Annotated in this window: 56 protein-coding genes and 1 riboswitch (2 of these 57 only partly in view); of the genes, 36 read left to right on the top strand and 20 right to left on the bottom strand. The window is 69.0% G+C overall.

The features are described 5' to 3' along the window. The 4 genes from ABAZ39_RS11955 to mdh all read right to left on the bottom strand — a co-directional run. Positions 1-798 carry the 5' portion of a 2-oxoglutarate dehydrogenase E1 component gene (locus tag ABAZ39_RS11955; protein WP_038529616.1) on the bottom strand. The gene continues 2,127 nt to the left of window position 1, outside the view, so 798 of the gene's 2,925 nt are visible here — the first part of the coding sequence; it begins with the start codon at positions 796-798; its stop codon lies off the left edge, out of view. A gap of 148 nt (positions 799-946) precedes the next feature. Continuing rightward, entirely contained in the window at positions 947-1,822 is an 876-nt protein-coding gene (sucD, locus tag ABAZ39_RS11950; protein ID WP_014241630.1) for a succinate--CoA ligase subunit alpha, read from the bottom strand. A 1-nt stretch (position 1,823) separates the two neighbouring features. Further along, positions 1,824-3,020: an ADP-forming succinate--CoA ligase subunit beta gene (sucC, locus tag ABAZ39_RS11945; RefSeq protein ID WP_038529614.1), complete on the bottom strand. Its 1,197-nt coding sequence runs from the start codon at positions 3,018-3,020 to the stop codon at positions 1,824-1,826. Positions 3,021-3,270: 250 nt separating this feature from the next. Continuing rightward, positions 3,271-4,239 carry a malate dehydrogenase gene (gene mdh / locus ABAZ39_RS11940; RefSeq protein WP_038529612.1) on the bottom strand — a complete coding sequence of 323 codons (969 nt, stop codon included), beginning with the start codon at positions 4,237-4,239 and terminating at the stop codon, positions 3,271-3,273. A 272-nt stretch (positions 4,240-4,511) separates the two neighbouring features. Here mdh and ABAZ39_RS11935 point away from each other — a divergent pair, with 272 nt between their 5' ends. Beyond that, positions 4,512-4,997 carry a hypothetical protein gene (locus ABAZ39_RS11935; protein ID WP_051657979.1) on the top strand — a complete coding sequence of 162 codons (486 nt, stop codon included), beginning with the start codon at positions 4,512-4,514 and terminating at the stop codon, positions 4,995-4,997. Positions 4,998-5,027: 30 nt separating this feature from the next. Here the strand turns inward: ABAZ39_RS11935 and ABAZ39_RS11930 are convergent, their stop codons facing one another. The 3 genes from ABAZ39_RS11930 to ABAZ39_RS11925 form a co-directional block, all read right to left on the bottom strand. Beyond that, positions 5,028-6,257, bottom strand: a complete 1,230-nt coding sequence (locus tag ABAZ39_RS11930) for a DUF2336 domain-containing protein (protein ID WP_038529610.1) — start codon at positions 6,255-6,257, stop codon at positions 5,028-5,030. Between the two features lie 226 nt (positions 6,258-6,483). Continuing rightward, positions 6,484-6,741, bottom strand: a complete 258-nt coding sequence (locus tag ABAZ39_RS35565) for a hypothetical protein (protein ID WP_144243524.1) — start codon at positions 6,739-6,741, stop codon at positions 6,484-6,486. A 118-nt stretch (positions 6,742-6,859) separates the two neighbouring features. Then, positions 6,860-8,428, bottom strand: coding sequence for a lysine--tRNA ligase (locus ABAZ39_RS11925; RefSeq protein WP_038529608.1), 1,569 nt, complete (start codon positions 8,426-8,428; stop codon positions 6,860-6,862). A 143-nt stretch (positions 8,429-8,571) separates the two neighbouring features. On the opposite strand from ABAZ39_RS11925, the gene ABAZ39_RS11920 reads away from it, so the two are divergent. After that, positions 8,572-8,895 carry a DMT family transporter gene (locus ABAZ39_RS11920; RefSeq protein ID WP_038529606.1) on the top strand — a complete coding sequence of 108 codons (324 nt, stop codon included), beginning with the start codon at positions 8,572-8,574 and terminating at the stop codon, positions 8,893-8,895. A 4-nt stretch (positions 8,896-8,899) separates the two neighbouring features. Here the strand turns inward: ABAZ39_RS11920 and ABAZ39_RS11915 are convergent, their stop codons facing one another. Both ABAZ39_RS11915 and mtgA read right to left on the bottom strand, forming a co-directional pair. Next, on the bottom strand, positions 8,900-9,547 hold the full coding sequence (locus ABAZ39_RS11915; RefSeq protein ID WP_247881582.1) for a hypothetical protein: 648 nt from the start codon (positions 9,545-9,547) through the stop codon (positions 8,900-8,902). A gap of 335 nt (positions 9,548-9,882) precedes the next feature. Then, on the bottom strand, positions 9,883-10,569 hold the full coding sequence (gene mtgA, locus ABAZ39_RS11910; RefSeq protein ID WP_038529602.1) for a monofunctional biosynthetic peptidoglycan transglycosylase: 687 nt from the start codon (positions 10,567-10,569) through the stop codon (positions 9,883-9,885). A gap of 118 nt (positions 10,570-10,687) precedes the next feature. Between mtgA and ABAZ39_RS11905 the strand changes: the two genes are divergently transcribed. Then, complete coding sequence (locus ABAZ39_RS11905) at positions 10,688-13,456, top strand: ATP-dependent DNA helicase (protein WP_038529600.1); 2,769 nt, start codon at positions 10,688-10,690, stop codon at positions 13,454-13,456. Between the two features lie 27 nt (positions 13,457-13,483). On the opposite strand, the gene ABAZ39_RS11900 is transcribed toward ABAZ39_RS11905, so the two are convergent. Beyond that, positions 13,484-15,163, bottom strand: coding sequence for a methyl-accepting chemotaxis protein (locus ABAZ39_RS11900; protein ID WP_038529598.1), 1,680 nt, complete (start codon positions 15,161-15,163; stop codon positions 13,484-13,486). Positions 15,164-15,916: 753 nt separating this feature from the next. On the opposite strand from ABAZ39_RS11900, the gene ABAZ39_RS11895 reads away from it, so the two are divergent. Next, a complete protein-coding gene (locus ABAZ39_RS11895; protein ID WP_144243523.1) occupies positions 15,917-16,396 on the top strand; it encodes a hypothetical protein in 480 nt (159 codons plus the stop codon). Here ABAZ39_RS11895 and ABAZ39_RS11890 read toward each other — a convergent pair. The 3 genes from ABAZ39_RS11890 to ABAZ39_RS11880 form a co-directional block, all read right to left on the bottom strand. Then, positions 16,383-17,330, bottom strand: coding sequence for a homoserine O-succinyltransferase (locus ABAZ39_RS11890; RefSeq protein ID WP_038529594.1), 948 nt, complete (start codon positions 17,328-17,330; stop codon positions 16,383-16,385). The two genes, ABAZ39_RS11895 and ABAZ39_RS11890, sit on opposite strands and share 14 nt — an antisense overlap. Positions 17,331-17,379: 49 nt before the next feature. Continuing rightward, positions 17,380-17,484, bottom strand: a riboswitch (SAM-I-IV-variant riboswitch). A gap of 73 nt (positions 17,485-17,557) precedes the next feature. Beyond that, on the bottom strand, positions 17,558-19,249 hold the full coding sequence (locus ABAZ39_RS11885) for a methyl-accepting chemotaxis protein (protein ID WP_038529592.1): 1,692 nt from the start codon (positions 19,247-19,249) through the stop codon (positions 17,558-17,560). A 255-nt stretch (positions 19,250-19,504) separates the two neighbouring features. Next, positions 19,505-20,452, bottom strand: a complete 948-nt coding sequence (locus ABAZ39_RS11880) for an AEC family transporter (RefSeq protein WP_038529590.1) — start codon at positions 20,450-20,452, stop codon at positions 19,505-19,507. Between the two features lie 147 nt (positions 20,453-20,599). Between ABAZ39_RS11880 and ABAZ39_RS11875 the strand changes: the two genes are divergently transcribed. Together ABAZ39_RS11875 and ABAZ39_RS11870 are read left to right on the top strand one after the other, a co-directional pair. Beyond that, positions 20,600-21,004, top strand: a complete 405-nt coding sequence (locus ABAZ39_RS11875) for a tellurite resistance TerB family protein (RefSeq protein ID WP_038529588.1) — start codon at positions 20,600-20,602, stop codon at positions 21,002-21,004. A 26-nt stretch (positions 21,005-21,030) separates the two neighbouring features. Further along, positions 21,031-21,900, top strand: coding sequence for an NAD(P)-dependent oxidoreductase (locus ABAZ39_RS11870; protein WP_038531385.1), 870 nt, complete (start codon positions 21,031-21,033; stop codon positions 21,898-21,900). Between the two features lie 5 nt (positions 21,901-21,905). Here ABAZ39_RS11870 and ABAZ39_RS11865 read toward each other — a convergent pair whose 3' ends face one another. Together ABAZ39_RS11865 and ABAZ39_RS11860 are read right to left on the bottom strand one after the other, a co-directional pair. Further along, positions 21,906-22,373, bottom strand: coding sequence for an acetyltransferase (locus ABAZ39_RS11865; protein ID WP_038529586.1), 468 nt, complete (start codon positions 22,371-22,373; stop codon positions 21,906-21,908). After that, positions 22,370-23,389, bottom strand: a complete 1,020-nt coding sequence (locus ABAZ39_RS11860) for an aspartate-semialdehyde dehydrogenase (protein WP_038529584.1) — start codon at positions 23,387-23,389, stop codon at positions 22,370-22,372. Before ABAZ39_RS11860 ends, ABAZ39_RS11865 begins: the two co-directional genes overlap by 4 nt. A 128-nt stretch (positions 23,390-23,517) precedes the next feature. Between ABAZ39_RS11860 and ABAZ39_RS11855 the strand changes: the two genes are divergently transcribed. The 5 genes from ABAZ39_RS11855 (at position 23,518) to ABAZ39_RS11835 (ending at position 27,421) form a co-directional block, all read left to right on the top strand. Next, on the top strand, positions 23,518-23,781 hold the full coding sequence (locus ABAZ39_RS11855) for a hypothetical protein (RefSeq protein WP_014241604.1): 264 nt from the start codon (positions 23,518-23,520) through the stop codon (positions 23,779-23,781). A gap of 248 nt (positions 23,782-24,029) precedes the next feature. After that, complete coding sequence (gene sdhC / locus ABAZ39_RS11850) at positions 24,030-24,419, top strand: succinate dehydrogenase, cytochrome b556 subunit (RefSeq protein ID WP_014241603.1); 390 nt, start codon at positions 24,030-24,032, stop codon at positions 24,417-24,419. A gap of 11 nt (positions 24,420-24,430) precedes the next feature. Next, entirely contained in the window at positions 24,431-24,826 is a 396-nt protein-coding gene (sdhD, locus tag ABAZ39_RS11845; protein WP_014241602.1) for a succinate dehydrogenase, hydrophobic membrane anchor protein, read from the top strand. Positions 24,827-24,832: 6 nt separating this feature from the next. Continuing rightward, positions 24,833-26,614: a succinate dehydrogenase flavoprotein subunit gene (sdhA, locus tag ABAZ39_RS11840; RefSeq protein WP_035675802.1), complete on the top strand. Its 1,782-nt coding sequence runs from the start codon at positions 24,833-24,835 to the stop codon at positions 26,612-26,614. Positions 26,615-26,644: 30 nt separating this feature from the next. Then, the gene (locus ABAZ39_RS11835) at positions 26,645-27,421 is read left to right on the top strand and encodes a succinate dehydrogenase iron-sulfur subunit (RefSeq protein ID WP_014241601.1); all 777 of its coding nucleotides are present in this window, start codon (positions 26,645-26,647) and stop codon (positions 27,419-27,421) included. 87 nt (positions 27,422-27,508) lie between these two features. On the opposite strand, the gene ABAZ39_RS11830 is transcribed toward ABAZ39_RS11835, so the two are convergent. Beyond that, positions 27,509-27,712: a hypothetical protein gene (locus tag ABAZ39_RS11830; RefSeq protein WP_035675800.1), complete on the bottom strand. Its 204-nt coding sequence runs from the start codon at positions 27,710-27,712 to the stop codon at positions 27,509-27,511. A 153-nt stretch (positions 27,713-27,865) separates the two neighbouring features. On the opposite strand from ABAZ39_RS11830, the gene ABAZ39_RS11825 reads away from it, so the two are divergent. Then, entirely contained in the window at positions 27,866-28,714 is an 849-nt protein-coding gene (locus ABAZ39_RS11825; RefSeq protein WP_038529581.1) for a branched-chain amino acid aminotransferase, read from the top strand. Positions 28,715-28,850: 136 nt separating this feature from the next. Continuing rightward, complete coding sequence (locus tag ABAZ39_RS11820) at positions 28,851-29,495, top strand: hypothetical protein (RefSeq protein WP_038529579.1); 645 nt, start codon at positions 28,851-28,853, stop codon at positions 29,493-29,495. A gap of 13 nt (positions 29,496-29,508) precedes the next feature. Here ABAZ39_RS11820 and ABAZ39_RS11815 read toward each other — a convergent pair whose 3' ends face one another. Beyond that, positions 29,509-29,823 carry a hypothetical protein gene (locus tag ABAZ39_RS11815; RefSeq protein WP_038529577.1) on the bottom strand — a complete coding sequence of 105 codons (315 nt, stop codon included), beginning with the start codon at positions 29,821-29,823 and terminating at the stop codon, positions 29,509-29,511. 74 nt (positions 29,824-29,897) lie between these two features. Beyond that, positions 29,898-30,530 carry a S24 family peptidase gene (locus tag ABAZ39_RS11810; protein ID WP_014241596.1) on the bottom strand — a complete coding sequence of 211 codons (633 nt, stop codon included), beginning with the start codon at positions 30,528-30,530 and terminating at the stop codon, positions 29,898-29,900. Positions 30,531-30,726: 196 nt separating this feature from the next. On the opposite strand from ABAZ39_RS11810, the gene ABAZ39_RS11805 reads away from it, so the two are divergent. The 7 genes from ABAZ39_RS11805 (at position 30,727) to ABAZ39_RS11775 (ending at position 37,117) form a co-directional block, all read left to right on the top strand. After that, complete coding sequence (locus tag ABAZ39_RS11805) at positions 30,727-31,092, top strand: hypothetical protein (protein ID WP_038529575.1); 366 nt, start codon at positions 30,727-30,729, stop codon at positions 31,090-31,092. Continuing rightward, positions 31,089-31,532, top strand: coding sequence for a hypothetical protein (locus ABAZ39_RS11800; protein ID WP_247881581.1), 444 nt, complete (start codon positions 31,089-31,091; stop codon positions 31,530-31,532). Before ABAZ39_RS11805 ends, ABAZ39_RS11800 begins: the two co-directional genes overlap by 4 nt. An 86-nt stretch (positions 31,533-31,618) precedes the next feature. Further along, positions 31,619-32,020, top strand: a complete 402-nt coding sequence (locus tag ABAZ39_RS36655) for a hypothetical protein (protein WP_038529572.1) — start codon at positions 31,619-31,621, stop codon at positions 32,018-32,020. Between the two features lie 4 nt (positions 32,021-32,024). Continuing rightward, positions 32,025-33,542: a portal protein gene (locus ABAZ39_RS11790; protein WP_038529570.1), complete on the top strand. Its 1,518-nt coding sequence runs from the start codon at positions 32,025-32,027 to the stop codon at positions 33,540-33,542. After that, positions 33,535-33,807 carry a Bbp19 family protein gene (locus ABAZ39_RS11785; RefSeq protein WP_038529568.1) on the top strand — a complete coding sequence of 91 codons (273 nt, stop codon included), beginning with the start codon at positions 33,535-33,537 and terminating at the stop codon, positions 33,805-33,807. The genes ABAZ39_RS11790 and ABAZ39_RS11785 overlap by 8 nt, the downstream gene beginning before the upstream one ends. Before the next feature lie 26 nt (positions 33,808-33,833). Then, a complete protein-coding gene (locus tag ABAZ39_RS11780) occupies positions 33,834-34,553 on the top strand; it encodes a capsid assembly protein (protein WP_038529566.1) in 720 nt (239 codons plus the stop codon). Positions 34,554-34,759: 206 nt separating this feature from the next. Beyond that, positions 34,760-37,117, top strand: a complete 2,358-nt coding sequence (locus ABAZ39_RS11775; RefSeq protein WP_247881580.1) for a putative bifunctional diguanylate cyclase/phosphodiesterase — start codon at positions 34,760-34,762, stop codon at positions 37,115-37,117. A gap of 58 nt (positions 37,118-37,175) precedes the next feature. Here ABAZ39_RS11775 and ABAZ39_RS11770 read toward each other — a convergent pair whose 3' ends face one another. Beyond that, positions 37,176-37,613 (bottom strand): PRC-barrel domain-containing protein, encoded by a 438-nt coding sequence (locus ABAZ39_RS11770; protein ID WP_038529564.1) that lies wholly within the window; start codon positions 37,611-37,613, stop codon positions 37,176-37,178. Positions 37,614-38,033: 420 nt separating this feature from the next. Here ABAZ39_RS11770 and ABAZ39_RS11765 point away from each other — a divergent pair, with 420 nt between their 5' ends. From ABAZ39_RS11765 to ABAZ39_RS11720, 10 genes are all read left to right on the top strand, one after another. Then, on the top strand, positions 38,034-38,852 hold the full coding sequence (locus tag ABAZ39_RS11765) for a phage capsid protein (protein ID WP_038529562.1): 819 nt from the start codon (positions 38,034-38,036) through the stop codon (positions 38,850-38,852). A gap of 36 nt (positions 38,853-38,888) precedes the next feature. Then, a complete protein-coding gene (locus tag ABAZ39_RS11760) occupies positions 38,889-39,158 on the top strand; it encodes a hypothetical protein (RefSeq protein ID WP_038529560.1) in 270 nt (89 codons plus the stop codon). Positions 39,159-39,194: 36 nt separating this feature from the next. Further along, positions 39,195-39,698 (top strand): phage tail protein, encoded by a 504-nt coding sequence (locus ABAZ39_RS11755; protein WP_038529557.1) that lies wholly within the window; start codon positions 39,195-39,197, stop codon positions 39,696-39,698. A gap of 70 nt (positions 39,699-39,768) precedes the next feature. Continuing rightward, positions 39,769-40,338 carry a phage connector family protein gene (locus ABAZ39_RS11750; protein ID WP_038529555.1) on the top strand — a complete coding sequence of 190 codons (570 nt, stop codon included), beginning with the start codon at positions 39,769-39,771 and terminating at the stop codon, positions 40,336-40,338. Then, on the top strand, positions 40,338-42,233 hold the full coding sequence (locus ABAZ39_RS11745; protein ID WP_038529553.1) for a phage tail protein: 1,896 nt from the start codon (positions 40,338-40,340) through the stop codon (positions 42,231-42,233). The genes ABAZ39_RS11750 and ABAZ39_RS11745 overlap by 1 nt, the downstream gene beginning before the upstream one ends. Beyond that, positions 42,233-42,898 carry a hypothetical protein gene (locus ABAZ39_RS32985; RefSeq protein ID WP_051657978.1) on the top strand — a complete coding sequence of 222 codons (666 nt, stop codon included), beginning with the start codon at positions 42,233-42,235 and terminating at the stop codon, positions 42,896-42,898. The genes ABAZ39_RS11745 and ABAZ39_RS32985 overlap by 1 nt, the downstream gene beginning before the upstream one ends. Before the next feature lie 52 nt (positions 42,899-42,950). Next, positions 42,951-44,981, top strand: a complete 2,031-nt coding sequence (locus ABAZ39_RS11735; RefSeq protein WP_038529551.1) for a glycosyl hydrolase family 28-related protein — start codon at positions 42,951-42,953, stop codon at positions 44,979-44,981. Then, a complete protein-coding gene (terL, locus tag ABAZ39_RS11730; RefSeq protein WP_038529549.1) occupies positions 44,981-46,537 on the top strand; it encodes a phage terminase large subunit in 1,557 nt (518 codons plus the stop codon). The genes ABAZ39_RS11735 and terL overlap by 1 nt, the downstream gene beginning before the upstream one ends. Positions 46,538-46,643: 106 nt before the next feature. Then, positions 46,644-46,979 carry a hypothetical protein gene (locus tag ABAZ39_RS11725; RefSeq protein WP_051657977.1) on the top strand — a complete coding sequence of 112 codons (336 nt, stop codon included), beginning with the start codon at positions 46,644-46,646 and terminating at the stop codon, positions 46,977-46,979. Continuing rightward, complete coding sequence (locus ABAZ39_RS11720) at positions 46,976-47,458, top strand: cell wall hydrolase (RefSeq protein WP_038529547.1); 483 nt, start codon at positions 46,976-46,978, stop codon at positions 47,456-47,458. The genes ABAZ39_RS11725 and ABAZ39_RS11720 overlap by 4 nt, the downstream gene beginning before the upstream one ends. 97 nt (positions 47,459-47,555) lie before the next feature. On the opposite strand, the gene ABAZ39_RS11715 is transcribed toward ABAZ39_RS11720, so the two are convergent. After that, a complete protein-coding gene (locus tag ABAZ39_RS11715) occupies positions 47,556-47,804 on the bottom strand; it encodes a hypothetical protein (protein ID WP_038529545.1) in 249 nt (82 codons plus the stop codon). Between the two features lie 306 nt (positions 47,805-48,110). Between ABAZ39_RS11715 and ABAZ39_RS11710 the strand changes: the two genes are divergently transcribed. From ABAZ39_RS11710 to ABAZ39_RS11685, 6 genes are all read left to right on the top strand, one after another. After that, positions 48,111-48,488 (top strand): DUF952 domain-containing protein, encoded by a 378-nt coding sequence (locus ABAZ39_RS11710; protein WP_038529543.1) that lies wholly within the window; start codon positions 48,111-48,113, stop codon positions 48,486-48,488. Further along, positions 48,485-49,558 carry a quinone-dependent dihydroorotate dehydrogenase gene (locus tag ABAZ39_RS11705; RefSeq protein WP_038529541.1) on the top strand — a complete coding sequence of 358 codons (1,074 nt, stop codon included), beginning with the start codon at positions 48,485-48,487 and terminating at the stop codon, positions 49,556-49,558. Before ABAZ39_RS11710 ends, ABAZ39_RS11705 begins: the two co-directional genes overlap by 4 nt. 22 nt (positions 49,559-49,580) lie before the next feature. Beyond that, the gene (locus ABAZ39_RS11700; RefSeq protein WP_038529539.1) at positions 49,581-50,783 is read left to right on the top strand and encodes an EAL domain-containing protein; all 1,203 of its coding nucleotides are present in this window, start codon (positions 49,581-49,583) and stop codon (positions 50,781-50,783) included. A 135-nt stretch (positions 50,784-50,918) separates the two neighbouring features. Continuing rightward, positions 50,919-52,883, top strand: coding sequence for a threonine--tRNA ligase (thrS, locus tag ABAZ39_RS11695; protein ID WP_038529537.1), 1,965 nt, complete (start codon positions 50,919-50,921; stop codon positions 52,881-52,883). Positions 52,884-52,967: 84 nt separating this feature from the next. Further along, positions 52,968-53,495: a translation initiation factor IF-3 gene (gene infC / locus ABAZ39_RS11690; protein ID WP_038529535.1), complete on the top strand. Its 528-nt coding sequence runs from the start codon at positions 52,968-52,970 to the stop codon at positions 53,493-53,495. A 200-nt stretch (positions 53,496-53,695) separates the two neighbouring features. Further along, positions 53,696-54,957, top strand: the 5' portion of a protein-coding gene (locus tag ABAZ39_RS11685) for a transglycosylase domain-containing protein (protein WP_051657976.1). It continues 580 nt past the right edge of the window; only the first 1,262 of its 1,842 coding nucleotides appear in the window; its start codon is at positions 53,696-53,698; the stop codon falls past the right edge of the window.

The raw sequence follows: 54,957 nt of genomic DNA, 5'->3' as shown, positions 1-54,957 counted from the left end.
GGGGATCATCGACTCGCCGCCCTCAAGGCCGAAGCGCTTGGTGCCGGTGTACTTGAGCTGCAGGAACTTCTCGAAGCCCTCGGCGGCGATCAGGCGCTCGTAGATGGCGCGCTTGCCGTTCACCGTGAAGTCGGTGTGGTTGCGCCCACCCTCGATGCGCTCCTGGATCCAGGCCTTCTCTTCGGGGTCCTGGATGTGCATGAACTCGACGCCGATGTTCCCGCAGTAGGTCTTCTGCAGGATCTCCAGGATCTGGCGCAGCGACGCCGTCTCCAAGCCCAGCGAATAGTTCAGGAAGATCGGGCGGTCCATGTCGCCCGGGCCGAAGCCGTAGGTCGCCGGATCGAGTTCCGGGTGCGGCTCGCGCTTCTCGAGACCCAGCGGGTCGAAATGCGCGTTCATGTGGCCGCGCACGCGGTAGACGCGGATGAGCATCAGCGCGCGGATGCTGTCGAGCGTCGCGGCGCGCAGCTGCTGGTGGCTGATGCCGCCATAGACCTGCTGGGCGTGGGCGACGAGGCCGCCGTTGCCGTTGGTCGCGGCCGGGGCGCCGATGCTTTCCAGCGAGGCGGCGATGGGGTCGAGCGCGCCGTTGGCGAGCGTGCCCTCCTCCAGGCTCCAGGACGGGCCGTTCAGCTCGTTCAGGACGGCGCGGGAGTCGTCGTCCAGCTCCCTGAAGAAGCCGTTCCAGCTCGAATCCACCGAGGAGGGGTCCTTCAGGAAGCGCGCGTACAACTCCGCGACATATTCGGCGTTCGAGCCGAACAGGAACGAGGTCTTCTCCAGATTAGCGGACATATGTTTGCCTCGGGCGTTTGCCCGGTTCCCTCAGAGAGTTTTTTTGCTTGTCGCGGGGCTCCGGACGGCCCCTGGATCTCGGGAGAGAAGCCAGGGGCCGCCGGTCCTTCGGCAGTGGGCGGGAATATGGGGTCCCGCCCCCGCTTTATCAGCCCTTGAAGACCTTGAGCATGGTGGAACCCAGGCTCGCGGGGCTGTCGGCGACGGCGATGCCGACGGACTTCATGAACTCGATCTTGAAGTCCGCGGTGTCGTTGCCGCCGGAGATCACCGCACCGGCATGGCCCATGCGGCGGCCCGGAGGCGCGGTGCGTCCGGCGATGAAGCCGACGACCGGCTTCTTGGTCCCGGAGTCGCGGATGAACTCCGCGCCCTTGACCTCGGCGTCGCCGCCGATCTCGCCGATCATGATGATGCCCTCGGTCTCCGGGTCCTTCAGGAACAGCTCCAGGCTGTCCACGAAGTTCGTCCCGTTCACCGGGTCGCCGCCGATGCCGATGCAGGTCGTCTGGCCCAGCCCCGCCGCGGTGGTCTGCGCCACCGCCTCGTAGGTCAGCGTGCCCGAGCGCGAGACGATGCCGATCTTGCCGCGCTTGTGGATGTGGCCGGGCATGATGCCGATCTTGCACTCGTCGGGCGTGATGATGCCCGGGCAGTTCGGCCCGATCAGCCGGGTCTTGGAGTTGCCCAGCGCCCGCTTGACGCGCACCATGTCGAGCACCGGGATGCCCTCGGTGATGCACACCACCAGCGGGATCTCGGCGTCGATCGCCTCCAGGATGGCGTCGGCCGCGAACGGCGGCGGCACGTAGATGACGCTGGCGTTGGCGCCGGTCTTCTCGACCGCGTCGGCCACCGTGTCGAAGACCGGCAGGTCGAGGTGCTTGGTGCCGCCCTTGCCCGGGGTGACGCCGCCGACCATCTTGGTGCCGTAGGCGATCGCCTGCTCGGAATGGAAGGTGCCCTGGGCGCCGGTGAAGCCCTGGCAGATCACCTTCGTGTTCTTATCGACGAGAACAGCCATCTTACGCGGCCTCCTTCACGGCCTTGACCACCTTGTCGGCGGCGTCGGCGAGGTTGTCGGCCGAGAGGATCGGCAGACCGGACTCGCTGAGGATCTTCTTGCCCAGCTCGACGTTCGTACCTTCCAGACGGACGACCAGCGGAACGTGCAGGTGCACCTCGCGGGCCGCCGCGACCACGCCTTCGGCGATGACGTCGCAGCGCATGATGCCGCCGAAGATGTTGACCAGGATGCCTTCGACGTTCGGGTCGGAGAGGATCAGCTTGAAGGCCGCGGTGACGCGCTCCTTCGTGGCGCCGCCGCCGACGTCGAGGAAGTTGGCCGGCTCGCCGCCGTACAGCTTGATGATGTCCATGGTCGCCATCGCCAAGCCGGCGCCGTTGACCATGCAGCCGATGTTGCCGTCCAGTTTGACGTAGTTGAGGCTGTGCTTGGCCGCCTCGATCTCGGCCGGATCTTCCTCGGCCTCGTCGCGCAGCTCCTCGACGTCCTTGTGACGGAACAGGGCGTTGTCGTCGAAGCTCATCTTGGCGTCGAGCGCCAGGATCTCGCCCGAGCCGGTGACGATCAGCGGGTTGATCTCGACGATCGCGCAGTCCAGGTCAACGAAGGCCTGGTAGGCGGCGACGATGAACTTGGCGGCGGCGGAGACCTGCTTGCCCTCGAGGCCCAGCGCGAAGGCGACCTTGCGGGTGTGGTAGCCCTGGATGCCGGTGGCCGGGTCGATGGCGACCTTGACGATCTTCTCCGGCGTGTTGTGGGCGACCTCCTCGATCTCCATGCCGCCCTCGGTGGACGCCATGATGGTGACGCGGCCGGTGGCGCGGTCGGTCAGCATGCCGAGATACAGCTCGCGCTTGATGTCGGCGCCTTCCTCGACGTAGAGGCGCTTGACCTCGCGGCCTTCCGGCCCGGTCTGCTTGGTGACCAGCACGTGGTTCAGCATCTCGCCGGCGTTCTTGCCGACCTCCTCGATGGACTTGACGACGCGGACGCCGCCCTTGCCCTCGGGGTTGTCCTTGAAGCGGCCGGCGCCGCGGCCGCCCGCGTGGATCTGCGACTTCACGACCCACACCGGGCCGCCCAGCTCGCGGGCGACGGTCTCGGCTTCCTGCGGGGTGTAGGCGACGCCGCCGCGGGGCACCGCGACGCCGTACTTCTTCAGCAGGCCTTTGGCCTGATACTCATGGATGTTCATCGGGCGTCCATCTGTTTTTATGGTCGGCTGACAGAGTGTGGTCGGCTGACGATGGGCGAAGATCGGGCAGGCGTTTCCTGCTGGCGGACGCGCCAGGGCACAAGTCTTCGTGAGAACGAGTCCTTCAGGAAGCCTTACGCCGGCTGGCGCGAACGTCCGCGGTCACTGTACCACCCGGCGCGGACGGTTCAACCGTCCGCGCCGGGGCGACAGGGCCGCAGGCCGTCGCGCAGGCAAAAAACAGGCCGCCTTAGGAGGAGGCCTTCTCAGCCTGCTGCTTCTTGACCACCTCGACGAGCTGCTTCACAGCGTCGACCGAGTGATCGAACATCTTCTTCTCTTCCTCGGAGAGATCGATCTCGATGATCTTCTCGACGCCACCGGCGCCGATGATCGTCGGGACGCCGACGTAGAGGTCGTTCTGGCCGTACTGGCCGGTCAGGTAGGCGGCGACCGGAACGACGCGCTTCTGGTCCTTCAGGTAGGACTCGGCCATCTGGATGGCGGAGGCGGCCGGGGCGTAGAAGGCCGAGCCGGTCTTCAGCAGCTTGACGATCTCCGCACCGCCGTCGCGGGTGCGCTGCACGATGGCGTCCAGCTTCTCCTGCGTGGTCCAGCCCATCTTGACCAGATCCGGCAGCGGGATGCCGGCGACGGTCGAGTAGCGCACGAGCGGGACCATGGTGTCGCCGTGGCCGCCCAGCACGAAGGCGGTGACGTCCTCGACCGACACCTTGAACTCGTCGGCCAGGAAGTAGCGGAAGCGGGCCGAGTCGAGCACGCCGGCCATGCCGACGACGCGCTCCGGCGGGAGGCCGGAGGCCTGCTGGAGCACCCACACCATCACGTCCAGCGGGTTCGTGATGACGATGACGAAGGCGTTCGGGGCGTACTTCTTGATGTTCTCGCCGACGGTCTGGCAGACGCCGGTGTTGATGCCGATCAGGTCGTCGCGGCTCATGCCCGGCTTGCGCGGCACGCCGGCGGTGACGATCACCACGTCGGCGCCTTCGATGACCGAATAGTCGTTGCCGCCGCTGAGCTTGGCGTTGAAGCCTTCGACCGGCGAGGTCTCAGCCAGGTCGAGGGCCTTGCCCTCCGGCATGCCTTCGGCGATGTCGAACAGGACGACGTCGCCGAGTTCCTTCTGGGCAGCGAGCAGAGCCAGCGTGCCGCCAATCTGGCCGGCGCCGACGAGCGCAATCTTCTTGCGAGCCATGGAGCGTTTCCCTAAGCGTGAGCGTCCCCCATTCAGCGGAGGACAGAACCGATTGAGTGTAGCGTCCTAGGGGTCCAGCGCCCTGAGATTTCGAGGGCGGTTCCTAGCGCGATTCCGTCCCGAGGGCAAGCGTGACCGCAAGCACGGGACACGGAACTGTGCAATCGATTACGGCGAATGGCCGGAACGGCAAACAGGAATTTGGCGTTGCGGGTGCGGCGCACTATTCTTTGGATAGGTTTTCACGGCCGTTCGGCATGGGGGGAAGAACCATGATTCGCTTTGCACCGGCATTCTGCCTGACCGCGACCCTGGCGCTGGGAAGTGGTGGCGTGGCCTTGGGACAAACCGTCGCAGACTATGAAGCCGCTCTGGCCAAGGCCCCGTTGAACACGGCGGCGGTGACTATGTCGGCAGCCACTGCGGCGGACACCCCGTCGGCCACCGACGTGCTCTATTGCCGGCCCGTGTCGAACTATGTGTACACCTCCGTTCCGCCGGGGGAGCGCAGCGGCATCGTGGTGCCCTTGGTGGCCTTCGACGGGCCGAGCGACCCGGCGACCCTGCGCAAGCGCGCCCTGTGCGAGACCGTGCGCCGGATGGCGGTGATCCAGTTCGATTCCGGGTCGGGCGAGGAGATCGTCACCCCGCCGCAGCTGATCGACACCGACCCGTCGCGCCCGCTGTATCAGAACGATCCGACGCTGGCGCCCGACACGCGGCGCGCCCCGGCCCGCCGGCCGCTGGAAATCCAGTAAGGGACATTTCGGGGACAGCGCTCCGCGGCGTCAGGAACGGACGCCGTAGAGCGCGAGGTGACGGGTCATGTCCGCCGCGGGCAGCGGGTAGTCAGTGCCCTGGCGGGCGTTCAGCACGGCGCGCGGCGGGATGCCGGCGGCACGGACCTGCACCCGCATGGCGCAACGCATCGAATAGCCCGCGCGCCAGACCAGGGCGGTGACGGCGCGGGCATCGCCGGACCGCAGGATGTCGTCCACGATTCCCGGATGGACGGCGGCGCGCAGGGCCAGGGCGGCGCGGACGAAGTCCGTTTCCTCCCAGGACAGGGCGTCGCCCAGCGCCGTCTCGTCCAAGGCGCCCTGCCGGTGCAGGCGGACGGCGCGGCGCCCCGGCGACTCGGCGGGATCGCGCCCTTCGATCCAGGCGACGCGGCGGCGGGTCACGGCGGCGACCTCCGCCGCGGTGACCGCGTCCAGATCGGTGCGGCGGCGCAGCAGGTCGGCCACCGAGTCGTCGACGAACTCCGCCAGCCGCAGGGCCAGCCGTTGCGACAGGGCGGGGCGGCTGGCCAGCTTGGCCTGCCAGTCTGGATGGCCGCCCGACCGCTCCACCAGATCCTCCAGCCGGTCTTCGGGGATGACCGCGCCGTCGTTGTCCAGCAGGACGCCCGTGGCCTCCGCATCGCCCGTGTCGACGATGGCGCAGGACAGCGGCGCGCTGACCGCCGGCCGCCGCGCGATGGCCGACAGTGCCCAGCCCGCGGGGTGGCTGGCGATGATCTCCAGCAGGTCGTCGTCGGTCAGGGTGGCGCAGCAATGGAGGATCGGCTCCGCCACCGAGCGTTCGACATCGCGGGCCAGCGTGCGCGCCACGGCGGGCGGGGCGCAGGCGACGTCCTTCAAAGCCCCGGCCAGCGCTGTCCGCACATGGGCTGCATGATCGCGGGCCAGCCGCTCCAGCGTGCGCAAAGCTGTGGCGGTGGCCTTGTCCTGGCGGTCCGGGGGCAGGTCGGGCAGCAGCCGGCACAGCTTGCGCGCCAGATGCGCGCGGACCCCGGCATCCCCCATCCCGGCCCGCCGCGATTCGACCAGCGCCGTGCCGACGCGGCGGCGGACCGGTTCCGGCGCAGGAGGAGCGGGGGGAGAATCGTCGAACAGATAGCCGAGCAGCTCCGGGTCCACCCCGTTGTCCGCGGAGGAGTCTTCCCGCGGCGCCGAGCGGGCCGCGCCGGGACGGTCGTCCTCTTGATCGGAGTGGGGGGCCTGACGTGGCTGCATCCGGATATCCAACGACGCGCCGGTTAACGGGCCGCTAATGGAGCCGAACTTGTCATCGGCGCCCGCCCTGCGCAACCATACCCTGCGCCGCCAGTCATGCCGGCGGCCAGCCATGTCAAAGCGTCGAAAGGCCGAGGTGGAAAAGAAAAAGGGCCGCAACCCGGTTGGGATGCGGCCTTGAAGAGTTTAGGGAGGAAACGCACTGCAAAAGCAGTAACGGGGCGGATCATAGGCTTTGACCTTGGCGGATGGTAATACCAAGTTGGTATTGGTGCGGTGCGGCGTGCGCATGGCGATGCGGGATTAAAATGTTGTTTGCCCAGCGGGTGGGCAGGATTTCGACCGTTTGCACACATTCGAGCCGCATGGCCGGATGATGGAAATGCAAACGATCAGACCGGGAATATTGTTTGGGACCAGAACGGTAACGGGTGAAGTCTCGCCGAATGCTGAGCGACATCCATCCGGGATCGCTGTGGAACACCGCCTCCCTTGGGTGCGGTTTGTGCGTTCGACGAATTGTTCGTGGGATTGCCGGTCCGCTGGGAAAGCCCTCCCCCGCGGCGGGCCGCAGCGTGGGGGAGGGGAAAGGGAGGCGATGCTCAGGCGGCCAGCTTCTCGCGGATCAGGGCCTTGGTCTCGTCCAGGCCGTAGAGCTGGATGAAGGAGCCCATGCGCGGGCCGGTGGTCTGGCCGAGCAGCACCTCGTAGAGCGCCTGGAACCAAGCGCGCAGCTCGGTGAAGCCGTGCTCCTTGCCGACCGCGAAGACCTCGTTCTGGATGACGTCGCCCGCCGCGTCGGCGGGGATGCCGTCCAAGCGCTTCAGCAGATCCTCCAGCGCGGCGCGCTCGGCGTCGGTGGGGGCGCGGAAGCGCTTCGTCGGCTTCACCTGATCCTGGTAGTAGCGGACGGCGTAGCCGACCAGCTTGTCCAGGAAGGGGCTGTTCTCCGGCGTCGCCTCGGGCGCGTAGCGGCTGATGAAGCCCCACATCACGTCCTTGGTCTCGGCGTTGGCCGCCCCGGCGAGGTTGAGCAGCAGGTTGAAGGACACGTCCGAGCGCACCGCCGGGGCCGTGCCGTTGTGGATGTGCCAGGCCGGGTTCTCCAGCGCCTTGGCCGGTTCCTCCACCGGCAGCTTGGCGACGAAGGCCAGATATTCGTCCACCGCCCGCGGGATCACGTCGAAGTAGAGGCGCTTGGCCGACTTCGGCTTCTGGAACATGTAGAGGGCGAGGCTCTCCGGCGGGGCGTAGGCCAGCCACTCCTCCATGGTCAGGCCGTTGCCCTTGGACTTGGAGATCTTCTGTCCCTTGTCATCCAGGAACAGCTCGTAATTGAAGCCCTGCGGCGGAGTGCCGCCGAGGATGTTGACGATCTTCCCGGCCAGCTCGGCCGACGGGATCAGGTCCTTGCCGTACATCTCGTAATCGACGCCCAGCGCGTACCAGCGCATGCCCCAGTCGGGCTTCCACTGGAGCTTCACATGGCCGCCGGTGACGGGGACCTCGACCTTTTTGCCGTCCTCGTCCTGGAAGACGATGGTGCCGGCGTCCACGTCGCGCTCCAGCACCGGGACCTGCAGCACGCGCCCCGTGGAGGGGGAGACGGGCAGGAACGGGCTGTAGGTCTGCTGGCGCTCCTCGCCCAGCGTCGGCAGCATGACGGCCATGATCTCGTCATAGCGCCGCAGCACGCCGAGCAGCGCCTCGTCGAAGCGGCCCGACTTGTACCAGTCGGTGGAGGACTGGAACTCGTACTCGAAGCCGAAGCTGTCGAGGAAGGCGCGCAGCCGCGCGTTGTTGTGCGCGCCGAAGCTGTCGTGCGTGCCGAACGGGTCGGGGACCTGGGTCAGCGGCTTGCCGAGGCTGGCGGCCACCAGTTCCTTGTTCGGGATGTTGTCCGGGACCTTGCGCAGCCCGTCCATGTCGTCGGAGAAGCAGAACAGCTTCGTCGGGATGTCGCTCATCCGCTGGAAGGCCTGACGGACCATGGTGGTGCGCGCCACCTCGCCGAAGGTGCCGATGTGCGGCAGGCCCGACGGACCGTAGCCGGTCTCGAACAGGACGTAGCCTTTGGCCGGCGGCTCTTTCGCGAAGCGCGCGACGAGTTTGCGCGCCTCCTCGAACGGCCACGCCTTCGCCTGCAACGCCAATTCCCGCTCGCCGGTCATGGTAGAGCCCCTTCAAAACTCGACGGAAGTGTAGAAAGGCAGCGACCCTAGGGCGCAGCGCGCCGTCCGTCAACGGGCGCCGCGCTTGTCCGTCCTACGGTTTGCGCGCATTTCTGGAAGATGATCATCCGTCGAGGACCCGCATGAGCTGGCTGTTTCTGTCCGTCGCCATCGCCTTCGAGATCGTGGGCACCGTCGCCATGAAGATGTCCGACGGCATGACCCGCCTGTGGCCCAGCCTGGCGGTGGTCGCCTGCTATCTGGTGGCCTTCGCGATGCTGGCCCAGGCGCTGCGCGAGATCGAGGTGGGCGTGGCCTACGCCATCTGGTCGGCGGTCGGCACCGCGGCCATCGCGGCGATCGGGATTTGGGTGTTCGGCGAGTCGCTGAACTTCCTGAAGCTGGCGGGGATATTGCTGATCGTCGCTGGGGTGGTCAGCCTCCGGATGTCGGGGGGCGGGGCGTAGATCCTCATGCCCGGATGTCGAGCGCCCTGATCTGGGGAGACGGGCCGGGGCCGGCCGCGACCGCCGGCACGCCGTCGCGGAACAAAGGCATGTCCTTCAGATCCTTGACATAGCCGCCGGTGGCGACGGACTCGGGTGACTTGTCCTTGAGGCGGTCCATCGCGCCCTTGATCATGGCGACCAGCGGGTTCTCGCTGTCGAGATCGTCCGGTTCCCGGCCGCTGCTCCGCATCGTCTGCTCGTAGCCGAACTGGTTGGCGGCGCGTTGAACCGCCCAATTGGCCGGGGCCTTCTCCTCGTCGCTGACGCCCTCCAGGAAGGCGACACCGGCTCGGAAGCGGGCGGCGAGATCGTTGCCCGTCGGGTCCGCGGCCATCATGGCCTGCCCCTGCTGCTGCGACATGATGGATTGGGCGGTGTCCTGCTCGTCTTTGGAGAAGCTGCCGTCGCTGTTGCTGGCGATGGCGAAGAGGGCGCGACGGTCGAGCCCGCCATAGACGGTGTCCCAGCTTTCCTGAGTGGCGTGCATGTAGTCCATCGGCTTGCCGTTCGCGGCCAATTCCGCGTATTTGGCGTCGATGGCCGCCCGCGTGTCCTTGGCGACGGTCGCGAAATCCTTCTTTCCCGCGGTCTGGGTCGCCGTCTGGGTCACCAGGGACGCCTGAGCCGTCTCCGACAGCGTAACGACCGCAGCGGTATCGCGCGCGCCGTCGGAGGGGGGGCCGACGGTTGCTTCTTTCGCTTCCGCCGCGTGCTTGGGAGCGGACGATGTCGTGGTGGACAGAGGGGCTGGTTGCCGGACCGCACCCACCGATGGCTCCATGACGTTCATCTGACGGCTCTCCCGTTGCCGAGGTTTGCCAACGATCGAAGAATGTCGGTTAGCCGAATCACTCCGTCGCCCGGCATGGCATTCAGATCAGATTACCACCGGCTGTATTTGTGGTCGACAAGCAAGTTTTCAGGTTGAAATGCGGCAGTCTAAGATTAGCGCGCGCAATCGGCCAGCCCGTCCCGCTCCACCACCGCCATGCGCCGTTCGATGACCCCCGCCCGCCGCGCCACGTAGGCGCCGGGCGGGTTCGGGGACCAGTTGCGCGGATTGGGCAGGACGACGGCCAGCAGGGCGGCCTCGCGGCGGGTCAGGGCCGATGCCGGCTTCTTGAAATGGTGGCGGGCGGCGGCCTCGGCGCCGTAGACGCCGTCGCCCCACTCCACGATGTTCAAATAGACCTCCAGGATGCGGCTCTTCGGCCACAGCGTCTCGATCAGCAGGGTGAACCACGCCTCGATGCCCTTGCGGGTCCAACTGCGGTCCGGCCAGAGGAAGGCGTTCTTGGCGGTCTGCTGGCTGATCGTGCTGCCGCCGCGCAGGCGCCGGCCCTCCTCGTTGTCTTCGAAGGCGCCTTCGATGGCCGCCCAGTCGAAGCCGCCATGGCCGCAGAACAGCGTGTCCTCCGACGCGATGACCGCGCGGGCGAGGTGGGGAGACATCTGCGACAGGGGCACCCAGTCGTGCGCCAGCCCGGACCCTCCGGCGGCGCGGATCAGCATCAGGGGCGTGGCCGGCACCGGCACCACGCGGTAGAGCGCCACCCAGCCGACGCTGAAGGCCACCAGGGCGACGGCCAGGGCCATCAGGAGTCTCAGCAGACGCCGGACCGGAAACCGCATGCGCTCGACCTCTCCTCTGCGACGCTCAAGGACGGGGGAGCACTTTCGAGGGGGCGGGCCGATCGGTCAACACGGGTTTGCTCGCATTGCGGCGGCGGGGACCACTATACTGCGCGCCATGGATCTGACCTCGGCGCCTTCCCTCCCGTCCTTCAGCCTCGATGACGCGCCGGCCCTGGTCGCCGGCGCGCGGCGCGTGGTCCTGCTGACCGGTGACGGCGAGGTGGAGGAATTGCCGCCCGCCGCCGCGGCGAAGCGGGCGCGCCGCCAGCCGCCGCTGGTCTGCCACGCGCGGGCGATGGCGCGGCGGCTGGGGACGGAGCCCTTCGCCGCCTTCGACCTGCTGGAGCTGTTCGCCTTCGTCCTGCCCGCCCGCTTCTGCGTGCCGACCCCGCGCGGTCTGGCCGAGGCGCTGGACCTGCCGATCCCCGACGGGCTGGAGGACGACGCGCTGGCCCTGCACCGGGCGGTGCGCAAGCTGCTTGGCCTGCTGGGCGCGCCGGGGCGGGAGGAGGCGTCCGACCCCGTGGCCTTCGCCTGGGAGATGGGGCGCGCCGGCTGGCTGTGGGCGCCCGCCGTTCTGGCCGCGCTGGGCAAGCCGGACGGGCCGGAAAAGGGCGCCGCCCGCGCCGGCCTGCGCGTCTGGACCCGCATCAAGGAGTGGCAGGACGGCCCGCCCGAGCCGCCGCCCGCCCACCACCCGGTGGAGCCGGACGAGGCGCGCCGCCGGCTGTCGGTGATGCTGTCGGCCAGCGTGCCCGGCAAGGTGGCCGAGCCGCGCCCGCAGCAGGCCGACTACGCCAGCGCGGTGTCCGCCGCCTTCGCCCCGCGCCCCGCCCCCGACACGCCGAACGTCGTGCTGGCGGAGGCCGGAACGGGCGTCGGCAAGACGCTGGGCTATCTGGCGCCGGCCACGGTGTGGGCGGAGAAGAACGGCGGCACAGTGTGGATCTCCACCTACACCCGCAACCTCCAGCACCAGATCGACGCGGAGCTGGACCGCCTCTACCCCGAGCCGGCGACCAAGGCGCGCAAGGTCGTGCTGCGCAAGGGCCGGGAAAATTACCTGTGCCTGCTGAACCTGGAGGAGGCGGTGCGCGGCATGCCGATGCAGCCGCACCACGCCATCGGCGTGGGGCTGATGGCGCGCTGGGCCGCGGCGACCCGCGACGGCGACCTGACCGGCGGCGACTTTCCCGGCTGGCTGGTCGACATCGCCGGGCGCGGGCGGACGCTGGGCCTCGCCGACCGGCGGGGCGAGTGCATCTACTCCGCCTGCGACCATTACGCCCGCTGCTACATCGAGAAGAGCGTGCGCCGCGCCCGCAAGGCCGACGTGGTGATCGCCAACCACGCGCTGGTCATGGTGCAGGCGGCCCTCGGCGGCGGCGAGGAGCCGACGCTGCCCACGCGCTACGTCTTCGACGAGGGGCACCATGTCTTCGACGCGGCGGACAGCGCCTTCGCCGGGCATCTGACCGGGCGCGAGACGCAGGAGTTGCGGCGCTGGCTGCTGGGGGCGGAGGAGACGGGGCGCAGCCGCGCCCGCGGGCTGAAGCGCCGCATCGAGGATCTGGTCGCCAGCGACGAACCGGCGCAGGAGCTGATGGACGCGGTGATGCTGGGCGCCCGCGTCCTGCCGGCGGAGGGTTGGGCGGCGCGGCTGTCCGCCGACAACCCGCAGGGGCCGACCGAGGCCTTCCTGCTCGCCGCGCGGCGGCAGGTCTATTCGCGCACGGCGGGGCAGGGCGGCCCCTACAGCCTGGAGGCCGACAAGGCCTACCCGGTGGACGGGCTGCTCGACGCCGCGGAGGCATTGGAGGCGGCGCTGGTCCGGCTGGCGGAGCCGCTGGCCGGGCTGGCCAAGCGGCTGGCGGCAAGGCTGGAGGACGAGACGGCGGAGCTGGACAGCGACCAGCGGCGGCGAATCGACGCCATGGCGCGCAGCCTGACCCGGCGCGGCGTCCTGACGGTCGAGGCGTGGCGGGCCATGCTGAAGACCCTGCCGGTGGAGACGCCGGCGCAGTTCGTGGACTGGTTCGCGGTGGAGCGGATCGACGGGCGCGACGTCGACGTCGGGCTCTACCGCCACTGGATCGACCCGACCGTGCCCTTTGCCGAGGCGCTGGCCGGGCCGGCGCACGGCATGGTGGTCACCTCCGCCACGCTGACCGACGGCACCGGCGACACTGCCATGGACTGGCAGGCGGCGGAGGACCGCTGCGGCGCCAGCCATTTGCCGAAGCCGGCGCTGCGCGCCCAGGTGCCGTCGCCCTTCGACTATCCCAACCGCACGCGGGTGATGGTGGTCACCGACGTGCGCAAGGACGATCTGGGGCAGGTGGCGTCGGCCTACCGCACGCTGTTCCAGGCGGCGGGCGGCGGGGGCTTGGGGCTGTTCACCGCGATCAGCCGGCTGCGCGCCGTCTATGACCGCATCGTGGAGCCGCTGGACGCCACCGGCATCCCGCTCTACGCCCAGCATGTCGACCCGCTGGACGTGGCGACCCTGATCGACATCTTCCGGGGGGAGGAGCACGCCTGCCTGCTCGGCACCGACGCGGTGCGTGACGGGGTGGACGTGCCGGGCCGCAGCTTGCGGCTGATCGTGTTCGACCGGGTGCCCTGGCCGCGCCCCGACATCCTGCACCGCGCCCGGCGCGACGCCTTCGGGCGGCGGCGCTACGAGGACATGATCGCGCGGTTGCGGCTGAAGCAGGCTTTCGGCCGGCTGGTGCGACGGGCCGACGACACCGGGGTGTTCGTTCTGCTCGACCCGATGATGCCGAGCCGCCTGTTCGGCGCCTTCCCCGAGGGGGTGGAGGTCCGCCGCGTCGGCATCAAGGAGGCGGTGGAGGCGACGGCGGAGTTCCTGCGGGGCTGGTGAGGCCCCGCAGGAACCGCGAGGCATCCATCAGGCGGCGCGGATCGCCGCCAGGAAGCTCTCCACGTCGCGGCGCAGGTTCTCCGCCTGCGAGGCCAGCCCGCCGGCCGCACCCAGCACCTGATGGGCGGCGGCCCCGGTGGTGCCGGCGGCCTCGGTCACCTGGGCGATGTTGCTGGACACCTCGCGCGTGCCGATCGCCGCCTGCTGGACGTTGCGCGAGATCTCGTTGGTCGCCGCGGCCTGCTCCTCGATCGCGGCGGCGATGGAGGTGGAGATCTCGTTGATCGCCGCGATGGTGCGGCCGATCCCCTCGATGGCGCCGACCGAGCCGGCGGTGGCTTCCTGAATCGCCTGGATCTGCGAGGCGATCTCGTCCGTCGCGCGGGCGGTCTGGTTGGCGAGCTGCTTCACCTCCGACGCCACGACGGCGAAGCCCTTCCCGGCCTCGCCCGCGCGGGCCGCCTCGATGGTCGCGTTGAGCGCCAGCAGGTTGGTCTGGCCGGCGATGTTGGTGATGAGCTGCACGACGGCGCCGATGCGGTGCGCGGCGTCGGCCAGCCCGCGCACGGAGTCGGTGGTGCGCCCGGCCTCCTGCACCGCCTGTCCGGCGATGCCGGTGGAGCGGGTGACCTGCGAGCCGATCTCCCCGATGGAGCTGGACATCTCCTCCGCGGCGCTGGCGACCGTCTGCACGTTGGCGCTGGTCTGCTCCGCGGCGGCGGCGGCGTTGGCCGCCTGGTCGTTGGTCTGGCGGGCGGTGGCCGCCATGCTCTGGGCCGTGGTGTCCAGCTCGGTCGCGGCGGCGGCGACGTTGCGCAGCGCGTCGGCGACCTGCTCCTCGAAGGAGGCGATCAGCCGCTCGACCGCCTCGGTCCGCCGCAGCTTGGCGGCCTGCTCGGCGGCCTGCTCGGCGGCCAGCCGGTCGGCCTCGATCAGCCCGTCCTTGAAGACCTGGACCGCGGTGGCCATGGCGCCGATCTCGTCCCCCCGGTTGGCGAAGGGAATCACCGTCGTCTTGTCGCCGCCGGCCAGCCGGCGCATCGCCGCGGTCATCGCGCCGATCGGCGAGGAGACGCCGCGGATCATCATCAGCGCACCGCCCAGGCAGACGGCGATGCCGATGAGCAGCGCGATGATGAGCATAGTGCTGGATTGGGCGTAGACGGCGTCGGCGTCGTCGCTCGCCTTGGCGGCCCCGCGGTTGTTGTGGTCGATCATGGCGTCGAGCGTCCGCCCGACCTCCTGAAAGCCCTTGTCGGCCGCGTCGCGGAACAGGGTGTTGGCGGAGGCGTTCTCGTTGCGCCGCGACAGGGCGGTGATTTGACGCTGCAGCGTCAGGTACTGCGCCCATTGCTGCTCGAACTGGGTGAACAGAGCGCGCCCTTCGGCGGTGCGCAGCGTCGCCTCGTAGGTCCGGCGGGCGTTGGCGATGCTGGCTTCCATCTCGTCCATCCTCTTTTCCGCCGCGGCCATTTCCGGCTCGCTGGTGCTGAGGATGTGGGCGCTTTGCAGGATGCGGAAGTTCGACACCGCGTCGTTCACCGTGTTGACCTGCACGACCCGCGGCATCCAGAAGGTGGCGATTTCCGTCGAGCTGTCGTTGACCACCGACAGCCGGTTGATTCCAAGAGCGCCAATTCCAGCGAGAAGCAGGGATAGAAACGCAAAAATGGCAAAAGTCTTTGTTCTGACGCTGATGTCATTCATGGTTTGTTTTTCTCTTTTCTGTCGTGTCGGTGGTCGGCTTCCTCGCGCTTTCACCAAAGGAGCATTTTTGTATTTTTGTTTTTCTTCGTTGAAAACGATCAATTTTGCAATGAACCGGTTGCGGCAAAATCGTTCATTGTGTGACAGTGAGGAAATGCCGCACATGCTTCCGCACACCCGGCCGCATGGGCGCGCGGATGGGCAATGCAAAAACCTACATGTTCTGCGATAAGTTGAAGGATTGGTCGGTGGCCGAGGGGCGGCCATGCGGAGAGATTCGTGGGACGCTTCCGAAGACGTCGGTTCGGAAGAAACTGGCGTCCCACAATCATCATGGTCGCCGTGCTCCCGCGAGCGGTGAAGGAGACTTCGCTACTCTACCGGTGCAGAACCTGGACGCCCTTCAGGGGTGCACGGTTTCTAGTGTCGCGTGCGGGCCTTGGCCGGCGGCCCCGCGGAGCCTGGACCGAAGGCGGAATAAATGGAGCGCACACCGAGAATGGCCATGTCGTATCCATGCGTAAAAGTGCTGCGCACCGCGTATCCCAACGTTTCTTACACGATAATATGTATCGTCGCAACATGAGAAAGCGTGCAACCGACGATTGGCCCCGCCGTGCACGGGGCGCCGTGGGAAGCAAAGTCACCTTGGAAATGGGGGATTCCTCTCCAGGCTCGGGAGAAACCGGCATGGTGCAGCTTGGGGATCGGCTCAAGGTCGTGCGCGAATTTCTCGGTGAGACACAAAAAACAATGTCACGCCGGTTCCGTCTCGGGGAGAACACGTGGCAGTCGTACGAGTTGAACGGCAAGCTCCCGAAGGGAGAGACCCTGTCGGAACTGGCCGCCCTCGGCATTGACATGAACTGGCTGCTGACCGGCCGGGGCAGCATGCGGATGGCGGCCGGCCAGCCGGAGTCCGGCGACGGCGCGCTTGCGCTCTCGCCGCGGGAGTCCGGATCGGTGCTCGACCTCGCGCTGTTGAGCGAGGCGATTGCCCTCGTGGAGCAGGGGCTGGACGACCGGGGCCGGCGCCTGTCGCCCCGCGCCAAGGGCAATCTTGTGGCGGCCCTGTACGGTCTGGCGTTGGCGGGGGAGGACGGCGGCGGGAGCGGCTCCCGTCCGCCGCGCGCCAGCCCGTCCGCCGCGGCGCATCTGCTCTGGCTCGCCTTGCAGATGGACGACGCGGTGCGGCCGGTGGAGGAGGGTGACGGGGCGGTCAGGCCGCCGTGAGGACGGCTGACCCTTCCGCCGTGCCGATGCGGGCGAGATCGAAGGGCGTCGTCTGGTAGATCCGGTTGATCCAGTTCGCGAACAGCAGATGGGCGTGGCTCCGCCACTGGTTTTCGGGCGGGAGATTCGGGTCGTCGTCTGGGAAATAGCCGTGGGGAACCGGCGTGGCCGGGTCCTTGGCGACGTCCCGGACATACTCGTTGCGCAGGGTGTCGGTGTCGTACTCGACATGGTTGAACATGTGCAGCGACCGGCGGGCGGCGTCCTCCAGCAGGCAGGGGCCGGTCTCCGGGGAATCCAGGAGCACGCGCAGGCCGCTTTCGGGAGGGATGTCCTCCTCGCGCACCTCGGTCCAGCGCGAGACCGGAATGGGCACGCCGTCGGACAGGCCGCACAGATAGGGCGAGGCGGGGGCGCGGTTGCGGTGCCGGTACACGCCGGACGCCTTGCGCGGCAGAAGATGCTTCGGCACCCCGTGGAAATGATGAACGGCGGCCTGCGCCGCCCAGCAGATGTTCAGGCAGGAATGGACGTGGCTCTGCGTCCAGTCGAAGACCGAACACAACTCGTCCCAATAGGACACCTCCTCGAAGGGCATCGTCTCGACCGGAGCGCCGGTGACGATAAAGCCGTCGAACTTCTCGCGGCGCGCGTCCTCCCACGACCGGTAGAAGGCGCCCATATGGTCGGCCGCGGTGTTGCGCGGCACATGGTTGGTGATCCGGATCAGCGACAGCTCGACCTGAAGCGGCGTGCTGCCGAGAAGGCGCGCGATCTGCGTCTCGGTCCGGATCTTGTCGGGCATCAGGTTGAGCAGGCCGAAGCGCAGAGGCCGGATGTCCTGCCGGATGGCGTCGGCCTCCCGCATGACCATGACGCCCTCGGCCTGGAGGGCAGTGAAGGCGGGAAGATCGTTGGGTATCTTGATGGGCATGACTCGTCCGGCTCCGCTGTCGGTGCATCGGTCGGAACAGACGTCATGGCGAACCCCGTTTGTTTGCCGGTCCGGCCACATCCCCCTTCGGGACGCCACCTTGCTCGGGAAAGCAGGTTGGCGTTGAGCGTCCGCTCAACTCTTGATGCGCGGTGCACATTATACGGGCAGCGGCGGCTTGGCAACAGCCGCGGGACCGCTGGTGGGCGGCCCCGGTCAGCCGATCCTTACGCCGCCTTGATGGCGACGAGGAAGTTCTCCACCTCGCTCTTCAGACGCATCGCTCCCTGGTTCAGGTCGCCGGAGGCCGACATCACCTGGGTCGCGGCGCTTCCGGTCTCGGTCGCGGCCTGCGACACGCGGCCAATGTTGCTGGTCACCTCCTGAGTGCTCTGCGCCGCCTGCTGGACGTTGCGGCTGATCTCCTGGGTTGCCGCACCCTGCTCCTCGATGGCGGCGGCGATGGAGGAGGAGATGTCGTTGATCGACGAGATGGTCGCCCCGATCCCGCGGATGGCGCCGACCGCCCCGCCGGTGGCCGCCTGGATGGCGCCGATCTGCTGGGCGATCTCCTCCGTCGCCTTGGAGGTCTGGTTGGCGAGGCTCTTGACCTCGCTCGCCACGACGGCGAAGCCCTTGCCGGCCTCGCCGGCGCGGGCCGCCTCGATGGTGGCGTTGAGCGCCAGCAGGTTGGTCTGGGCGGCGATGTTCTGGATCAGGTCAACCACGTCGCCGATGCGCTGGGCCGCTTCCGACAGCCCCTGCACGGTGGCGTTGGTACGGTCGGCCTCGTCCACCGCCTTGCCGGCGATGCCGGCCGACTGCGACACCTGCTGGGAGATCTCGGTGATGGAGGCGGCCATCTCCTCCGACGCGGCGGCGACGGTCTGCACGTTGGCGGAGGTCAGTTCGGCCGCGGACGCCGCGCTGCCGGCCTCGGCCCGCGTGTGCTCGGCGATGTCGGTCATGCTGCGGGCGGTGGTGTCGAGCTGCGACGCCGCGGCGCCCACGGTCTGCAGGACGCTGTGCACCGCGCCGTCGAAGTTGCGGATCAGCGAATCGATCCGCTCGGTGCGGCGGCGCTTGTTCTCCTCCTCGGCGGCCTGGGCGGCGGTCAGGCGTTCCGCCTCGATCAGGCCGTCCTTGAAGACCTGCACCGCCCGCGCCATGGCGCCGATCTCGTCCCGGCGGGCGCCGCCCTCCACCGCAACGCCGAGGTCGCGCTTGGCCAGACGGTCCATGATGGAGGTCAGGGCGACGATGGGCCGGGCGACCGACTTCGTCATGGCGATGCCGGCAAACAGGCAGAGGACCGCCACGAAGGCGATGGCGCCCAGAATCCAGCTCTGCGCCCCGACATAGGTGGCCCGCCCCCTGTCCGCCGCCTTCGTGGCGTTCTGGACGTTGGAGGCGGTCAGCTCGTTGATGAGCGCGGAGCATCCGTCGAACGCCTTGCGTGACTCCTCCCGATAGATGCCGGTGGCCTTCTCGTTCTCGTTGGCCCGGGAGGAGGTAAGCAGCTTGCCTTGGCTGATCTTCAGATAGCTGTCCCAGGCCGCCTCCCAGCGCTTGAAGGTCTGGGTTTCCCAACCGGGGGCCAACAGCGGTTCATACTTCCGCCGGGCCTCCGCCAAGCGGTTAAGAACCGTGGTCATTTCCTTTTCAACCTCGGCCATTTCCGCGGGGTGGAGCGCCAGGATGTGGGACGCCTCCAGGATGCGGTAATCGTTGGCCGCACCGTCGATCTCCCCGATGGCGGTGACGCTGGGCAGCCAGTTGGAGCGGATTTCCTCAGCGGCGTGGTTGACGGTGCTCAGCCGGTCAACGGCGAACAGTCCCAGGGCGACCGACATCAGCAGGACACAGACGGTGGCGGCGACCACCTTGGTCCGGATGGTCATGGAACTCAGCATGGACATGGCGCGTATCTCTTTCCCCCGAAACGATGCGGCGGTGGTCGATTGTTATGAGTCTGAACGAAAGTATTTGGCAGTCCAGACGTCCATGCGTGGGGCGTTGGACTTGCCTGTGTCAAATGATGGAGCGGCAATTATTAAAAAATATGCAAAACCGGCGCGGCGTGTTCTGCGCGACACTTGTTCAATGATGTCTTTGTGTCAGGAAAGATGAGCAGCCGAAGAGGCGAGCACGACCGGGCGACCGCAAGCCAAGGTTCAGGCGGGTGGCGCGTAGGTGGCCAGCAGGACGGACAGGGTGACCACGCTGGCGATGGTGGACATCAGGATCGCGGCGGAGGTGCGCTCCACATAGATGCGGTACTGGCTGGCCACCACGAAGGTCAAGGCGCCGGTGGGCAGGCCGGCGAGGATGATGGCCGACCCGGCCCAGAAGGGGTCCAGCGGGAACAGCGTCTGGATGAGGAACCACGCCAGCGCCGGCTGCACCACCAGTTTCAGGGCGCTGATCCAGCCGACCTCCAGCAGGTTGGCCTTCAGGCTCTGGGTCGCCAGGAACAGGCCGATGGCGAACAGGGCGCAGGGACCGGCGGAGGCGCCCATCAGGTCGCAATAGATGGCGATCGGGCGCGGCACCGGCACGCCGGACAGGAAGACCGACCAGGCGAGCCCAAGGGCCGTGGAGATGATCAGCGGGTTCTTGACCAGCGCCCGGCCGACGTCGCGCAGCGCCTTGCCGATGCCGCCGCCCTGGCTGTTGGCGAACTCCAGCCAGATCACCGCGATGCCGACCATGATCGCGCTCATGATGACGGTGGCGAGGATGGCCGGGGCCAGACGGTCCGGGCCGAAGGCCGCCAGGAACAGCGGGATGCCCATGTAGCCGGTGTTGGAGAAGCAGGCGTTCAGCCCCTGCATGCACTGGATCTGCGTCCGCTCGCGGTGGATCAGCCAGCCGAGCAGGGCGCCCAGCGCGTAGACCGCCAGCATCGAGCCGAGGAAGGCGCCGATGAAGGGTCCGTTGAAGATCTCCGGCAGCGAGCGCTTGGCCGTGCCGAGGAACAGCACCGGCGGCAGGGCCATCCAGTAGACGAATTTGTTCAGCGTCTCCGACGAGGCGGGACCGAGAAGCTTCGCCTTACCGGAAAGGACGCCCGCCAGGATGATGGCGAAGACCGGGAGCGCCACGTTGAAGACCACCGACATGGGGGCCGACCTTAAGGGGCAACCCGTCCCCTGTCGAGGGACCCACCCGTCCATCCCGGGCATAGCTCCCTTGACGGCGCTCCCTCCCTTGACGGCGCGCGGGGGGCGGGCAAGATTGGGCGGGGCCCTTTTTCCGCAGGAGTTTCGATGATCAACCATCACAGCGCGCTCATCTACGTCATGGTGCTGGTGTCGGCGTGCGACGGCGACATGACGGACGCGGAGCTTGAGGCCATCGGCGAGAACGTCCGCTATCTGCCGATCTTCAAGGATTTCGACATCGACCGGCTGACCGACGTGACCCGCGAATGCTCCGGTCTGCTGGCCGACGCCGACGGGCTGGAGACGACGCTCCAGATCGTCAAGGAGGCCATTCCGTCCAAGCTGTCCGAGACCGCCTACGCGCTCGCCTGCGACATCGCCGCGGCGGACCCGGCGGCCTCGCAGGAGGAGCTGCGGATGCTGGAACTGATCCGGCACAAGCTGGGCGTGGACCGGCTGTGCGCCGCCGCGATCGAACGCGGCGCGCGGGCGCGCCACACCCGCCTGTGACGGCCAGGGATATGACGGCCGGCGACATGGCAAACCTCAAGGACCGTACGGTCGGCGTCATCGGGCTGGGCCTGATGGGCCGGCCGATGGCCCGCAATCTGGCGAAGGCCGGTGCGGCCCTGGTGATCAGCAGCCGCAGCCCCGGCCCGGTCGAAGAACTGGCGGCCGAGGGCATGAGCCCGGCCGCCGGACCTGCGGAGGTCGCCGCCCGCGCCGACGCCATCGTGCTGATGCTGTCGGACACCGTGGCGGTCGAGGCGGTGGCCGCCGCGCTGATGGACGCGCTGCGGCCCGGCCATCTTGTCATCGACATGGGCACCACGGCGGTCGGGGCGACCCGCAAGCTGGCCGAGGCCGTCCGCGCCAAGGGTGCCGACTGGGTGGACGCCCCGGTGTCGGGCGGCACGGTGGCGGCGGAGGCCGGCACCCTGACCATCATGGCTGGCGGCACGGAGGAGGCCTTCGCCCGCGCCCTGCCGCTGTTCCAGGCGATGGGCCAGCGCATCACCCATGTCGGTGACAGCGGGGCCGGGCAGGTCGCCAAGATGGCCAATCAGGTGATTGTCGCGCTGAGCATCGGCGCGGTGGCCGAGGCGCTGGCGCTGGCCAAGGCGGCGGGGGTGGAGCCGAGCAAGGTCCGCGACGCCATTCGCGGCGGCTTCGCCGAGTCGCGCATCCTGGAACTGCACGGCCAGCGCATGGTCTCCGGCGACTTCACGCCGGGCGGCCGTGTGGTCACCCAGATCAAGGACTTGAAACAGGCGGAGGAGCTGGCGGAGCAGTCCGGCATCCAGCTTCCCGCACTGGGCCTCAGCCTGGAGCTGTTCGAGCTGCTGGTCGAACAGGGCGACGGCGGGCTGGACCATTCCGCCCTGTACCGGCTGTTCGCCAAGTAAGCCCTTCAGGCTCCGGTCGGGCCGCCCTGGCCGGAGCCGTCGAGGGCGAGATGCAGCAAGGGGAACGGGCGGCCACTGTCGTCCAGCGCGGAGCGCCCGACCTCCCGGAAGCCGAGACGCTGATAGAAGGCCCGTGCGGCGCTGTTCTGCTCGTTCACGTCGACCGTCAGCTCCGGCCCACCCTCCAGGGCGCGGGCGACCAGGGCGCGGCCGATCCCCCGGCCGTGCCACGCCGGATCGACGAACAGCGTGTCGATCTTGCGCCCGGTCATGCCCAGGAAGCCCACCGGCCGGTCGTCACCGTCCACCGCGACCAGCAGCGCCGCCGCCGGAAGATACTGGTCGCGCACGAGGTCGGCGTAGAAGCCGATGTCTTCCTCGCTCAGGAAATCGTGCGTGCTGCGCACCGCGGAGAGCCAGACGGCGAACAGCGCCGGGGCGTCGTCCGGACGGGAGGGACGGATCGGGGTCACGCGTCGAGATGCTCCTTCACCAGCAGCTCGGCGATCTGCACGGCGTTGAGCGCGGCGCCCTTGCGCAGGTTGTCGGTGGCGGCCCAGAAGGACAGGCCGTTGTCCACCGTGTAGTCCTCGCGGATGCGGCTGACGAAGACCGGGTCGTCGCCGGCGACCTCGACCGGGGTGATGTAGCCCTCGTTGTCGTGCTGGTCGATGACCTGCATACCCGGCGCCTTGCGCAGGATCTGGCGCGCCTCCTCGGCGGTCAACGGCTCCACGCACTCGATGGTGATCGCGGCGGCATGGCCGATGAAGACGGGGACGCGGACGCAGGTCGCGCTCACCTTGATCTTGGGGTCGAGGATCTTCTTCGTCTCGACGTTCAGCGCCCACTCGTCCCGCGTCGCGCCATCCTCCATGAAGGGGCCGATGTGCGGGATGACGTTGAAGGCGATCTGCTTGGAGAAGACGGACTTCTGCACCGGATCGTTGACGTAGATGGCGCGGGTCTGGCCGAACAGCTCGTCCATGCCCTCCTTGCCGGCGTCCGAGGCCGCCTGGTAGGTGGAGACGACGACGCGGCTCACCGTGACCTGCTCGTGCAGGGGCTTCAGCGCCATGGCCAGCAGGATGGCAGCACCGCCGGGGCTGGCGACGATGTTCTTCTTCGCGTAGCCGGCGAGCGCGTCGGCGTTGACCTCCGGGACCACCAGCGGGACGTCGGGGTCCATGCGGAACTGCGGGCTGGCGTCGATCACCACGGCGCCCGCCGCGGCGGCGCGCGGTGCGTGGGCCGCCGAAACCTTGGCGTCCGCGGCGAACAGCGCGATGTCCACGCCCTTGAAATCGAAGCGGCCGACGTCCTCGACCTTCAGCACCGCGTCCTCGCCGAAGGACACCTCCTTGCCGACCGCGCTGTCGGCGGCCAGGGCGATCACCGCGTCGGCCGGGAACCGGCGGTCGGCGAGGGTGGTCAGCATTTCCCGTCCGACGTTGCCGGTGGCGCCGACGACCGCGACTGTGTAGCCCATGGCGGTTAATCCCTGTGATATGCGGTGCGAAGAGGGCTTGAGGTATGCGGTTCCCAATGGAATTGCAACAGCGCCCGCGTTGTGACACCGTGTCCGCCCTATCACGACCGCGACCGGCACACCGGGGCATGGCCACTCCGCTCGAAGACATCATCGCCAAGGCGATCAAGGACGCGGACAAGTCCTTCTTCAACGAGGACTACACCAAGCAGGCGCGTTCGGTGATGAACGCGCTGAAGAAGGCCGGGTATGAGGTCGCTCCGGTCCGCCCGCCCGAGGGGCTGGTGGAATGGGCCAAGGAGAACATCCCCTTCGGCCGGCTGCGTCCGGCGGAGCTGATTACCCAGATGTATTCGATGATGGTGGAGAATGTTCGCCGCTTCGACAAGTAATAGGCTGAACGGCGAAACCGGGTTTCGGCCCTGGTAATACCAGCTGCAGCAAAGCCCGTTAGTTTTCAGGCACTTCCCGCGGTGCGCCATTTTGGCCACGGCCAAGTCCCTGCCGTTGACTCGTGTGCGGTAGAGGCGTAATTCAATCGCCAAACACAGCAGGGCTTAAAACTTTCGGTCTCGCATCACCCGCCGTCGCGGCAACAGCCCTCCTTGCCGCGACCGGTCGCCGAACTGAGGACGACGCAATGGCAAACGGCAGCGGTCGGCCGCTCTCTCCGCATCTGCAAGTCTACAAACTCCCCAGGACCGCGCTCCTGTCCATCACGCACCGCATCACGGGCGTGGGGCTGGCCGTCGGTACCCTTCTGCTGACTTGGTGGCTGGTCGCCGCCGCCACCAGCCCCGCCGCGTACGAGCGCGCGCAGCACTTCATCGGCTCCTTCTTCGGGCTGCTGCTGATGTTCGGCTGGTCGCTGGCGCTCTACTATCACCTGTGCAACGGCATCCGGCATCTGGTGTGGGACGCCGGCAAGGCGTTCGAGCTGAGCGAGGCGGACCGCGGCAACCAGATCGTCATCGGTGCGGCGGCCGTGCTGACCGTGCTGACCTGGATCATCGGCCTGGCCGTGTGGTGAGGAGAGAAGACATGGCGTCCAACAGCAAGACCCTCCGCTCGCCGCTGCAGATCGCGCGCGGCCTGGGCTCCGCCAAGCACGGCACCGAGCATTGGTGGCACCAGCGCGTCACCGCCATCGCCCTGGTTCCGCTGACCATCTGGTTCGTCTTCGGCGTGATCCGCCATCTGGGCGCCGACCATGCGGCCTTCGTCGCGTGGCTGGAGTCGCCCTTCTCGGCGCTGATGATGGTGCTGACCGCCGTGGTCACCTTCCACCACGCCCAGGCCGGGCTGCAGGTGGTGATCGAGGACTACGTGCACAACGAGATGGCGAAGATCCTGAGCATCCTGGCCGTGAAAGCCCTGTGCTTCGTGCTGGGTGCCGCCTGCGTCATCGCCGTCCTCAAGATTTCGTTCGGAGCCTGACGAGCCATGGCCGCCTACGATATTATCGATCATTCCTATGACGTCGTCGTCGTCGGTGCCGGCGGTGCGGGCCTGCGCGCCACCTTCGGCATGGCCGAGAAGGGCCTGAAGACGGCGTGCATCACCAAGGTCTTCCCGACCCGCTCGCACACCGTGGCCGCCCAGGGCGGCATCTCGGCGGCGCTCGGCAACATGAGCGAGGACGACTGGCGCTTCCACATGTACGACACCGTCAAGGGGTCGGACTGGCTGGGCGACCAGGACGCCATCGAGTACATGTGCCGCGAGGCCATCCCGGCGATCATCGAGCTGGAGCACTACGGCGTGCCCTTCTCGCGCACGCCGGAAGGCAAGATCTACCAGCGCGCCTTCGGCGGCATGACCGCCCATTACGGCAAGCAGCAGGCCTACCGCACCTGCGCCGCCGCCGACCGCACCGGCCACGCCATCCTGCACACCCTCTACCAGCAGTCGCTGAAGCACGAGGCGGAGTTCTTCGTCGAGTATTTCGCGCTGGACCTCATCATGGAGGACGGCGTCTGCAAGGGCGTGGTGGCCTGGAACCTCGACGACGGCACCATCCACCGCTTCCGCGCCCAGCTCGTCGTTCTGGCGACGGGCGGCTACGGCCGCGCCTACTTCTCCGCCACCTCGGCCCACACCTGCACGGGCGACGGCGGCGGCATGGTGCTGCGCGCCGGCCTGCCGCTGCAGGACATGGAGTTCGTGCAGTTCCACCCGACCGGCATCTACGGCTCCGGCTGCCTCATCACCGAGGGCGTGCGCGGCGAGGGCGGCTACCTCACCAACTCCAACGGCGAGCGCTTCATGGAGCGTTACGCGCCGTCGGCCAAGGACCTCGCCTCGCGCGACGTGGTGTCCCGCTCGATGACCATCGAGATCCGCGAGGGCCGCGGCGTCGGTGAGCATAAGGACCACATCCACCTGCACCTGGAGCATCTCCCGCCGGAGATCATCCACCAGCGCCTGCCCGGCATCGCCGAGACGGCCAAGATCTTCGCCGGCGTGGACGTCACCAAGGAACCGATCCCGGTTCTACCGACGGTGCACTACAACATGGGCGGCATCCCCACCAACTTCCGGTGCGAGGTGGTCAACCCGACCGCCGAGGACCCGGATCGCGTTGTGCCCGGCCTGATGGCCATCGGCGAGGCGGCCTGCGTGTCGGTGCACGGCGCGAACCGCCTGGGCTCCAACTCGCTGCTCGACCTCGTGGTGTTCGGCCGTTCGGCGGCCATCCGCGCCGCCGAGATCGTCGAGAAGGGCAAGTCGGTGTCGTCGTCCGCCGCCGCGACCGACGTCGCCCTGGAGCGCTTCGACCGCATCCGCAACGCCAAGGGCTCCATCAAGTCGTCGGAGCTTCGCCTGGAAATGCAGCGGACCATGCAGAACAACTGCGCGGTCTTCCGCACCGGCGAGGTGCTGGAGGAGGGCGTCAAGCTCATCGACCAGACCTTTGCGAAGAAGAGCGACATGGCGATCAGCGACCGTTCGCTGGTCTGGAACTCCGACCTCGTCGAAGCCATCGAGCTGGACAACCTGCTGTACCAGGCGGTCGCCACGCTCCACTCGGCGAAGAACCGGCCGGAGAGCCGCGGCGCCCACGCCCGCGAGGACTATCCGGACCGCGACGACGAGAACTGGATGAAGCACACCGTCATCGAGGTGTCGGACAAGGGCGAGACGAAGATCGGGTACCGCCCGGTCCATCTCTACACCCTGACCGACGAGGTGCAGGTGTTCCCGCCCAAGGCCCGCGTCTACTAAGGCGGCAAGAGCAAGGCAAGGATACGAACCATGGTCGAATTCAACCTGCCCGCCAATTCCAAGGTCGGCGTCGGCAAGACCATCAACGCCGCCAGCGGCGCCAAGCGGGCGAAGACCTTCAAGATCTACCGCTGGTCGCCGGATGACGGGCAGAACCCGCGGGTCGACACCTACGTCGTCGACCTCGACAAGTTCGGCCCGATGATCCTGGACGCGATCATCTACATCAAGAACAACATCGACTCGACCCTGACCTTCCGGCGCTCGTGCCGCGAGGGCATCTGCGGGTCCTGCGCGATGAACATCGACGGCACCAACACGCTGGCCTGCCTGAAGGCCATCGAGGAGGTGAAGGGCGACGTCAAGATCTACCCGCTGCCGCACATGCCGGTGGTCAAGGATCTCGTCCCCGACCTGAAGCACATCTACGCCCAGCTCGCCTCGATCAAGCCGTGGCTGCAGTCGCAGTCGCCGGCCCCGAGCCGCGAGCGCCTGCAGTCGCCGGAGGACCGCGCCAAGCTGGACGGCCTCTACGAGTGCATCCTGTGCTTCTGCTGCTCGACCTCCTGCCCCAGCTACTGGTGGAACGGCGACCGCTACCTCGGCCCGTCGATCCTGCTCCAGGCCTACCGCTGGATCGTGGACAGCCGCGACGAGATGACGGGCGAGCGCCTCGACAACCTCGAGGATCCGTTCCGCCTCTACCGCTGCCACACCATCATGAACTGCACCAAGGCGTGCCCGAAGGGCCTCAATCCGGCCAAGGCCATCGCCGAGATCAAGAAGCTGATGGTTCAGCGCCGCTGATCCGTCCGTTTCGGTTCACCGATGAAGAACGGGGCGCCTCCGGAAGGGGGCGCCCCGTTTGCTTTGGCCTTTCGGCGGCGTCTCGGTTCACGCAAAGTCGGGATCGGTGGGCCGGGACGGCGGCAGGTCGTCGTTGGGCAGGGGGGAGGGCATGTCCTCCTGCGGGCCGGGGGTCGGCAGGTCCGGGTTGTCGGTCAGGGGCCCCGGGGTGGGAACGTCCTGGCCCGGCGGGGGGAAGGGCGGGGCCGCGCGCAGCGGCTGCGGAAAGGCGCTCGAATAGGTCCAGCCCATGGGTCGGTCGCTCCCGATGTGATGAGAATGTCCTGCATCAACCGTCCATCCGGCCCGTCTGCGCAGGTTGACCGGCGGCGATGAGGGGGTATGCTTTTCGAGGGAGCGAACCATCCGGATAGAACCAACCCGAAGCCAAAAAGGGAGAAGATCATGGGCAGCACGGCCGGTCAGGCGTTGAGCTACATCCAGGGCGAATGGATCGCGGGGAACCCCGCCATCGTCGGCCCGATGACTCACGCGCTCTGGCTGTCTTCGGTCGTCTTCGATGGCGCCCGCGCGTTCCAGGGCGTGGCCCCCGACCTCGACCGCCACTGTGCCCGTGTCGTGCGCTCCGCCCAGGTGATGGGCCTCGCCCCCATGCTGACCGCCGGCGAGATCGAGGAGCTGTGCTGGGACGGCATCCGCCGCTTCCCCAAGGAGGCCGAGCTGTACATCCGGCCCATGTTCTACGCGGAGGAGGGATTCGTCGCGCCCGACGCCGAGAGCACGCGCTTCGTCCTGTCGGTCTACGAGGCGCCGCTGCCCAGCGTCGCGGGCTTCACCGCCTGCCTGTCCAGCCGCCGCCGCCCGGTGCCGGACATGGCGCCGACCGAGGCCAAGGCCGCCTGCCTTTACCCCAACGCCGGGCTGGCGCTGAAGGAGGCGCGGGAGCGCGGCTTCGACAACGCCATCATGCTCGACCCCATCGGCAGCGTGGCGGAGTTCGCGACGGCCAACCTGTTCATCGCCAAGGACGGGGTGGTGCGCACGCCGGTGCACAACGGGACCTTCCTCAACGGCATCACCCGCCAGCGCGTGATCGCCCTGCTGCGCGACGACGGCGTGGCGGTGGAGGAGGCCACCCTGAGCCCCCGCGACGTGCTGGAGGCGGATGAGGTCTTCTCGACCGGCAATTACGCGAAGGTGGTGCCGGTCACCCGCGTCGAGGAGCGCGCCTTGCAACCCGGCCCCCTGGCGGCGCGCGCGCGCGGGCTCTATTGGGAGTTCGCCTTCCGCTGATCCGCTTCGGCTGACTCGGAATGCCGGTTTTCGGGCGGTATGCGGCCCGAAAGCCGGCTTGATAGATGGCCGGTTCCGCGGCATGATTCCTCCCAAGCGGTGAATCGGTCCGTCGAAGGACGCTGTCGGGGGGGAGATGATGCAATTCCGCGAACGCCGCCGCGTGATCCAGGTGATCCGCACCGTCTACGATCCGGACCTGAAGCGCGGTCGGTCGGAACTGGTCGGGAAGATCGACAAGGCCGCGCCCGTGGTCACCGACAGGCTTCAGAAAAGCTGCACGCCGGAGGAGTTGTCGGAGATCCTCACCTATCTGGACGACCGCCACAACCGCCTGCGCAACGAGGCGGTGCGCGCCGGGGCGGAAACCCTGCCGGCCCAGATGCGGGAGGCGGCGGAGTATTTCCGCACCCACCGTGACGACGACGCGCGGGCCTTCGCGACGGAAATCCGCTTGGCGTGGGAGGATTTGAAGACGGCCTTGCGTGAGGCCGGCTTTTCAAAGAGCAAGGTGCTGAAGAAGGCCGTCGACCGGGACAAGGCCCCAGAGAAGGCCCCAGAGAAAGCCGCTGAGAAGAAGGCCACGGCGAAGACGGAGGCGCCGACGCCATCCGTGTCTTTGACCGTGGACGGCGCGGCCGAGCCGGCGGCCGCACCGTCCCCCGCGGCACCGGTTCGCAAACCGCGCGCAAGGAAGGCGCGGACCGCGCCCGCCACTGCCGTGGCCGCTGAGGGGACGTCCTCCGACTCCGGCAGTGCCGGCTCCTCTCCCGCCGCCTGACGGTCGGATCGAGTCAACTGCCTTCGCGGATCAGCGCGCTGGCGGCGTTGCGGTGGTGAGTCAGTGCGCCGGTGAGGCGGGACAGCCAGGCATCGCCGCCCGTGCGGTCTGCGGGCAGGGAGCGGCGCCGTTGCGCGGAGCCCCGGCGGGCCTCGGCGGCCAGCCGGTCGTGCAGGCGAAGAGCGGCGGCGCGGGCGAGGGCGGCGTGACGCTCCGCCCCCTCCAGAAGCGCCGTCCGCACCGCGCTGCGGGGCGGTGCGTCGTCGTGGCGGCGTTCAAGCTCTTCCAGAAGGGATGAACGCCGAGGCGTTCCGCAGAGTCCGGTCATGGCCGGACGATAAGCTCTTCCGATGACGCAGTAAGGGATATTTGTCCTAGGACAGAGTGCCGCAGGGCTGACGCTTACTGGCTCGCCCAGACGATGCGGGCCATCCAGGCGACTTCGGCGCGCGGGATGCTGCGGTCCGGGTGGGCGCGGTTGATGGAAATCAGCTCGATCTTGGTGGCGGTTTCGCGAAGGAGTTGCTTCGCCATCACCTCGCCGCCCTTGGTGCGGACGACGACACGGTCGTTGCGCCGGATCTGTGCGGCAGGCGAGACGATGATGGTGTCGCCGTCGCGGTAGACGGGGTCCATGCTGTCCCCGGCGATCTCCAGAGCGTAGGCGTGGGGATCTCCGATGCTGGGAAACAGAAGCTCGTCCCAGCCCACACCCGAGGGAAAGCCGGCGTCGTCGAAGAAACCCGCGTTGCCCGCCTGCGCATAGCCGATGACCGGCACCCGCTGGAGCGAGCCGGCGCCCGCGGCATCGCCGACGAGGCTGACGAACTCCGACAGCGACGCGCCGGTCGCCTCCAGAACCTTGGACACGCTCTCCGTCGAGGGCCAGCGGAGCTTGCCGTCGCCGGTGGTCCGCTTGCTCTTGTTGAAGGTCGTCGGGTCCAGCCCCGCGCGCCGCGCGAGTCCGGAAGCCGACAGCCCGTGCTGGGCCGCGAGGCGGTCGATCGCCCGCCAAATGTCCGCATGTTTGAGCATGGGAGGATAATCACATAAACGAACCAGCCCGTCCCTAGGAACCTATTCATATTTTCCTTGACGAAGGACTTTAATCAGTACATAACGTGAACATGTGTTCGCCAGCCGCGCGTGCCGCGGCCCATCCGGCGCTCCGCCCGAGAGCGAAGCTGCGCCCGCGAACCCAGAAGCTGCAATTTCCAGGGAGACCTCACGCATGGTCCAGCACCGCAACACGTTCATGGTTCTGTCCGACGCCGCCGGGGAACCGTTCGGCAGCGCGGAGGAGGCGTGGTTCTGGTCGGTCCAGGCGCAGGACGCCAAGGCCGCCGGCGCGCGCATCGCCGCCGGTCGCGGGCTGATCCAGCGCCCGTGCGAGCCCGGCGACGTGCTGTGCGCGGTGGACCGGCTGTACCGCCGTCGCCTGCTGATCCGCGACCATCTGCACGTGCTGGTCCATTACGGGCGCCGCCTGATGGCGCCGGACCCGGCGCGTTACCGCGAGCAGCGCGCCCACACCCTGTGGCGGGAGGCGTTCGACCGGCTCCGCCCGGTGCTGCGCGAGAAGGGCATCGTTCAGTGAGCACGCCGCTGCCCCAGCCTTGCCAAGTGGAGTCCTGCCAAGTGGTGCCCTGCCGGGAGGGAGCGGACGCGCCGCGTGTCTGGGTGGTCTTCCGGGGCGAGGCGGAGCTGTGGTGGCTGCGTCTGCTGAAGCCGGGGTTCTGCCACTGCTTCGCGCTGCTGCACGATGGGCGCCACTGGGTGATCGTCGATCCGCTCTCGTCCTTCACCGACGTGTCGGTCCTCGATCTGCCCGCGGCCTTCGACCTGCCGGGCTGGTACCACGGGATGGGCATGGCGGTGACCCCGGCGACGGTGCGGCGCGGCCTGAATCGTCCGGCCCCCTGGGCTCCCTTCACCTGCGTCGAGGCGATCAAGCGCCTGCTGGGGCTGCACGCGCCCGGCATCGTGACGCCCTGGCAGCTCTACCGGCATCTGGCGAGGCCCGTCCCCGCGGCCTGATTCGCGCCGCCGCCGGCCCGTCCGCCTTCCCGACGCCCTTTCATGCAAGGGCCTGTTTTCGCATCACGGACAAGGACCCCTCGCCCATGGCGAACCTGTTCAAGGCGCCCCGGCCGGCGCCGCCGCCTGCGCCCGCGCCGGATCCTCAACCCACGCCGACGCCCGCCCCCGAGCCGGCGCCGGTGCCCGTGGCGGTCCCGGAGCCGGCTCCCGCCACGACGCCCTGGTGGAATGCGCCTCCGGACCCGCTTCCCGAACCCGCCGCCCCGGCGGTGGAGGCTTCCGCTCCCGTGGCCTCACCCGCCGGCGATCCGCCCGCCGCCGGCCCGGCTCCGGCGACGGAGGAGGAGAAGGACCCGGCCAAGGCCGCGGAGGCGCTGATCCAGCGGCGCAACCGGGGACGGGCGGGGACGGTCCAGACGTCCTGGCGGGGCGCGCTGGACGTCGGCGCGCTGGTGCCGCTGCGCAAGCGCCTGTTGGGGGAGTGAGGCCATGAAGGACACCACGCACGGCACTCCCCAAGGGGGCCGCAAGGGGGATGCCGCATCCACGTCGCCGAACGGGCCGGAGCGTCTGCTGGAGCGCTACCGGGCGGCGCGGGAGCGCCGGTCGGTCTGGGAAAGCCATTGGCAGGACTGCTACGACCACGCCCTGCCCAACGGGCAGCCCTTCCGCGGCGGCGGCATCCCCGGCGAACGGCGGGTGGACCGGCTGTTCGACGGCACCGCGCCGGACGCCGTGGAACAGCTCGCCGCCAGCCTGCTGGCCGAGTTGACCCCGCCCTGGTCGCGCTGGTTCGGGCTGCAACCGGGTCCGTCGCTGCCGGACGGGGAGCGCGACCGCGTGGCCCCGATGCTCGACCGCGCCGCCGGCATCGTGCAGGCGCATGTCGACCGCTCCAACTTCGCGGTGGAGATCCATCAGGCCTTCCTCGACCTCGTGACGGTGGGCACCGCCTGCCTGCTGATGGAGGAGGCCCCGCCCGGCGGCGCCTCCAGCCTGCGCTTCACCGCGGTGCCGCTGGCCGAGGCGGTGCTGGAGGAGGGGGCGGACGGGCGGCTGGACGGCACCTTCCGGCGCAGCGAGGCGACGCTGGCCCAGATCGAGCGCCGCTTTCCCGGCGTGACCATCCCGGACGCGGTGCGGGAACGCGGAGCCGCGGAGCCGGACAGCCGCTTTCCGCTGGTCGAGGCGGTGCTTCCGGACGGGCTGGCCTACCGCTGGACGGTGGTGCTGGACAGCGGCTTGGCCGATCCCGCCACGCTGGCCGAGGGGCGCTTCGCGCAATCGCCGTTCATCAACTTCCGCTGGTTGAAGGCACCGGGGGAGACCTATGGCCGGTCGCCGGTCATGAAGGCGCTGCCCGACATCAAGACCGCCAACAAGGTGGTCGAGCTGGTGCTGAAGAACGCCTCCGTCGCCGTCACCGGCATCTGGCAGGCCGACGACGACGGGGTGCTGAACCCCGCGACCATCCGGCTGGTGCCGGGGACGATCATCCCCAAGGCGGTGGGGTCGGCCGGGCTGACGCCGCTCGCCAACCCCGGCCGGTTCGACGTGTCGCAGCTCGTGCTCGACGACCTGCGGGCGCGCATCCGCCACGCGCTGCTGGCCGACCGGCTGGGGCCGCTGGACCAGCCGCGCATGACCGCGACCGAGGTGATCGAACGCTCCGCCGAGATGGCCCGGCTGCTCGGCGCGACCTACGGGCGGCTCCAGGCGGAGCTGCTGACCCCGCTGGTGCTGCGCGCCGTCGGCATCCTGCGCCGCCGCGGCGAGATCCCGGACATCGCGGTGGACGGGCGCACGGTCGCGCTGCAGCACCGTTCCCCGCTGGCCCAGGCGCAGGCGCAGCGCGACGTCCAGGCGACGCTGCGCTGGCTGGACACCGCCCGCCAGCTCGGGCCGGAGGCGCTGTCCGCGGTGGACGTCGCGGCGACCGCGCGCTGGCTGGGCGAGGCCTTCGGCGTGCCCGCCAAGCTGGTGCGGGCGGAGGCGCCCCATGGCTGATCCGGCGGAGTGGAACAACGGCGGCTGGGCTTGGCTGGATGGAGCCTCGCCCGCCGAGGCGGTTCCGGCCGGCGATCCGGCGTCCAGCTTCGCCCGCTGCTTCGCCGGGCCGGACGGGGAGCGGGTGCTGGACACGCTGAAGGCGATGACGCTCGAACGCACGCTCGGCCCCGACGCCTCCGACGCCGCGCTGCGCGACCTGGAGGGCCAGCGCCGTCTGGTCGCCCTCATCCTCGCCCTGACCGCCCGTGGGCAGGGCGCCTAAAGTCTTTCATCGATAAGGAGCTATCCATGGCCGAGAACCTGCTGACGTCGACCGTTCCCGGCGCCCCGCCCGCGGTGCCCGAGAAGTTCCGCGATCCGGAAACCGGCGCGGTGCGCGTGGAGGCGCTGCTGAAGTCGTATCTGGAGCTGGAGCGCAAGCTGTCCGCTCCCGCCCCGGCCCCCGACCACCCCCACGACAGCGGTGAGCGGCCCGACCTGCTGGCGGCGCCGGGCGTGCCCGATGGGCCGGAGGGCTATTGCATTGCCTGCGACCACGGGCTGTTCGAGCCGGACCCGGCGATCAACGGCCGCCTGCACGGCGCCGGCTTCACGCCGGACCAGGCGCAGCTCGTCTACGACCTCGCCGCCGAGCGTCTGGTCCCGCTGATTCAGGAGCTGGCCGCCGAATTCCAGGCGGAACGCGAGGTCGAGCGGCTGTCCGCCCAGTTTGGCGGGGCCGAGCGCTGGCGGGAGGTGTCGCGGCAGCTCCACGCTTGGGCGGTGAAGAACCTGCCGTCCGCCGCGGTGGAGGGGCTGTCGACCACCTATGAGGGGGTGATGGCGCTTCACCGGATGATGACCGGCGGCGAGCCCGCCGCCCTGTCGATGCCGGCCGGCGCGCCGTCCGCCGGCGGGGAGGCGGAATTGCAGGCGCTGATGCGCGACCCCCGCTATTGGCGGGACCGCGACCCGGCGGTGGTGTCGAAGGTGACCGACGGGTTCCGGCGCCTGTATCCGACCGCCTGATCAGTCACCGGACCGGCGGCGCGGCGTGCTTCGCGGGAGGAGCCATGGTGGGGCCTGCGAACCCACGCCGCGCCGGATGGGCGAAATGTCGCAGCCGGTTTGAAAAGGACGAAGGGGGACCGGGGCGGGCAACTTGACCGTTGCGTGTTTGAAATAAAAAAGCGACGCTTTCGCGCAGAATGACAACCGCCCGGAAGCAGCCGGGTGTGACGATTGCCGTCGGGACCGTGATGACGCTGCGCCGCAAGATCCGCTGGCTGACCTGGATCGGCCTGATCGGCTGCCTGATGGCGGCAATCCCGGCGCTTTACCTGCTGCGCAGCGGTTTGATCACGGAGCGGGGACGGCTGACCCACGCGTTGGTTGGCTCGGCCCACGCCATGCTTGGCGAGATCAACGCGTCCATCGAGGCGGGCGCCTTGGCGCGGGACGAGGGCCAGGGGCAGGCGCGGCTGGCGCTGCGGGCGCTGGGGCGCGATCCCTTCCATGTCAGCGTGTTCACCGACGGGCGCGTGCCCGAGGGCTGGATGGGTGAGGGGCATTCGGTCCGGGCCAGCCTGACCTTCGAGCCCTGGGGCTGGGCCATCGCGGCGGCCAGCGGGACTGACGACCTCGACCGTGAGTTCGCCATGGAGGCCCTGGCCTTCGTCCTGTTCATCACCGTTCTGCTGGTGCTGAGCTGGCCGCTGTCGGTGTTCCTGTCGCAGCATGTGCTGGGCCCCATCGAGGCGCTGTCGGAGCGGATGGAGCGGCTGACCGAAGGGCAGACCGGCATCGACATCCCCGGCCGCGACCGCAAGGACGAGTTCGGCGCCATGGCCCGCGCCATGGATTATTTCCGGCAGGCCGCCGAGGCGTTGATCGTGCGCGACGAGCGGCTGTTCGGCATCATGAACAACATCGGCGAAGCCATCGTGCTGGTCGGCGAGGACGGGGTGGTCGAGGAGCACAACCCCGCCGCCGTCGCGCTGTTCGGCGTGCCCGCGGAGCGGCTCGACGGCCATCGCTTCGCCGACCTGTTCGCCGAGGAGGACCGCGAGCGGGTCGCCCGGCTGCTCGGGCTGGGAGCGCCGGGCGGGGACGGTGCGGCAGGACCGGGGACCGGCGGCCGCACGGAGCGCGCCGAGGAGCTGGTGATCGAGCGGGCGGATGGGCGGATCGACGCCTCGCTCTCCCTGTCCTGCCTGGACGTGCAGGGGCGGCGCAGCTACGTCTGCGCGCTGGCCGACATGACGGAGCGGCTGCGCCACGAGCGGGAGCTTCTGCGGCTGGCCACGCGGGACCGGCTGACTGGCCTGCCGAACCGCGCCCTCATCGAATCGCTGCTCGACACTTCGATCGAGCGGGCGCGCCGCCATGGCCGGGGCTTCGCGGTGCTGTGCCTGGACCTGTCGCGCTTCAAGCTGATCACCGACACGCTGGGCCACCATGCCGGGGATCTGCTGCTGCAGGAGGTGGCCTCGCGGATCGTCGTCACGGTGCGGGCCAGCGACACGGTGGGGCGCATCGGCACCGACGACTTCGCGGTGATCCTGGACGAGGTGGGCGAGGCGAAGGAGGCGGAGATCGCCGCCCAGCGCATCCTGGCTGCTTTCGACGAGCCGGTGCTGCTGATGGGGACGGAGCATTACGTCCGTCCGTCGATCGGCATCGCCCTGTTCCCCGACCATGCCGACAGCGCGCAGGAACTCATCCGCTCCGCCGACACGGCGCTCTATGCGGTCAAGCGGGCCGGCGGCAAGCGCCACGCCTTCTTCCGCAAGGAGCTGGCCGACCAGGCGCACCGCCATCTGGCGCTGGACCGCGACCTGCGGGCGGCGCTGGCGCGCGGGGAGTTCCAGCTCCACTATCAGCCCAAGGTTTCGCTGATCGACCAGTCGCTGGAGGGGTTCGAGGCGCTTCTGCGCTGGGACAAGCCCGGCTTCGGCATGATTTCACCCGGCGAGTTCATTCCGGTCGCCGAGGACACCGGTTTCATCGTGCCGCTCGGCGACTGGGTGCTCGACGAGGCGTGCCGCCAGTTGCGTGAGTGGATCGACCGCGGGCTGGAGCCGGTGCCGGTGGCCGTCAACATCTCGCCGCGCCACCTGCGCCAGCGCTCCGCCGAGGATTTCCGCCGCATCATCGACCGCCACCGCCTGTCGCCCGATCTCGTCGAGCTGGAGATCACGGAGGGCGCGGTGATGCAGGACATGGACCACGCTCTGTCCGTGCTGGCGGCGCTGAAGGCCATGGGCATCCGCGTGGCGGTGGACGATTTCGGCACCGGCCACTCCTCGCTGAGCTACCTGAAGCGGCTGCCGGTGACGACGCTGAAGATCGACCGCTCCTTCGTGAACGGCGTGCCGAGCGAGCGGGAGGACAACGGCATCGTCTCCACCATCATCGCCATGGCCGACATGCTGGGGCTGGACGTGGTGGCGGAGGGGGTGGAGAAGCAGGAGCAGGCCAATTTCCTGCGCCACCACAATTGCACCCTGGTCCAGGGCTGGCTGACCGGGCGCCCGGTTCCCGCCGGTCAGGCCGCCGACCTGCTGGCCATGCGCCTGCGCCGGTCGGCGTGAGATCCGGAAGAACCGGGGGCCGTCGCCCCCGGTCCGTCCTCCCGATTCGGCCCTGACGTCAGCGCAGCGCGCCCTTGACGTCCTCGTACTTGTCCTTCTGCCAGGACTCCAGGCCCTTGAGGTCGTTCTCCGTCATGTCGACGGTCAGGCGCTTTCCCTTCATGTGCAGCCGCTCCAGCGGCAGGACGACGTCCTTGTCGCTGAAGTCGGCGATGTGATCGACGTCGATCACCGCGAAGGTCTGGCCGCCCTTGCGGACGATGCCCTCGATTTCGGCGATGTCCTTGCCGTCGCTGCCGTAGACGTCCTTCCCCTTGAGCTGGGCCGCGGTCATCTTCGCGACCGCCGGGTCGAGCGATCCGTGGGTGGCGGCGACCTGCCCGGTCGCCTTGTTGCTCGGGACCTCCTTGGCGGTGGTTCCGGACGTGCCTTCGGCCAGGGCCGGCGTGGCGAGCAGAAGCGCGGCGACGCCACAGGCGGTGATGATCGTCTTCATGAAGCGTATTCCTTTTTTATGCCGTGTTTTCGGGCCGTTGAGGCCAACCATTCAACAGCGTGGCTCCGGGGGATATTCCATGCCCCAAGGGAGTACCGCGCCAAGGGGATGATTGTTCGATAAAGGAAAATATTCTTGACATGAAAGGGCGCATGTCCTAGAAACACTCTTGCCAACGCCCGTCGTGCGTCCCCTCACACGATGGGCCGCGGCATCCCGAACCTCCCTCCATGCCTGTCCTGAAAGGGGCTGACCGGACAACCGAAAGGCCCGGCCAGCCCCTTTCTTTTTTCGCGCTTCGCCCGCGGCCGGGCGCGCGTCCCCTCGTCCTGTTCCGGGATCGGGCGCGCCTGACAACCGGGTGGCGGAATGCTTCCCGCCGGACGGAACCCCCGCAGAACGCGAAAGGAATACAATCCAATGTCCACCTCGGTCACCCAGGCTTTCGTCAAGCAGTTCGAACGCGAAGTGCACGACGCCTACCAGCGCATGGGCTCCAAGCTGCGCAACACGGTGCGCACCAAGAACAACGTCCAGGGCGCCTCCACCGTCTTCCAGAAGGTCGGCAAGGGCACCGCCTCGACCAAGGCGCGCCACGGCGCGGTTCCGGTGATGAACCTGGACCACACGCCGGTCGAATGCACCCTCTACGACTTCTACGCCGGCGACTGGGTCGATCGGCTGGACGAGCTGAAGACCAACATCGACGAACGGCAGATCATCGCCAGCGCCGGCGCCTACGCGCTGGGCCGCAAGACCGATGAACTCATCCTGGGTGAGTTGAACCGCTCCACCAACTACGCGGGTGCGTCCAGCGACGGGCTGACCAAGGCGAAGGTGTTGACGGCCTTCGAGAAGCTGGGCGAGTCCGACGTGCCGGACGACGGCCAGCGCTACGCCGTCGTCGGCTGGAAGCAGTGGAGCCAGCTTCTGGGCATCGACGAGTTCGCCAGCACCGAATATGTCGGCGCCGACGAGCTGCCCTGGCGCGGCACCCAGGCCAAGCGCTGGCTGGGCACGCTGTGGATGCCCCATTCCGGCCTGAAGGCGGAGGGTGGCGTTCGGCTGTGCCACTGGTACCACAAGACGGCCATCGGCCACGCCTCCGGTTCCGACGTGAAGACGGACATCTCGTGGCACGGCGATCGGGCCGCGCATTTCGTGAACAACATGATGTCGCAGGGCGCCGGCCTGATCGACGCGGCGGGCGTCGTCACCATGCGCTGCCTGGAAGCCTGACGCCCTCCCTGCCGACGATCGAAACGGAGTTTTCCCATGGCCTATCTTCCGAAGGACCTGAGTGTCCTCGCCTACGCCAACGGCTTCACCCTGTGGCACTACACGACGCCGGACGCCGCCGCGCTGGTGGACAACAGCGGCTATTTCAACGGCGCGTCCGACCTGCTGCGCAGCGGCGACATGATCCTGGCCAACACCGGCACCGCCGGGGCGCCCGCCGCCGGCGTCCTCGTCGTCGCCGCAAACGCGGCGGGGGTGGTGGACGTCGCCAACCTGTCGCCCTTCGGCGCGTCCAACACCGACTGACGACCCCTTTCCCACCCACATTCTGGAGACAGCATCATGACCGTTTCTTCCGGTTGTTCCTGGCTGGTTCCCACCGGCGCCGTTCTCGCGTTCGGCGGCGCCAGCGCCCCCGACGGCTATCTGTTCTGCGACGGCAGCCTGCTCGACTACGCCAGCCACCCCGCCCTTGCGGCGATCCTGGGCCGGACGTTCAGCGGCGCCTCCGACGCCACCGGCACCTTTCGTGTCCCCGATCTGCGCGGGCGCGTGCCCGCCGGCCTGGACGGCATGGGCGGCACCGCGGCCAACCGCGTGACCTCCGCCGGAGCCGGCATCGACGGCACGACCCTCGGTGCGGCGGGCGGCGAGCAGGTCCACACCCTGACCATCGAGGAGATGCCGAACCACAGCCACGATGTGATGTGGTTCAAGATGGGAAACAACTTCGCGGGCGGCAACGGCGCCATTCCCCAGCGTCAGCAAACCTCGAGCGTCGGCGGCGGCCAGCCGCACAACACCGTGCAGCCGACCCTGATCCTGAATTACGTCATCAAGACCTGATCACGGCTCACGCCAAGCCGGGGCGTTCAGGCGCCCCGGCATCCTTCCTCTGTTTCGAAGGATCGATCCCATGGCATTGACGGCTATCGGGCTGTGCAGCCGCGCGCTCATCAAGATCGGGGCGACGGCGATTACCGCCTTCGACGAGGGCACCGCCGAGGCGGAGGTCGCGGGGGCGCTCTTTGAGCCGGCACGCGACGCGCTGCTCTCCGCCAACGCCTGGAGCTTCGCCACCCGGCAGGCGCGGCTGGCGCGGCTGGCCGACGACCCGGTCGCCGATTACGGCGTAGCCTTCCAGCTTCCCGCCGATTTCCTGCGCGCGCTCGGCGCCGGGGCGGGCGGGCGGGGCCGCGGGCTGGACTACCGCATCGCCGGGCGGGCGCTGCACGCGGCCTCCGACGCGGTGGTGCTGACCTATGTCGGGCGCCCGGCGGAGGAGGACTTTCCCGCCTTCTTCGATCAGGCGCTGATCGCCCGGCTGGCCGCGGAGTTCTGCATCCCGCTGACCGAGAGCACGAGCCGGGCGGAACTGCTGCAGCGGCTGGCCGAGAGCGAGTTCCGCCGCGCCCGCCAGATTGACGCCCTGCAGGACAGCCAGCCGGGCTTCGAGGATTTCACCCTGATCGACGCGAGGGGCTGATGGCGCGGGTTCGTCAGGTGAAGACCAACTTCACGGCGGGGGAGATTTCCCGCCGGCTGCTCGGGCGCGGCGACCTGCGCGCCTACGACAACGGGGCGCTGGCGCTGCGCAACCTGTTCATCCACCCGACGGGCGGGGTGACGCGCCGCTCCGGCCTCGCCTTCGTCGATCCGGCCCGCGGCGACGGGCGGCTGGTCGCCTTCGAGTTCAACACCGAGCAGACCTATCTGCTGGTCTTCTCCGAGGGGCGGATCGACGTCTATGGCAACGACACGCCCATCGCCAGCGTGGAGGCCCCGTGGACCGCCGCCCAGCTTCCCCAGATTACCTGGACGCAGAGCGCCGACACGCTGCTGGTCTGCCACCCCGACGTGCCGCCGCGCAAGCTGACCCGCAGCGGCGCCGACGCCTGGGCGCTGACCGGCTGGAGCTACGTCGCAGAGGGGGAGCGGGTGGCGATGCCCTTCTACCGCTTCGCCGACCCGGCCGTGACGCTGACCCCGTCGGGCACCGACGGGCTGGTGACGGTGACCGCCTCCGCCCCGGTCTTCGACCCGAAGCAGGAGGGGGCCCGCCTGCGCATCCAGGGCAAACAGCTCCGCGTCGAGGGGGTGGTGTCGGCGACCCAGGTCACCGCGACGGCGCTGGAGACGTTGGCGGGAACCGCCGCGACGACGGCCTGGGACGAGCAGTCCTTCTCGCCGCTGCGCGGCTGGCCGGTGTCGGCGGCCTTCCACCAGGACCGTCTGGTCATCGGCGGGTCGCGCGACCTGCCCAACCGGCTGTGGCTGTCGCGCTCCGCCGACCTGTGGAATTTCGACCTGGGCACCGGGCAGGACGACGAGGCCATCGAGTTCGGCATCCTGTCCGATCAGGTGAACGCGGTGCGCGCCGTCTTCTCCGGGCGGCATCTCCAGGTCTTCACCTCGGGCGCGGAATACATGGTGTCGGGCGATCCGCTGACCCCGCAGAACATCCAGGTCCACCGGCAGACGCGCATCGGCTCCCCCGTCGACCGCTCCGTCCCGCCGCGCGACGTTGACGGGGCCACCCTGTTCGTGTCGCGCAACGGGCGGGAGATCCGCGAATTCCTCTACACCGACACCGAGGCCGCCTATCAGGCCAACGATCTGGCGCTGCTGGCCCGTCATCTGGTGGTGAGGCCGCGCGACCAGGATTACGACCAGGGCCGCCGGCTGATGTTCGTGGTGATGGAGGACGGCGCGCTGTGCGCCCTGACCGTCTACCGGCTGGAGCAGGTGACCGCCTGGACCCGGCTGGAGACCGATGGGGCGGTGCGCTCCGTCGCGGTGGTCGGGGACGAGGTCTACGCGCTGGTCGACCGCGCCGGGCGGTGGAGCGTGGAACGCTTCGACGACGCTTTGAACCTCGACGCCGCGCTGGTCGGCGACCATGAGGCCCCGACCGCGGTGTGGAGCGGGCTGGACCATCTGGAGGGGCGCAGCGTCGCGGTGGTCGCCGACGGCACGGTGCGAGCCGACGCCACCGTCGCCGCGGGAAAGATCGTGCTCGACCCACCGGCCCGCCACGTCGAGGCCGGTCTGCCCTACAGCCACCGCATCGAGCCGCTGCCGGTCAGCCTGCTCGGTCAGGCGGGCGGAACCGACGCGGTGCGGCTGGTCTCCGTCGGCTTCCGGCTGGAGGAGACGGCGGCGCTGCACGCCGATCTGGGGCGCGGCCTTCAGGAATTGCCGCTGCACCGGACGGGGCCGCAGCCCGCGGGCGGCGTTCCGGCGCTGGTCTCCGGCGACCGCAAGCTGCGGGCGCTGGGCTGGCGGCGCGACAGCGACCGGCCGCTGTGGAGCATCCGGCAGGACGCGCCGCTGCCCTTCACGCTTTTGTCCGTAACCATGGAATTGAGGGTGAACGACTGATGGGCGGAATCACGACCCTGGCCACGACGGCGCTGCCGCTGGCCAACGCCGTCGCCGACACGGTGGACCGCGTCTCCGGCACTTCGGACAGCGCGCGCCGGCAGCAGGCCGCCGACGAGCGCCGCTACGCCTATCAGACGGAGCAGCAGCGCCTGCAATGGCAGCGCGAGGACGAACTGCGCCGCCAGGACCAGGAGCTTCAGCGCCAGAAGGAGGAGCAGGCCCGCGCCGAGGCGGAGCGGCAGCGCGCCCGCGAGATGGACTGGCTGGCGCAGAGCCAGAACCTGGCCGCCCAGCAGCTCCGCACCGGGCAGGCCGCCACGCTGGCGGACAAGGAAGGGGACGCCCGCACGCGGCTGGCCCAGATGTCCGCCGCCGCGCAATCCGACGAGCGGCGGCGCGTGGACGCCCTGCGCCGCACCGTGGCGCGCACCCGCGCCACGCTCGGCTCCAACGGGGTCAGCGCGGCGGACGGCTCCGGCGAGGCGATCCTGCTCGGCGTCGTTAAGGACAGCGCCGCGGAGCGCGGGGAGGCGGAGGGGGCCGACCGGCTGAAGCGCGAGGCCATCCAGCAGGAGGTGGACAGCGTGCGCCGACGCAACCTGCTGGAACAGGCGCAGCTCGCCGAGCGCCAGCGGCTGGAATTCATGAGCCGCTTCTACTGACGCTTCCGCCCCGCCGAATCTTTTCGTTCCACGCAGCAGGAGGGGCGCACCCATGCCCAGCGCAATCGACGTTCCGCGCGGCAACCCGCGCGTCCAGTATCTTGCCGACGGCGTGCAGACGGACTTTACCTTTCCGTTCCCGGTCTTCGAGGACGGCGACCTTCAGGTCTTCCTGGGCGCGGCGCGGCAGACCACCGGCTATGCGGTGAGCGGCGCCGGGGAAACCGCGGGCGGCGCGGTGGCCTTCACGGAGCCGCCGGAGGCCGGGACGCCCGTGCTGCTGCGCCGCCGCCTGCCCATCGAGCGGATGAGCGATTTCCTGGAGAGCGGGCCGCTTCCGGCCTCCAGCCTCAACCGCGAGTTCGATCAGCTGACCGCCGCGCTCCAGCAGGTGGCCGGCGATCAGGAACTGATGCTGCGCTACACCGACACCGACCTGCCGGCCTCCAACCGCTTGCCGGAGCGGGTGGTGCGGGCAGGGCAACTCCTGGCGTTCGATACGCTGGGCAACCCGATCGCCCGCCCGCCGGTGGACGAGGAGGCGCTGTCCACCTTCGTCGCCCCCGGCGCCGGCGCGGTGCGCCGCCCGGTGCGGGAAAAGCTGGCCGACGCCCTGTCGGTGAAGGATTTCGGTGCGGTCGGCGACGGGATCGTGGACGACACGCGGGCGATCCAGGCCGCGCTGACCAGCGCGGACGCCATCCATGTGCCGCCGGGCACCTACCGGATCACCAACACGCTGACGGTGGGCTACGGCCAGACTCTGTATGGCGCCGGGCAGAGGTCGGTCATCGCCGGCGCCTCGGCCGCGTTCGACCTGATCCATCTGCCGGACGGCTACGCCACGGTGAGCGGCCTGCGGCTGGAGAAAGGGGACGCCGCGGTGAGGCTGTTCGGGCGGGACGGCCCCTGCGTGCACAACACGCTGAGCGACCTGACCATCTGGGACCCGCGGGTCGGGCTGCTGTTCGACGGCCACACCGATCCCAACCGGCCCTGCTACTGGAACATGGTGTCGCGGGTTCTGGTGGCCCGCCCGTCGCTGCACGGGGTGTGGCTGACCCGGACGGGGGAGGGCGACACGCCCAACGCCAACCGCTTTTCCAGGGTGCGCGTCTATTCCCTGTCGGCGCCCATCGCCGGCTGCGGCTTCTTCGTGGAGCAGGGCAAGTACAACAACAGCTTCCAGGACTGCGAGGCCAACCTGTCGACCATGGCGCTGGCCTGCTTCCGCGTCGGCGCCAACACCGACAAGACGCTGATCCTGAACTTCTACGCCGAATCGCTGGGCGGCGTGCCCAACGTGCAGCTCGACGCAGGGTCGGTGGAGACGGCCATCGTCAATCTGCTGTCGATGTCCGCCGGCCCGGCCATCTACGACCTTTCGGGCGGCCGCTACACGGCGGTGAACGCCGGTTATCCGGAAAAGAACCGGCTGGCGCGCAGCCGCGTCTCCGAACTGGTCGTCGAAGCCCTGCGCTACGACACCGAATATGTGGAGCCGCAGGGCGGCGGGGTGGTCGCGCTGGACCTCGCCAGCTCCGTCTATCTGGTCAGCGCCTACAGCGGCGACGTGGAGCTTCGGCTGCCGGCGGCGGACGCGGCCAACGGCCACGCGGTGACGGTGAAGCGGACGGACGCCTCCGTCCACCGACTGACCGTCACCGAGGACGGCGGGCCGGGACCGGACGGCCGGACGGTGGCGCTGGGCAACCGCTACGACTTCGTGACCATGGTCTCGAACGGGGCCGGCTGGTGGGTGGTGGCCGGCAACAACCGCCCGGGCAACGCCTATTTCCACGACCGGCCGGGCCTGTTCGAGCCGGACCTGAACCAGGCGCTGTATCTGGTCAGCGCCTTCAATGGCGCGGTCACGGTGCGGCTGCCGCCGCCGGGGGCGCTGCACGCGGTCGGGCGCACGGTGACGGTCAAGAAGGCCGACGTGTCGGGCAACCCGGTCACCGTCACCGTGCAGGGCGGCGGCGGTCCGGACAACGCTCCGGTGACCCTGGGCGCCACCGGCAGCGCGGTTACGGCGATGTCCAACGGCGCCGGCTGGCACATTCTGGGCCGGGTGGCGTGATGGAGGCGGAAACGCGCAAGAAGGGTTTCTTCGCCTTCGTCCAGGACTGGAACCGGCAATCGGAGCTGACCACCCCCCGCCACCATCTGCAGATCGCCGCGTGGCTGGAACGGCAGGCGGTGGGGGTCGGGACTGTCGGCATCGGGTCCTTAGGAATGGGGCCGCGCCTGCTGCTGATGGCCTTCCGCGGGGCGGGCAAGTCGTCCATCGTCGGCCTGTTCGCGGCCTGGATGCTCTACCAGGACCCCAACCGGCGGCTGCTCGTCCTGGCGGCGGACCTGAAGCTGGCCAAGAAGATGGTGCGCAACGTCAAGCGCATCATCGAGCGCCATCCCGACACCCGCGGCCTGAAGCCCCCGGCGAAGGAGCGCGACCAGTGGGCGGCCGACCAGTTCACCGTGGTGCGGGCTCAGGAGTTGCGCGACCCCTCCATGGTGGCGGCGGGTGTGGTTGGCAACATCACGGGCAGCCGCGCCGACGTGGTGATCTGCGACGACGTCGAGGTGCCGCGCACCTCCGGCAGTCCGGGCAAGCGCGCCGACCTGCGCGAGAGGCTGGCGGAGATCGACTATCTGCTGGTGCCGGGCGGGGTGCAGCTCTATGTCGGGACGCCGCACAGCTACTACTCCATCTACGCGGAGGAGCCGCGGGCGGAGGCCGGGGAGATGCGGCCCTTCCTGGACGGCTTCGCGCGGCTGGTCCTGCCGGTCTACACCGACGGTCCGGACGGCCGGCGCCGCTACGCTTGGCCGCAGCGCTTCGGCGAGGCCCACGTCAACCGCATCCGCAAGACGACCGGCCCCAACAAATTCACCAGCCAGATGCTGCTGCAGCCGGTCAACGAGGCGGAGGGCTTCCTCGACCCCGACCGGCTGGGCCGCTACGACGGCGAACTGGAATACCGGGAGTCGGCGGGGCGGGCGGTGCTGACGCTCAACGGCCTGCGCATGGCCTCCGCCTCCTGCTGGTGGGACCCGGCCTTCGCGCGGCCGGCGGCGGAGGGCGGCAAGCCCGGCGATTCCAGCGTCGTCGCCGCGGTGTTCGGCGGGGCGGACGGGCGCTTCTACCTGCACCGCGTGCTCTACCTGTCGGTGGACCCCGGCGATCCGGACACCGAGGCGGAGCAGCAGTGCCTCCAGGTCGCTCGCTTCCTGGAGCGGCATCACCTGCCGGCGGTGCATGTGGAGATCAACGGCATCGGGCGCTTCCTTCCCGGTCTGCTGCGCAAGGCGCTGCGCACGGAGAAGGTCGGCGCCGCCGTGGTCGAGGAGGCCAGCCGCCGCGCCAAGGCGCTGCGCATCCGCGAGGCGTTCGACGCCCTCCTGGCCGACCGCCGGCTGCTCGCCCACGCCGTGGTGTGGGAGACGCCCTTCATCCGCGAAATGCGCGAATGGTCGCCGGACGGGCGCTACACGGGCCGCGACGACGGGCTAGACGCGGTGGCCGGGGCGCTGTCCTGCGAACCCTTCCGCTTCGACCGCCAGCCGGCGCCGGGGCGCAAGCCGGACTGGCGCGCCGCGGCGGCGTTGCCCCCAGTGGAGGACTGGGGCGTGTGACCATGCACGCGAAGTCCCGCGGGCCCGCGAAGTCCCATGGTTCGACGGGCCGCCTTCCCTGACCGGAGGGCGGCCCTTTCTTTTTGCTTTTTTTTGGAGAACGGAGATGCAGGAGTCCATCGACCTGTCCTGGTGGATCACGGCGGTCGAGTTGCCGGTCATGGGCGGGCTGTTCTGGCTGATCGCCCGGCTGCGCCGGGATGCGGAAGCCGCGCTGGAGACGGTGCGGGCGCGCGCCGAGACCGCCCAGGCGCAGGTCCGCGAGAGCTTGGCCGCCTACAAGCTGGAGGTCGCCAAGACCTACGTCTCGGTCGCGACGCTGAAGGATGTGGAGCGGCGGCTGACCGACCATCTGCTGCGCATCGAGACCAAGCTGGAAAACGGCTGCGCGCCGTTCGCCCAGCCCTACGTTCCGCCCTACGGCGACGGAGGCCGCCGATGAGGGGGCGCGTCCTGAAACCGGAACCCGGACCGGCGGCTCCCCCGCGGGGGCCGTCCGCCGACACGCCCGGCCAAGCCATCGACACGCTCGCCCGCACCCTGTGGGGGGAGGCGCGCGGCGAATCCGTGCGGGCCATGGAGGCGGTGGCGTTGGTCGTGATGAACCGCGTCGGCCGGGCGCGCGACCATGGAGGGTGGTGGTGGGGCAATGACGTCGTCGCCGTCTGCCGTCTGCCGGGGCAATTTCCCTGCTGGGACCCGGACGCGCCGGGGCGGCTCGGGCTGCTGTCGGTGACTGCCGCTGACCCGGTCTTCGCCGCGGCCCGGCGGATCGCCCGCCGCGCGGTGGCCGGTCTGCTCGACGATCCGACCGGCGGCGCGACTCACCTGCACCGGGCGGGTGAAAACCCGCAATGGGCGCAAGGGCGCAGCGTCTGTGCCGAGATCGGCGGGATCCAGTTCTACAACGACGTCGAATGACGCCTCGTGCGGCACCGGCGTCCCCCCGACGCGTTCCGGCGGGCCGGACATCCGGGTCCGGACCGCCGCCGCGGAAGGAGAGGGTGGAGCGGACCGGTCAGGCGGCTTCCTTGATCATCGCCAGATAGATCTTCCAGGCCGTCTCGACCGAGACGCCGCCGGCGCGCGACCCGGCGGCCAGCATCGCCGCCGAGGGCTTCAGCGGAACGGGCGTGCTGCTGGGCTCGACGGTGGCGGCCAGGGGGGCGCCCTCCACGCTGGACATGATCACCCCATGGATGCGCGAATCGAGCGCGTGTTCCACCGGGTGCCGTTCCTTCACAACATTCATCGCAATCGCGTTCATGGGGCATCTCCTTGCTTGCCCATCTCTCAGCAATCCCGATGCCAGTTCCGGAAAGTTGCCGCCGAAGCGGCGGATGTTCCGGAGAATCCTTGATTCTGCTGCTTTTCCGTGTGGTCGCCGGGGTACGATCCGGCGGAATGGGGAATTTTCCTTCTGCAAAATGCTGCGGGATTCCCAAAGCCACATTTGCAAATTGCGAAGCAAACAGCGCAACGTCCCATTCTGAAGTTATCAACGGTCCGCCGGTCCTCCCGAATTTGCCACGGCTGGCTTCGGCGGCCGGCTTTGCGCTAAGGTCGCCGTGCCATGACTGAACGGATCATCTTTCATATGTGCCGCGCCGCGGAGTGGGAACGGGCGCTCGCCGCCGGGGCCTACCACGGCTCGTCGCAGGACGCGGCGGACGGCTTCATCCACTTCTCCACCGGCGCCCAAGTCGAGGAAAGCGCGGCCAAGCACCGTGCCGGTCAGGACGGCCTCGTCCTGCTGACGGTGGACGGCGCCGCGCTGGGCGACGCGCTCCGCTGGGAGCCGTCGCGCGGCGGCCAGCTCTTCCCCCACCTTTACGGCCCGCTGCCGCCCGCGGCGGTGCTGCGCGCCGATCCGCTGCCGCTGGGGCCGGACGGCCGCCACCTCTTTCCGGCGACCTTCAAGGACGCCGCCTTCAAGGACACCACACCGTGATCGACCTGTTTCCCATCGTCGGCCCCGTCCTGCGCAGCTTCGATCCGGAGACGGCGCACGGGCTGACCATCAAGGCCCTGTCGAGCGGGCTGATGCCGCCGGTGCGGGAAAAGGACGACCCCATCCTGCGGACCACGGTGATGGGGCTGGACTTCGCCAACCCGGTCGGCCTCGCCGCCGGATTCGACAAGAACGCCGAGGTGGTCGACGCCATGCTGCGTCTGGGCTTCGGCTTCGTCGAGGCGGGCAGCGTCACCCCTCGCCCGCAGCCCGGCAACCCCAAGCCGCGCCTGTTCCGCGCGCCGGAGCAGGGCGCCGTCATCAACCGCCTGGGCTTCAACAACGAGGGGCTGGAGCCCTTCGCCCAGCGGCTGGAGCGGCGGCTGTCCGGTGGTCGCAAGGCGCCGGGAATCGTCGGGGCCAACCTCGGCAAGAACAAGGACACGGTGGAGGCCGCGGACGATTACGTCCTCGGCGTGACCCGGGTGGCGGCGCTGGTCGATTATCTGGTCGTCAACGTGTCCTCCCCCAACACGCCGGGCCTGCGCGCGCTCCAGGGGCGCGACCCGCTGCGCACCCTTCTGGGCCGCGTTCTCGACGCCCGGTCCGCCTGCAAGCTGGCCAAGGCGCCGCCCGTCCTGCTGAAGATCGCCCCCGACCTGACGGACGAGGACAAGGCCGACATCGCCGCGGTCGCGCTGGAAACGGGCATCGACGGGCTGATCGTGTCCAACACCACCATCGCCCGGCCGGCGGAGATCCCGGAACCGCTGCGCGCGGAAACCGGCGGCCTGTCCGGCAGGCCGCTCTTCGCGCCTTCCACCGCCGTCCTGCGCGAGATGTACGGGCTGACCGGCGGCAAGGTGCCGCTGGTCGGGGTCGGCGGCATCGCGTCGGGCGCCGACGCCTACGCCAAGATCCGCGCCGGCGCCTCGCTGGTGCAGTTCTACTCCGCGCTGGTCTATGCCGGGCCGGCGCTGGTGCTGGCGATCCGCCGCGACCTCGCCGCCCTGCTGTGCCGCGACGGCTTCGCCTCGTTGAGCGACGCCGTGGGGGCGGATCACCGCTGAGCGGGGCAGGGGGAACCGGCGCATGGCGGCCCTGATCAAGTCGGCCTTGATCCATGGGGTGGCCGTCGCTGCGGCGGCCTCGGTCGTCCTCGGCCTGCCGGACCTGTCGCCGGGCACCGACCCGGCGGTGGGGTGGCTCGGTGGCGGGCTGATCCTTCTGGCGGGCCTCGTCGTGGATCTGCACCGCCGGCTGGCCTGCCGGGAGCGTGAAGCCCTGGGCCGGTTGGACCGTCTTCAGAAGAGTGTGGATGCGCTGACCGAACGGCTGGACCGGCGGACCGCGCCGGCTCAAGCCGTCGACTCCGCCGCCGCTCACGAGGCCGTCCTTCAGGAGGTCAAGCTCCTGCACGCGCTGGTCGCCCGGCTCGGCGAATCCCGGCCGCCCGAGGCCCCCGAACCGCCGCGGCCGTCCCACCCGTCCCGTGCAGCGTTCCAGGCCCCGCGTCCGCCGGACCTGCGGTCCCCGTCCAGCGTCGCGGCCCCGCCGCTGGACGACGCCGCCGTTCTGGAAGCGGTGCGCGACGCGCTGGCCGCCGACCGGATCGACGTCCACCTCCAGCCGATCGTCAGCCTGCCCCAGCGCAAGCACCGCTTCTTCGAGGTGTTCTCGCGGGTGCGCGCGGCCGACGGGGCGCTGATCCTGCCGGACCGCTATCTGGAGATCGCGGAGCGCGCGGGGCTGATGGCCACCATCGACAATCTCCTGCTGGTCCGCTGCATCCAGCTGATCCGCGAGACGGAGCGGCGCCAGCACGCCATCGGCTTCTTCTGCAACATGTCCGCCGCCACGCTCAGCGACGCGGAATTCATGCGGCAGTTCCTCGACCTGTTGGCCCGGAACCAGACGCTGGTGCCCAAGCTGGTGTTCGAGTTGAGCCAACAGGAACTGCGGGCGGGCGGGGCGGTGACGATGGGCATTCTGTCGCAGCTGTCCCGCATCGGCTTCCGCTTCTCCATGGACCGGGTGAGCGATCTGGACATCGACGTGGACGCGCTGCTGCGCCACGACATCCGCTATCTGAAGCTGGACTGCGCCCTGCTGCTCGACCCCGCCCTGGCGCCGCGCGTCGAGGCGCTGCGCCGCCGCCTGGACGGCACGGGGATCGACCTCATCGCCGAGAAGATCGAGACGGAGACACAGCTCGACGCGATCCTGCGCAGCGGCATCGATTTCGGCCAGGGCTACCGGTTCGGCGAACCGAGGCCCGCGCGCAAAGCGCCGTGAAATAATTTTGCAAGGAAATTCGCCATTCGGGCGGCGAATTCAGGCCGGAAAGGCTCCCGGCACCCTTGACAGAAAGCCCACCCGCATTAGAGATTTCGCCTCCCGGCATCCGCCGGGTGCGATGCAAACAGTCAAATGGTGACTTCGGTGACGTCCAACATCGCCATCACGCTGCCCGATGGTAGCGTGCGGGAGTTCGACCGGCCGGTGACGGGGCTTGAGATTGCCCAGTCCATCGGGCCGCGCCTTGCCAAGGATGCGCTTGCCGTCAAGCTCGACGGCGAGGTGAAGGACCTCACCACCACCGTCACCACCAACGCCAAGATCGAGATCGTCACGCGCAGTCATCCCGACGCGCTCGAGGTCATCCGTCACGACGCCGCCCACGTCCTCGCCGACGCCGTGCAGAAGCTCTATCCGGGCACGCAGGTGACCATCGGTCCGGCGATCGCCAACGGCTTCTATTATGACTTCGCGCGCGAGGAACCCTTCACGCCCGACGATCTGCAGAAGATCGAGGCGAAGATGCGCGAGATCGTCGCCAAGGACGTTCCCATCGTCCGCGAGGTCTGGACCCGCGACGATGCGGTCGCCTACTTCAAGAAGCTCGGCGAGCATTACAAGGCCGAGCTGATCGAGGCGATCCCGGCGGACCAGGACATCAGCGTCTATCGCCAGGACGACTGGCTGGACCTGTGCCGCGGCCCGCACGCCCCGACGACCGGCAAGGTCGGCAACGGCTTCAAGCTGATGAAGGTGGCCGGCGCCTACTGGCGCGGCGACAGCCGCAACCCCATGCTCCAGCGCATCTACGGCACCGCGTGGCGCGACGAGAAGGAGCTGAAGGCCTACCTGCACCAGCTCGAGGAGGCGGAGAAGCGCGACCACCGCCGGCTGGGCAAGGAGCTGGACCTGTTCCACGTGCAGGAGGAGGCCGTCGGCTCGGTCTTCTGGCATCCGAAGGGCTGGACGCTGTTCCGCACGCTGGAGACCTACATCCGCACCAAGCTGAGCCAGGCGGACTACGTCGAGGTCAAGACGCCGCAGCTGATCGACAGCTCGCTGTTCAAGGCGTCGGGCCACTGGGACATGTATGGCGACAACATGTTCAAGGTCTCGGCGGACGACGGCGAGAAGATGCTCGGCATCAAGCCGATGAATTGTCCGGGCCATGTGCAGATCTTCAAGCACGGGCTGCGTTCCTACCGCGACCTGCCGATCCGCATGGCGGAGTTCGGGGCCTGCCACCGCAACGAGCCGTCGGGCGCGCTGCACGGCATCCTGCGCGTGCGCGCCTTCACCCAGGACGACGCCCACATCTTTTGCACCGAAGATCAGGTGGCGAGCGAAGCGGCGGAGTATTTCAAGCTGCAGCTCGGCGTGTACCGGGATCTGGGCTTCGACAAGATCGCGGTGAAGCTGGCGCTGCGTCCCGACGTGCGCACCGGCTCCGACGACCTGTGGGACCGGGCGGAAGGCGCGCTGCGCCAAGCGCTCGACGCCGCCGGGCTGGAGTATGAGGACCTGCCGGGCGAGGGCGCCTTTTACGGCCCGAAGGTGGAGTTCCACCTGACCGACGCCATCGGGCGCACTTGGCAGTGCGGCACGCTCCAGTACGATCCCAACCTTCCCGAGCGGCTGGACGCTTCCTACATCGGCGAGGACGGCGCCCGCCACCGTCCGGTGATGCTGCACCGGGCCATCCTGGGGTCGCTGGAACGCTTCATCGGCATGCTGATCGAGCATTACGCCGGCAAGTTCCCGATGTGGCTCGCCCCGGTCCAGGCGGTGGTCTGCACCATCACCAACGAGGCCGACGGTTATGGGCAGGAGGTCGTCAGCCTGCTCAAGCGCCATGGCATCCGCGCCGAACTCGACACCCGGAACGAGAAGATCAACCTGAAGGTCCGCGAACACAGCCTTCAGAAGGTTCCCGTCCTGGTGGTTGTGGGCAAGCGCGAGGCGGAGGAGCGGACGGTCGCCCTCCGTACCCTCGGTGGTAAGGATCAGGAAGTTCTTGCCCTCGACGCGGCGCTCAATAAACTGAGTGAGGAGGCAAGGTCCCCCGCGGGCGCCGCCGCCTTCGATTCGCCGTTTTAACCGACCGCACCGTTCGGGCGGGCTTCCCTCCGGGAGGTCGCGCCCCGGTGGGTTTCCAGTCATGGAGAAGCGTCCATAGCCAGGATACCGTCCGAAGCCGCTCCGACCCGCGATGGACCGCGGGTAAACCGGGAGATCACGGCTCGCTCGATCCGTCTCGTCGGTGCCGACGGCGAGATGGTGGGCGTCGTTTCGCTGCGCGATGCGCTGCTGGCCGCTGAGGATGCGGGTCTCGACCTCGTCGAGATCGCCCCTCAGGCAGAGCCTCCTGTCTGCAAGATCCTCGACTATGGCAAGTACAAGTACGAGGCGCAGAAGAAGGCTGCCGAGGCGCGCAAGAAGCAGAAGATCATCGAGGTGAAGGAGATCAAGCTCCGACCCAACATCGATGACAACGATTACGACGTGAAGATGCGCTCGGCCCGACGTTTCCTTGAGGAAGGCGACAAGGTCAAGGTGACCATGCGCTTCCGCGGGCGCGAGATGGCGCACCAGGATCTTGGCATGAACGTGCTGGTCCGCGTGCGCAACGAGCTGGACGAGTTGGCAAAGGTCGAACAGATGCCGAAGCTCGAAGGCCGCCAGATGGTCATGGTCCTGGCGCCAAGATAAGGCGCCGAGGTGACCCTTCGGTGCGAAGGCCCGACCGCCTTCGGCAGAGCACACGCATCCCAAAAAGGCCCGCCGGTTCCGGCGGGCTTTTTTGTTGGGCGGCGGGACCGTTGCGCCGCTTCGCAATTACGGGGTAGCGGCATTGCGGAAGCGGGGCGGCGCGCCGACGTGAGGCTCATCCCGCCTCCAACATCCGGCCTATGCCCCGACCACCCCTGTTCCGCCGCGCCGCCCTGGCTTTGACGCTCGCGCTGCCGCTGCTGTCCGGCCTGTCCGCGCCGCCCCCCGCCCAGGCGATGGATCTGTTCGGGGACGAGTTCCGCACCGTCGACGATGTGCTGGCGTACAACCGCGGCCACGGCGTGCGCTTCCTCGACCGGCAGGGCCGCTTCATCGGCTCCATCGGCGAGACGTACGGCGACACGCTGACCCTGGAGAAGCTGCCGAAGCACCTGATCCAGGCGCTGATCGCCAAGGAGGACCGGCGCTATCTGGAGCATGACGGCATCGACTTCCAAGGTCTGGCCCGCGCCCTGGCCGTGGCGGTGACCTCCGGCCGTTTCAGCCAGGGCGGCAGCACGCTGACCCAGCAGACGATGAAGCTGATCTTCCTCAACCGCTACAACCGTTGGTCCCGCAAGGCGTACGAGCTGTACAGCGCCAGCGATTTCGAGGAACAGCTCGGCAAGAAGAACGTCCTGTATCTGTACCTCAACCGCGCCTATTTCGGTTTCGGCGCGTACGGGGTGGACGCCGCCGCCCGCGTCTTCTTCGGCAAGCCGGCGGGCAAGCTGTCGCTGAAGGAGTCGGCGATGCTCGTCGGCGCGCTGCCCGCCCCCTCCCGCCTGAACCCTTTTGCCGATCTGGAGAAGGCGGAGGCCAAGGCCGCCCTGGTGCTCGACGCCATGGCCGACGCCGGCTTCATCACCGAACGCACGGCGGAGCAGACCAAGCGCCAGCGCCCGATGCTGGCCGCGGCCAACAAGGCGGCGGTGCTGTCCACCGGTCATTTCCGCGAGACGGCCAAGGCCCGCTTCGACCGTTTTGCCGCCGACCGCTACGGCGGCGATCTTCCAGGGCCGACCTTCACCGCGCGCACAACGCTCGACCGCGACCTTCAGGCCGCCGCCCTGCGCAGCGTGGAAACCACCCTGAAGCGCCACGCCAAGAGTCTGGGCGACGCGGAAGTCGCCCTGGTGGCGCTGGACGGCGATGGGGCGATTTTGGCGATGATCGGCGGGCGCGACGCGGCGGCCCGGCGCGACCACTTCAACCGCGCGCTCCAGGCCCGCCGCCAGCCCGGCTCGGCCTTCAAGCTGTTCGTCTTCCTGGCGGCGCTGGAGCGCGGGCTGACCCCGGACTCCCGCGTCGACGGCTCGCGCATGGAGTTCACGGACGGGCGGGCCATCCGCAATTTCGACAACCGCTACCCGTCCTCGGTGACGCTGGCCGACGCCTTCAC

This window comes from Azospirillum argentinense (assembly GCF_000632475.1).
Lineage (GTDB): Bacteria > Pseudomonadota > Alphaproteobacteria > Azospirillales > Azospirillaceae > Azospirillum > Azospirillum baldaniorum.
The sequence above is the reverse complement of the archived record's forward strand: the minus strand, read 5'-3'. Positions and strand labels throughout refer to the sequence as shown.

Bases quoted from the DNA above. Each gene is read 5' to 3' on its own strand.
- ABAZ39_RS11895 (WP_144243523.1), top strand. From the start codon at position 15,917: ATGTCACGCCGGTTCCGTCTCGGGGAGAACACGTGGCAGTCGTACGAG.
- ABAZ39_RS11860 (WP_038529584.1), bottom strand. From the start codon at position 23,389: ATGGGCTACACAGTCGCGGTCGTCGGCGCCACCGGCAACGTCGGACGG.
- ABAZ39_RS11745 (WP_038529553.1), top strand. From the start codon at position 40,338: ATGGCGCGGGTTCGTCAGGTGAAGACCAACTTCACGGCGGGGGAGATT.
- ABAZ39_RS11720 (WP_038529547.1), top strand. From the start codon at position 46,976: ATGAGGGGGCGCGTCCTGAAACCGGAACCCGGACCGGCGGCTCCCCCG.
- ABAZ39_RS11785 (WP_038529568.1), top strand. From the start codon at position 33,535: ATGGCTGATCCGGCGGAGTGGAACAACGGCGGCTGGGCTTGGCTGGAT.
- terL (WP_038529549.1), top strand. From the start codon at position 44,981: ATGGAGGCGGAAACGCGCAAGAAGGGTTTCTTCGCCTTCGTCCAGGAC.
- ABAZ39_RS11880 (WP_038529590.1), bottom strand. From the start codon at position 20,452: ATGTCGGTGGTCTTCAACGTGGCGCTCCCGGTCTTCGCCATCATCCTG.
- ABAZ39_RS11765 (WP_038529562.1), top strand. From the start codon at position 38,034: ATGTCCACCTCGGTCACCCAGGCTTTCGTCAAGCAGTTCGAACGCGAA.
- ABAZ39_RS11890 (WP_038529594.1), bottom strand. From the start codon at position 17,330: ATGCCCATCAAGATACCCAACGATCTTCCCGCCTTCACTGCCCTCCAG.
- ABAZ39_RS11905 (WP_038529600.1), top strand. From the start codon at position 10,688: ATGGATCTGACCTCGGCGCCTTCCCTCCCGTCCTTCAGCCTCGATGAC.
- ABAZ39_RS11810 (WP_014241596.1), bottom strand. From the start codon at position 30,530: ATGCTCAAACATGCGGACATTTGGCGGGCGATCGACCGCCTCGCGGCC.
- sdhA (WP_035675802.1), top strand. From the start codon at position 24,833: ATGGCCGCCTACGATATTATCGATCATTCCTATGACGTCGTCGTCGTC.
- ABAZ39_RS11935 (WP_051657979.1), top strand. From the start codon at position 4,512: ATGATTCGCTTTGCACCGGCATTCTGCCTGACCGCGACCCTGGCGCTG.
- ABAZ39_RS11920 (WP_038529606.1), top strand. From the start codon at position 8,572: ATGAGCTGGCTGTTTCTGTCCGTCGCCATCGCCTTCGAGATCGTGGGC.
- ABAZ39_RS11710 (WP_038529543.1), top strand. From the start codon at position 48,111: ATGACTGAACGGATCATCTTTCATATGTGCCGCGCCGCGGAGTGGGAA.
- ABAZ39_RS11805 (WP_038529575.1), top strand. From the start codon at position 30,727: ATGGTCCAGCACCGCAACACGTTCATGGTTCTGTCCGACGCCGCCGGG.
- ABAZ39_RS11725 (WP_051657977.1), top strand. From the start codon at position 46,644: ATGCAGGAGTCCATCGACCTGTCCTGGTGGATCACGGCGGTCGAGTTG.
- thrS (WP_038529537.1), top strand. From the start codon at position 50,919: ATGGTGACTTCGGTGACGTCCAACATCGCCATCACGCTGCCCGATGGT.
- mtgA (WP_038529602.1), bottom strand. From the start codon at position 10,569: ATGCGGTTTCCGGTCCGGCGTCTGCTGAGACTCCTGATGGCCCTGGCC.
- ABAZ39_RS11870 (WP_038531385.1), top strand. From the start codon at position 21,031: ATGGCAAACCTCAAGGACCGTACGGTCGGCGTCATCGGGCTGGGCCTG.
- sdhC (WP_014241603.1), top strand. From the start codon at position 24,030: ATGGCAAACGGCAGCGGTCGGCCGCTCTCTCCGCATCTGCAAGTCTAC.
- ABAZ39_RS11830 (WP_035675800.1), bottom strand. From the start codon at position 27,712: ATGGGCTGGACCTATTCGAGCGCCTTTCCGCAGCCGCTGCGCGCGGCC.
- ABAZ39_RS11760 (WP_038529560.1), top strand. From the start codon at position 38,889: ATGGCCTATCTTCCGAAGGACCTGAGTGTCCTCGCCTACGCCAACGGC.
- ABAZ39_RS11930 (WP_038529610.1), bottom strand. From the start codon at position 6,257: ATGCAGCCACGTCAGGCCCCCCACTCCGATCAAGAGGACGACCGTCCC.
- sdhD (WP_014241602.1), top strand. From the start codon at position 24,431: ATGGCGTCCAACAGCAAGACCCTCCGCTCGCCGCTGCAGATCGCGCGC.
- ABAZ39_RS11750 (WP_038529555.1), top strand. From the start codon at position 39,769: ATGGCATTGACGGCTATCGGGCTGTGCAGCCGCGCGCTCATCAAGATC.
- ABAZ39_RS36655 (WP_038529572.1), top strand. From the start codon at position 31,619: ATGGCGAACCTGTTCAAGGCGCCCCGGCCGGCGCCGCCGCCTGCGCCC.
- ABAZ39_RS11925 (WP_038529608.1), bottom strand. From the start codon at position 8,428: ATGACCGGCGAGCGGGAATTGGCGTTGCAGGCGAAGGCGTGGCCGTTC.
- ABAZ39_RS11820 (WP_038529579.1), top strand. From the start codon at position 28,851: ATGATGCAATTCCGCGAACGCCGCCGCGTGATCCAGGTGATCCGCACC.
- ABAZ39_RS11900 (WP_038529598.1), bottom strand. From the start codon at position 15,163: ATGAATGACATCAGCGTCAGAACAAAGACTTTTGCCATTTTTGCGTTT.
- ABAZ39_RS11815 (WP_038529577.1), bottom strand. From the start codon at position 29,823: ATGACCGGACTCTGCGGAACGCCTCGGCGTTCATCCCTTCTGGAAGAG.
- ABAZ39_RS11835 (WP_014241601.1), top strand. From the start codon at position 26,645: ATGGTCGAATTCAACCTGCCCGCCAATTCCAAGGTCGGCGTCGGCAAG.
- ABAZ39_RS11715 (WP_038529545.1), bottom strand. From the start codon at position 47,804: ATGAACGCGATTGCGATGAATGTTGTGAAGGAACGGCACCCGGTGGAA.
- ABAZ39_RS11735 (WP_038529551.1), top strand. From the start codon at position 42,951: ATGCCCAGCGCAATCGACGTTCCGCGCGGCAACCCGCGCGTCCAGTAT.
- ABAZ39_RS11780 (WP_038529566.1), top strand. From the start codon at position 33,834: ATGGCCGAGAACCTGCTGACGTCGACCGTTCCCGGCGCCCCGCCCGCG.
- sucD (WP_014241630.1), bottom strand. From the start codon at position 1,822: ATGGCTGTTCTCGTCGATAAGAACACGAAGGTGATCTGCCAGGGCTTC.
- ABAZ39_RS11700 (WP_038529539.1), top strand. From the start codon at position 49,581: ATGGCGGCCCTGATCAAGTCGGCCTTGATCCATGGGGTGGCCGTCGCT.
- ABAZ39_RS11770 (WP_038529564.1), bottom strand. From the start codon at position 37,613: ATGAAGACGATCATCACCGCCTGTGGCGTCGCCGCGCTTCTGCTCGCC.
- ABAZ39_RS11825 (WP_038529581.1), top strand. From the start codon at position 27,866: ATGGGCAGCACGGCCGGTCAGGCGTTGAGCTACATCCAGGGCGAATGG.
- ABAZ39_RS11790 (WP_038529570.1), top strand. From the start codon at position 32,025: ATGAAGGACACCACGCACGGCACTCCCCAAGGGGGCCGCAAGGGGGAT.
- ABAZ39_RS11755 (WP_038529557.1), top strand. From the start codon at position 39,195: ATGACCGTTTCTTCCGGTTGTTCCTGGCTGGTTCCCACCGGCGCCGTT.
- ABAZ39_RS11875 (WP_038529588.1), top strand. From the start codon at position 20,600: ATGATCAACCATCACAGCGCGCTCATCTACGTCATGGTGCTGGTGTCG.
- ABAZ39_RS11855 (WP_014241604.1), top strand. From the start codon at position 23,518: ATGGCCACTCCGCTCGAAGACATCATCGCCAAGGCGATCAAGGACGCG.
- sucC (WP_038529614.1), bottom strand. From the start codon at position 3,020: ATGAACATCCATGAGTATCAGGCCAAAGGCCTGCTGAAGAAGTACGGC.
- ABAZ39_RS11885 (WP_038529592.1), bottom strand. From the start codon at position 19,249: ATGTCCATGCTGAGTTCCATGACCATCCGGACCAAGGTGGTCGCCGCC.
- ABAZ39_RS32985 (WP_051657978.1), top strand. From the start codon at position 42,233: ATGGGCGGAATCACGACCCTGGCCACGACGGCGCTGCCGCTGGCCAAC.
- mdh (WP_038529612.1), bottom strand. From the start codon at position 4,239: ATGGCTCGCAAGAAGATTGCGCTCGTCGGCGCCGGCCAGATTGGCGGC.